A 57,671-nucleotide genomic window follows, 5' to 3' on the forward strand; every position below is an offset into this window, starting at 1 on the left:
ACGGCTCCCGCAATCAGGACAGATAGGTTGTTTTTGCGGATCATTGGGGTTTGTTGATTTTTGTTGCTCATCTAATTATTACCTTATATTTTAAATTTATTAAGTTGCCCTATAGGCGTATTTATTGTGCGGTCGCTCGCAACCTGCGTTTTTGCGTGTCTGCGGTGACTGTATATGTCATGGCTGTAGCGCCATTAATCGCTTGATACTGTCCTGATCCTTGTATTGTCTCCACTTCCCATTGCCAAGCTGTCGGCAAAATGCAGTTGACTTGGCACTCTGGTGTTGCTGTTAGGACATCCCCAACGACGGGGCGCTTTTTTATAACACTGCCGTTATGAAATATTTGTAATCCTACGGGGGCTGCCATCACTTCTATTTTTGTTGACGCTAGATTGATCCCCTCTACCTTCGGACTAAAAATGAGGGTGCCCGGCAATTTTCCAGTGGTGATGGTGGTGGTATAAACACCCGGTGCCGTTTCTTTCAACGCCTCCAACTTAACGCCACTTTGCGAAGGCGATAGTGATGACTCGCCTTTTTGTGTCGTGAAGGCGAACGGCAACTGAATCGATGAAGCCAATTTAGTCATCGGTGCATTCTGCTCATCCCGCATCGTCAGCGTTAATACCTCCGACTGATCGACATTCAGTACACCTGATCCAACAGTCAAACTTGAGTAGCGGTTAGAAAACCCTGCGTCGACAATCACTTTTATATAGGCCGGTTTTGATGCATTTCCCTTTCCATCCCATGCAATAGCACTTAGGGTATAAGTATTGCTTTTACCCGCCTGCCAAGCAGGTAGGCGAATTTGCCAAGCTGTTAAACTTTTGCCAACAGACTGTACTTTCCCACCGTTGGATGAAAACTCTGTCAGCATTCCCCATTTCACACGTTCAGCACCATATTTCGCTTTTAAGATAGCGCTCAGTGACTGTAGGCTGGCACCTCGACCACGGATTTCCTGCGGCAGTATTAAACTGATCAAATCCTGTTTACGGTATTCGAGTACAATGTTGTTATTGCGCTCAACCAGTGCCATTAGGCTGCCTGAGAGCGAACGCAGGCGAGCAACTGAACTCGATGATATTTGGTCTTTCCAAGGCACACCGAATGAATAGGTCAGTTGTGCCTGAAGTTGCAGATCATCAGTTCCTTGTCCTGTACGCCAGTCAGCCCCAAGGGTAATTAATGGAATAGGTGTGTAATTCAACCCTACAGTCATTGTTTTTGGCGACTTACTACGAGAGTCCTTACCTTTCATTGCCACTTCATCACCGAAATATTGTTCATATTTCAGTTTGCCACCAAGTTGTGGATAAGATGGCAACCAAGCACTGGCGGTCATATCAAATCCGTTGGCGGGGCGTTCATCGTAGTCGTCAAAATCCCGTGACTGATGCCAGTTGTTGAGTCGCAGATAACCATTGGTTGAAAAGCGTAGATTATCGGACCACAATTCTCCGCCAATACCGAGTCGGCTGTTCCCACCTGTAATATCAGCGTCATAAAAGGTGTTGACGCCATACATCCATTGCTCATTGAACCGACGAGCGCCCACTCCTAAGTTTAGGGTGGTGCGATCATTAAGGTTCCGACCTCCTAACTGGGTGAACACCAGCCAATCTGGGTTTTGATATACAGGTAACAGCATGTCGGCAGACAGCGTACTTTGTGACAGTTTATCTCCCGGCTGTACACTAATTTGTGCGGTACCATATTGATTTAACCAACTCTCCATGGTTGATGACGCTGTGCTCACCGCCATATCCTTGGCCTGTTTAGTCAGGTACTCCTCTGCACTTTGTGTGTTCATCGCTTGGAAAAAGTTAGGGGCAGTTTGGGCCAACCAGTTCTCAATTTCACTATCTGAGTCGTTTACTTGTACACCTTTCTTCGTCGTTTTATCTGTCGTATTGGCGATGTAAGTGCTTGGTACATCGATTTGATCTCCAGCTGAAAGTTGTTCAAAAGCGCGGGCGAAATTGCGTTTTTGATTTAATGTTTTTAATTCCTCCACCGTCAGATTGTATTGATGAGCCACACTGTGAACGGTCTCTCCTGTCTGCAGGTGGTAAGGCTTCACTTTGATTCTATCTACAAACCCAGTAGCAAAGACTGAACCAGTTGGTATGATGGATACGGACAGTAAAACGGGAATCAATAAGGGCATCTGAGATGATTTGATACTGTAACGGTTAATACCAAAAATCATTTATTTATTCCTTTTATTCCTTCCTTTAAGTCGTTGTTTCCATAATTAGGATATTTCCATTGTGAATAAATGAACTATCAAAGGTGCTAAACACCAATAATAGAGTGAGATAAGCAGATATTGAGTTGCTGTTATAAATTTCAGTTATGTAATCTAATGCCTCATTTTGGTGGTGGATGTTAATACTCGACTCAATGATTGCATTTCGTCTTGCGGTGAAATTTATATATTTAGATTGATAATGTGAACGTACTTGTTTGGACTAAATAAGAAGTCATAGAGAGTGGGGTTAATTAAGAAATGATAATTTATTATGAATTGAAATTATTTTTTGATATTTACCATATTTCAAACTGTGTGTTTTTTTGAATTTATTTGTTATTTATCAATTTTTTATGTTGGGTTTTGGCGGCTTTTCTTTTATTAAAATAATATTGAATACACATAAAAATCGCCTATCCTTCTAGCTATCAATATTAGGTATTGGCTGTTTTGGTTAGTGTGGTGGAATTCGATACTTTTTCAGTGAGTCCTATATATAGGAACCAAAAGTAAGCGCCATTGGTTTGGATTTCTTTAACGAAGCGATGCTCAGAGATAATACCAGATAAATAATTCAGCAACATCACCTTGATTAATCGAACTCAGTGGTTTCAAAAAACAATTCATCATTGGTGCGGCACTTCGAATTATTTAGGACATAGATTATTGTTAGCGCTAGCTCTATTAAATAAAAGGGGTAATGTGAATAACATTACCCCTTTTACTTATTTAGCTCCAAGATTTCTAGTCTGCATTTGTTTCAGTTTCTGTATTCTTCTCTATCGCAGTGGAAAACTCATCGTCTTGGCTAACACTTTCAATAGTTAAACGGATCTCAGGTGACATCAAGCGAGCCAGAACGGCATACAGTTTCTGTGCATTGGTAACAAAGATATCATTTTCATTATTATCAATGTAGCCTTCCTCCCTAAGGGTATCGACCAATGTCGAGAATACCGCTTTATCAAAGAATTCAGGAGCGTTAATACCGTGTAAAACAGAAAGGCGTTGCGCAAGGATACGACTTTGTTTTTCCAGTGTATTACGGCTGATTTCTGGACTCGCATTGAGTAATGACAATGTGATTGCATAACGTTGCAAAGTCTCACGAACGCCTGCTGCTAAGAGCTGTAATGGGCGAATACGGCGAGGATTTAGCACCACCACATCATCTTCTTTTAAGCAAATTAGCTTTTGGTTATTCAGTTCATCAATTAGTGTATCTACCGTCTCATGTAGCTCATCACTGTTATAACGCATAAACAGTTCTGCTTTTAAGAACGGGTAAATTTGGCCTACTTGATAGTGAATGTCTTGGCGGCTTATGCGTTCATGGTGTAACACAATGCTAGTTATTAGCGATGGTAATACTAATAAATGATGGATATTGTTACGGTAATAGGTCATCAAGACGGCATTTTCGCGAGGAAGAATGATAATATCCCCCATGCTGTCTTTTTCGACTTCAAATTTATCCATGTGCAAAGCATGTTCTAACAATTGCTCGGCCGTTTTATTTGGCGTTGTAGCATCTGCGGTGTATGGCACATTGCGCAATAATTGCAGGTAACAGTCGACTTGTTCAACTAGTTGCTCACGAGTCAGTGAGCGTTGACGAGAAGCCAGTAACGCAGTCGCACACAGGTTAATCGCATTGGCTGCTGCTGCATTATTAATATTGACCATAATGTTATCAGCTAACGAACTGACCGTTGGGTTTAGCCAAGTTGGTCTTTGTGGTTCGATAGGGTCGATAGAGTCGCGCCAATCAGGTACACGCTGGTTGAGATAGTGTGGAAGCGAAATTGGCTGGCCAAAGTTAACATAGCCTTGGCCTAGGTTGCGCAATTTACGTAAGCCGCGAACCATAGAGAAAAAGCCTTCTTTCTCTTTTTCTGCACCGCGCAGTTCTTTGGCGTAAGTACCCACTTCCATCACATGCTCATACCCGATGTAGATAGGAACAATGGTGATAGGGCGTGAGTCACCGCGCAACATCGCTTGTAACGTCATGGAGAGAGTACCCGTCTTAGGCTGTAACAAACGACCGGTACGTGAGCGCCCACCTTCCACAAAGTACTCGATGGAGTAACCTCGGGCAAATAGCTCACTTAAATATTCACGGAAAACGGTCGAATACAGTTTATTGCCTTTGAACGTTCGGCGAATAAAAAAGGCCCCTAAACGACGGAAAATAGGCCCAGCAGGCCAGAAATTGAGGTTGATCCCCGCGGCAATATGGGGTGGAACTAGCCCTTGATGGTATAGCACATATGAGAGCAGTAAGTAGTCCATATGGCTACGGTGGGATGGCACATAAACGATTTCATGGCCGTCTTGTGCTAGCTGGCGGACTCGTTCAGCGTGCTGAACATTAATGCCTTGATAAAGGCGATTCCAAGTCCAACTAAGAACCCTATCCGTTAAACGTACTGCTTCATAAGAGAAATTGGCTGCGATTTCTTCCATCATCCCAACGGCATTTTGCTGAGCTTTTTTGAGTGGAATTTTTTTACTGCGCGCTTCGTCTTCAACGGCTTTTTCAATTGCTTTTGACGTCAATAACTTATTAAACAGCTCATAACGTGCAGGGAGTTTAGGCCCAACTGCTGCGAGACGTTGGCGCGAATAGTGAATACGTGCGACACGAGCAAGTTTGTTGGCAATAATGGTGTCTGTACCGTGGTCTTGTGCCATTTTCCCAATTGAGACAATCGGAGATAAACGTACGAAGCTGTCACGTCCTAACCATAAAACGGCGAAGAATTTTTGGATGCCATTTAACAGTTTCAGTGGTGGTGCTGGGGTATGGCCTTCACGACCAGGTGAGCGCCCAAACATCACGGATGCCGGTAGCATTTGAATATCTAGATTTGGGTTGTTTTTATGCAAATCTAAATAAGCATGGAATGTTTTTACTGAATCCTTACGTGGATTCGGTGAATAATAGCGAAAAACACGTGGGCCATCATCGATAAAAACGTAGGCCGGAAGCTTCGTTCCATTGATATCATTGTCGACCAGCGGGTCTGGCAGACCAATAGCTAAGCATTGGTGCCGTAGCGTGAGGAGGTCAGACTTCGAATGATAAGGTAATACGTATAGGGTTGGCCTGTTGACATCAAGCTGCAACTCAGTGATGGGATCCGAAGGAATTAGTTTACTTTTTACCAATAATTTAAGTGGTAAATTCAACGTGTTGTAATATATTTTACGCCATAGTGACATAAATGATTATAGCCTCTTGTTAACAATGCTGCGCAATCATACCAGAAATACATGGTTAGATCTGTTACTGACAATTCACTTTGACCGTAAAAATCGATTATTGTTTGTATTTTTTAAGGAATAAATATGGCGAGTCAAGTTAAGGGCTTCACGCGAGTGATTAAAGCTGCGGGGTATTCCCTTAAAGGTTTGAAGGCAGCTTGGGTTAATGAAGCCGCATTTAGGCAAGAATCTGTTGCTGCAATTATCGCGATTTTTATCGCATTTTATTTAGATATCAGCTATATAGATAGGATTTTGTTAGTGAGTTCTGTTGTTCTGGTGGCAATAGTCGAATTACTGAATAGCGCGATAGAAGCCGTAGTTGACCGTATCGGAAGTGAATATCATGAACTTTCAGGGAGAGCTAAAGATATTGGTTCTGCCGCGGTATTTGTGAGTATCGGTTTAGCGTTGTTTATTTGGGTACTTGTATTATGGCAGCGCTATTTCCCTGGTTAAGGTGTTTGGTTACTTAATCAGGTAAAAAGAAAATAAATCGATAACAAATGCTTAAATTGAGCGATTTAACTGTTCCAAATCTTCATTTACCTGTATATACTCACAGCTTGACTGTATAAACAAACAGGGGAACGGAATGAAAGCACTGACGGCTCGACAACAGCAGGTTTACGATCTAGTGCGTGACCACATTTCGCAGACGGGTATGCCTCCTACACGCGCTGAGATAGCAGCAAGCCTTGGTTTTCGTTCGCCTAATGCGGCAGAAGAACATTTAAAGGCCTTAGCGCGTAAAGGGGTTATTGAAATCGTCTCAGGTGCATCTCGAGGTATTCGTCTGCTTCTTGAAGAAGAAACCGAAGATCAGGGGTTACCTCTGATTGGACGTGTAGCTGCTGGCGAACCATTATTAGCACAGGAACATATTGAGAGCCACTATCAAGTTGACCCTGAGCTGTTTAAACCACATGCAGATTTCTTATTGCGTGTGAATGGGATGTCCATGAAAGATATTGGTATTATGGATGGCGATTTATTAGCTGTGCATAAAACACAAAATGTACATAACGGGCAAGTAGTGGTTGCACGTATCGAAGATGAAGTCACTGTTAAACGTTTTAAGCAACAGGGTAACCGTGTTGAGTTAATAGCAGAAAACCCAGAATTCGAACCTATTGTTGTTGACTTGCGTCAGCAAAATTTCACTATTGAAGGTTTAGCGGTTGGGGTTATTCGTAACAGTGATTGGTATTAATTTTCGTTAGCAACCAGCTGTGTTACAGACGGTGAAGACGATTGCAGGCAGATTTCATGGTTTTATTCTGAAGTCTGCCTGTTTTGTTTCCTTTCTTATATTTTTCTCTTCTCTATTTTCTCTTTGCATTTCATCAAACGATCTAGCAGTCCGGCTATTTACTTTTTCTTAGGGGTTACAGGTTGTTCGTGGTTATGATGACAATGTTCATGATCTTGGCAGCTATTCACTTCGTCGCAATTTTTACATAAACCATGGTTTTCCACTACGGTATGCCTTAAGCGGAATTGGTGTTCATCTGCCAAATTAATAATTGCGGCTTCTATCGTTGTGCAATCACTTTCCGTTACGCTTCCGCACTGGTCGCAAATTAACATAACAGAGATATGGCTTGGGTTATCAAAATGGTGACAAACAACATAGCTGTTGGTTGATTCGATTTTATGGATAAAACCTTGCTCCATTAAGAACTCAAGGCCACGATAAACGGTAGGTGGCTTAGCCTGAGGTTCAATTTCACGTAGTAAGTCGAGTAAATCATAAGCACTGATCGCACCATGCTGTTGTGCTATTAGGCTCAATACCGTTTCTCTCTGTGGTGTCAACCTGACGCCTCTTGATTGGCAAATATGTTCTGCCATCGCAAGAACTTTTTTTTCACTCATCTTTTCCATTTTACTGACCCCACCCGTTGAAAAATGCAAATGTTTACTGCACACAAGTTTATCACAGTTTCTTGAACTATTGAGAATCAAGAGATGAATGCGGTGCTATCAAAAAATTTTAGCTTTGCTGAGTTTTTTTTGACTAATAAATAAAATATAAAAAATGATATTTAATTTTATTTAAAAATAAACAGATAAAATGAAACATATATTAAACAAATTTATTATAAATTCATAACTCATGATGAACAATTAATTGAAAGATTTAGTTTTAATTTGATGTAATTTTAATTAAGACTTATCTTGCCTTTAATTTACAACCTTCTTTTCTCACCCTCTAAAGCTTACTTTATGGGGTTTATGTTTATTATTTTTGCAGGAGCACAGATTAATCTTATTTTATTTATATAATATTAGGCAATGATTAAAGTCATTGCCTAATATATTTAGATTAGTATTTATATTCAATACCTAACCAATAATTACGACCCTCTTCGATATACCCATTAGTATATTCATATGATTTATCGAATAAGTTATTAACTGATGTATTAACAGATATTCCTTGTCCAAAGTCATAATCTAAACGTAGGTCAGTTTTGGCATATCCACGCACTTTGCTATCTGCATCGACATAATTAAAGGCCCAGCTTCTTGCTTCTTCGGTTACAGTGATGCTGAATGGCTCATAAGGGGTAAATTTCACCCAAGCGAAGGCTTTGTGGATAGGTAATTCAGCAACATGTTTAACGCTGTAGTGTTTTGGATCAGCATGAATGTAGCCGTAACTTAAACCCGCTTCTAACCAATCGGTAATTTGCCCGTTAGTCCCTAAATCAATGCCAAAGTAGTCAACTTTGCCGCTGTTACGATTTTCGAGTATATAACCTCCATCCTGATTAGTACCGACACGATGCGCCATAATGGCATCAGTTACATGGTTATAATAGAGACTTGAAGTATATGACCAAGTGGGTGAGATATGTCCCTTGTAAGTCAAATCATAGGTAAGAGCACGCTCAGTATCGATATGTGGGTTAATGACGAATGTGTCGTCACTTTTCATTTTTTCTTTGGTATAACGCTCTTTTTGCGTTGGGAAACGGCTTCTTTCTGATATAGAAAATTGAACGGTATCTTTATTTTCTAAATGATAGCGAGCCATGACTTCCCAGTTGAACGCATGTTGGCTATTGCCATCGTATTTTTCAAAATCACCAGATTTGTAATCATAGCGCTTACCATCAGCACTTTTGCGCCAGTCATAGCCAATACCACCAATAATATCTAAGTTATCCATGGCAACCCATTGATATTCGGTAGCAATAGAATAGGTATTATCTTTATAGCGGTCGAATGGGACATCTCTTTTGGCGCGTGCACGGTGGACATCTTCTTTCCAGTGTGCAGCAAATGACAGCATATCTAATTCACGCACGGTGAAGTCAACACGCATGTCAGCACCGTTACTGTAATCATCGTAACGGCTGTAGTTATAAAGGCCTTTTTCGTAATCTTTGACAGATTTATACTGATGAAGCGTATTTTTGAACGTATCGTGGTATAGGCGACTCTGTAAGGCGATATCGTCGGTGACTTGGGTTGTACCGTTGAAATAAATGCTTTCTTTATCATAAGCAGGCCACTGCCAAATTTGTTGTTTTTTATTCGTTACGCTAGGTGGACTATTTTTATCACCCTCTTGTTTTAAATAAGTCACGACGTATTCATCTGCTTCTCGTGGTGTCCAGCCTACTTTCACCATTATACGTTTGTCATCAGTTGCTGAATTCGGGCGACGGCCATTATTACCCGCTAATGGGTTATTATTTTCTGAGCCCGGTATTCCCATAAAGCGCTGCTTATATTGACTGCCACTGACTTGAATAAAGCCGAGATCGTTACGCCCCCCTAAACGTGCGCTGATATTGTGGGCGTTATCTGCACCGCGAGCAAAACCTTGGTTTAAGCTAATATTGGCTTCAAAGGGTTTTTGAGGCGTGGCGGTGGTTAAGTTGATAGCCCCGCCCATCAGGTTCGGGCCTTGTAATAGAGAGGTATAGCCGGTAGATAGCTCTACGCTGGCTAGCTCGCTAGTCATAAAGCGGCCAAGGTCTAGCGTACCGTCATAAGGCACGTAAGTTGGAATACCATCAAAGAAAATAGGTACTTGGCGGCTATCAAAACCACGTACATTGACTTGAGTTTCATTGCGGTTTCCTGATTTTTGAATAGAAACTCCTGGCATGGTACTCAGCGCCTGTGCGACGTTTGTTTTATTCAGCTGCTTCATTTGGTTTTCTGTGATGATGTTAGCATCAGCGGCAAGCGGGGTGCTCCAAACGGACATCACATCGGTATTTTTTTCAGTGTTAGGTGAGGCTGCGTAGCCCTGTGTCGTGAATAAAGCCATCCCAATCCAATAGGTAATTTGTTTTATTTTCATTATGTCTTTCCAGTTTTGTAAATAACGATATATTATTTTTTATACAACGATATGCGTCATTAACCATAGGTGGATGCAGCCTACGGGGTAGGCTGTTTTTACGAACGGTTTTTCTGACGCTAACTTCTTAGCTTACTGCTTAAAGATCTTCACTTTTATATCTCGGGGTGCTGCGTAGTAAGGCGCGGATGTAACTAAGAGTGATACACCAGTTTGCGCGAATGCTTCTATTGTTTTTAAATTAATTCCACCTGCAATCGATAGCTGGCAAGGCCGGTTTTGCTGCTTGGTGAGTTCTTGTAGTTGCTGAATTTGTTCAATAGGCAGTTTATCGAGTTGTACAATATCGGCTTGCGCATTGATTGCAAGAATGGCCTGTTCGTAATCATCGGCCTCGACAATAATCATTTTTTCTGGGGCTGCTTGGCGCAGTGTTTTTATATGGCTTGCCCAATCATCTGGATTTTCAAGGCATTGACGATGGTTGGTGAACAGTAAAATGCTTTCTGCGCTACCCGCTCGATGAATAATAGCGCCCCCTGCCAAAATCGCAGTTAAGGCAAGAGGCTTGGTATAAGGAATAGTTTTTCGAGTACACGCAAGCTGCCCATCCGGTTGATATTGGCGCAAAATACTGACCATTTGCTGGGTGTAGTGGCTGACACCACTACACCATTCAAGCACGTTTTGCACCGCTTTCCAGCCTTGATGCAAGGCTTCAATCGGCCCAGTGGCAGAAATTAAAACACTTTGCGGCTCAACAAGTTGGCCATCTTGAAAGTGGCAATCACAAGTGATCCCCAGTTTCTCTAGCATGCGTTTGGCGATAATCAGCCCACTGATACAACCTCCGAATTTGGATGTAAAGGTTATTACACCCATTTGAGAGTGCAAGCCGAGTGCCCGTGTGGTGAGGTCACCGTATTGAATGTCATCTAGCAGTAGTTGGTCGATTAATGTATCGGGTAGGTAAATCATAATGTCAGTTCCGATTCATCAACCACATCCCAAGATACCATCGCCCAATCTCTGGATGGATAAGGAATTGTTTTACCTAAATCCGTTTGTTCATCATAGTACTTACGTAAGATAGCGGTTTCTTCTGGTGTGATATTTTTAAGAGACCAATTGACGCTGTCAGCGAAAGTGTCAAAGCTATCAAACCCACCTTTCTTAGGACTTTTGATAAAATCAACGCGCGCATTAATGCCCATTTGATGCAAAATATTCACGGCGTAAATGTAGGTTGGCAAACGAATAACTTCGCGGCCTATCTTGCGAATAATGTGTTCATCAATAAATGTTGGGTTGATGGTATGAGTGGTGTAAACCCGTAATTTTGTTTGGCGATTGAGCTTGAGTAAAGCGGCTTTTAAATCATCAACGAGTGTTGAACGCGATGCCACTGAAATATCCACTTTTGGCAATGAACTCCAATCATCTTCCCATGCGAGTACTTCAAAGCGTGCATGGTGAATAGCGAGTTCTTTTGCGCGCAGTTCAGCCATCTCAAGCATGCCACGACTATAATCAATACCAATAACATCTTTGAATTCATTCGCAAGACACAGACTGATGGAGCCAGGGCCGCAGCCCACATCAAGCAGTGTTTCAGCACCTGTTAAATCCATTAATTTGCGAAACTGGACTAAATATGGGTCATTGGGGTTAGCGCAAGTTTGCGCCATTTGTTGTGCTTTTTTATCCCAATGTTCCGGTTCTTTACGGCTTCGTTGAGCTTGTTGCATATGTTGCTGGTACATTTTTGCAAAATCGATTTGATTGATTAACATGGCTTCTGACCTTAACTAGAAAACGCTGATGGAAACTGAAAGTGAGATTGAATGCTATGTTTATCCACATTATAGAGGGCTGCTAAGTTAGTAAGTGTTAACATACATTTAGATAATCCTTGCCTTGCTTTGTGGTGCTTATCGAGCAAAATAACATTATCAGCGATAGCAGCGGCATGCTGTGGATGGTGAGTTGACATCAAAATTGTCATACCGCGAGATTTTAATTTTTCTATTTGCTCAAGTAGGCGAATTTGATTACCAAAATCAAGGCTAGCGGCAGGTTCATCCATAATTAGAAGTAATGGTTTTTGTATTAAAGCCCTTGCTATCAATACTAATTGCTTTTCTCCTCCACTAAGCGTGCTGTATAGGCGTGATGCTAAATGTGAGATATTCAGATGCTTGAGTTGTTGATAGGCTAAATTTTTTTCTGTTTCTTTAGGAACCGAAAATAATGAAATATGCGGTGTTAAGCCCATCATAACCATATCAAGTACCGTGAAGGTAAAGGGGGTATCATGAGCTTGGGGAACATAGGCGACAGTTTTGGCGATTTCGCGTGGTTTAAGGTTCTTAATCTCTTGCCCATTGAGCCATACCTTACCTTTAATTGCCGGTAATAGTCCCAGTAAAGTTTTCATTAACGTGGTTTTACCGCAGCCGTTGGCGCCTAATAAGCAGCTAATCTCACCTTTAGGTAACGAAAGATTTATACCATCAATGATTGATATGTCATGATAACCAATAGCGACCTCTTGCAAAGACAAAATACTCATTTCACCCGCCTTGTCTGTAACAAAATAGCCAAAAAGAAGGGGGCGCCAATTGCGGAGGTTAAAATGCCTATGGGTAATTCAATTGCCGCAATAGTCCGTGCTAAGGTATCTGTAATGAGTAATAAAATAGCACCAATTGCCAGTGATGCAGGGAGCTGATAGCGAAAGTTAGCGCCCACTATCATTCGAGTGATATGTGGCACAATCAAGCCTATCCAGCCAATAATTCCCGCAATAGAAACCGCACTTGCCGTGAGTAAAGTGGCACAAACAATGAAGATAGCACGAGTTAAACTGACATTGATCCCAAGGCTTTTGGCTTCTTCATCCGATAAACTGAGTAAATTCATTCGCCAGCGTAATAATAATAACGGAATAATACCGATAACCATCATCGGTAACACGGAGACTAGGTCAGCTTGGGTAATCGATGACAATCCACCTAACAACCAAAATGTGATGGAAGGCAGTTGAGTGTAGGGATCGGCAAGAATTTTCATTAAGGAGATGGCAGAACCACATAGTGCACTGATGGCAACACCGACCAGCACCAAGGATAAAACAGGATCATGCTGCCGCGCTAATCGAGCAATAAAACAGACTAAGGAGACGGTGATTAGCCCACCAATAAATGCGCTCAGTTGAATGTAAAATAAGGATTGGCCAAAGAAAATACCGATAACAGCACCCACGCCAGCACCGGCGGAAACGCCTAAAATATCAGGGGAAACTAATGGGTTACGGAACATACCTTGGTAAGCCGCTCCTGCAATAGCCAGACCTCCACCAATGACAATAGCGGCTAACGTGCGAGGAAATCGTATTTGCCAGAAAATAGTTTCATGGCGCGGGTTGCTCAACTCGCTATGAGAAGATAACTGGCTGACAAATAGATGATAAAGCTCATTGAATGTAAGTGAGTACTTACCACTTATTAAGGCGATAATAAAACTTATTAATAAAATGATGATTAATAAAAAGGATCTTCTCCCTTGTCTCAGTACATCATTCATGATTTTTCCATGAGCAACTCAACTTGCTGTGCCGTTAATGATGAATGGTAGAAATGAGTAAAAAACTCAGCGATATCATGCTTAATATTCGCAGCAATATTTTTATCAAAATGGCTTTGTAGGCGTCTCATTCCCAATAGGCGGTTAACCCCTGGAGGCCCATCTAACCAACCAAATGGCATGCCACTAAATAGTAATAATTGGTTGTTGGCAATGGCATCAAGGCCTCTCCATAATGCGGAATTTGTCATTAATTCAATGGATTCGTCATATTGAGTTATAATGATGTCAGGGTTCCATTGATATAATTGCTCCATAGAAACCGTAGTCAGACCATGGAAATTAGGAATATCAACCACATTACGTAACCCGAGTATTTCAATCGCTTCAGTATGAATTGAGCCTTTAGCGCCAGTTTCTAAACCTTTTGCTCCTCTTGCAAGGTAAAAACTCAGCGATTTTTGTTGGTTTTGATTGGCAAATAAAGTGGCATCATTAATATAGCGTTGAGCGAGTTGGCTCAATGTTTGAGCCTGCGGGATAACGCCTAATATTTCACCTAGTTGTGTAAGTTGTTGAGGTGAATCTTTTAACCCGCCGGCGATTAATAAATAAGGTACATGAGTTTGTTTGGCGACCTTTTCCGCTTGTGAGCGATAAGTTTCGTCAATGTTTCCGGTATCAATGATCAAATCTGGGCTATAAGACAGCAGTTGCTCAAGAGAAAGGGTGCTCCCACGGCCTGCTAAGCGGCCATAAACAGGTAGCTCAAGCCATTGTGGTGCAAAAAGGCCGGTTTGCCCTTTTTTCAGCGAAATAGAGGCGAAACCCACCATCTTTTCAGGAGCTAATGCGAACATCAGTAAGTCGGAAGGAGGACCTGAACTGATGACTCGGTGAATATTTTCTGGTGCTGGGAGTTTTCCAAATATGGCCGCTTCGACGGCTAGGCGAGTTTGTGCAAAGCTCGGCAAGCTGTAAAAAATAGCCAGTGCTGCACTGGATTTAAGGAACTGCCTACGATTGATTGCCATAAACTAATTTTATTGCTTCGTTATAATAATAATTATATAACGCGAAAATTAGCGGAGTCATGATAGAGAGTCAACTATAAAAGTTGCCGTGCTCAGAAAATTCGATGTTTATGTGATGTAAATCAGTAACAAAGATTGCTATCCATTAATAGATAGCAGAACATAGTTATCGTTAACGAATTGGATATCGCTTTGAACTTATGAAGAAAAAAAGACCTTCTCTGCAGGATGTTGCCGACCAAGTTGGCGTTACAAAAATGACGGTGAGCCGTTTTTTACGAAACCCAGAGCAGGTTTCAGAAGCTTTGCGCGATAAAATTGCTCAGGCGGTGGAGGCTTCCGGGTATATTCCAAATAAGGCGCCCGATATTTTATCGAATTCAACCAGCCATGCCATTGGGGTATTGCTCCCATCTTTAACAAACCAAGTTTTTGCCGAAGTGATCCGTGGAATTGAAGCAGTGACGGACCGTCATGGTTACCAAACCATGCTCGCTCACTATGGTTATTTAGCAGAAAAAGAAGAAGAGCGGCTGACCTCGCTACTTTCTTATAATATTGATGGTGTGATTTTAGCCGAACGAACACATACTGAACGCACGTTACGTATGCTGAAAACTGCGGGGATCCCCGTTGTTGAGATTATGGATAGCGTTTCACCTTGCCTAGATATCGCAGTGGGTATCGATAACTTTGAAGCTTCCCGCCAAATGACCCAGGCGATGATTGAGCGTGGCTGCCGTAAAGTTGTGTATTTAGGGGCAAGGCATGATGAGCGTACTTTTATTCGTTTAAAGGGTTATGAGCAGGCCATGCTCGATGCAAATCTTGAGCCTCGTAATGTGATGACACAAGCGAGCTCGTCATATTCGCTAGGTGCCCAACTACTGCACGATTGCCGCGCTAAATACCCAGATACCGACGGTTTATTTTGTACCAATGATGACTTGGCGATAGGGGCGATTTTTGAGTGTCAACGTCTAGGGATTCAAATCCCACAAGACCTTGCTATTTCAGGTTTTCATGGCCATGACGTAGGGCAAGTGATGACGCCAAAACTGGCAAGTATTTTGACGCCAAGGGACCAAATGGGGCGCAAGGCGGCGGAAGTTTTGTTGGCGAGAATGTCTGGTAAGAAGCTTGTCGAGACGCATTTTGATGTGGGGTTTAGTCTCCTCACTGGCGAAAGTATCTAATTTTATCCGTCATACTTCGCGCCGTAGCGTCGTTGCCCGCACTTGCTAACTCTAGTCACATACTTGTGTATGCTCCCAGAGGTTAGCTCGATTGGCGTCTAGCTACAACACGAATTATTTAGGATAAAGAGCAAGCTATAATGCGAGTTATTAATTCAAATTATTTCGGGTAGCTTTATCCGTCATACTTCGCGCCGTAGTGTGAATTATTTACGATAGCTTTATTTGTTGAACTTCAAATTATTAAAAACTCATATCTTGGCACCCTCTATATTATTGCGATAACTATCACAGTTCTGCTTTTTTCTTGGCCAATTTTATTGCTAAATAAATCCTCACTGATGATAATGTTACCCGTAACTTGTTACCGGTAACAAATGCCGGTTTTTAACTAAAGCCAGGACAATAGTGAATATCTGAGGAGTTTCCTATGAATGATACCCAAAAACAAAACTATACATTTGTACTAATGGGGGTATCGGGTAGTGGTAAGTCTGCTGTTGCCACAGGTGTCGCACAGCAACTGCAAGCTGCCTTCCTTGATGGTGACTTTCTTCACCCTAAATCAAATATTTTAAAAATGGCATCGGGTCATGCATTAAATGATGATGACCGTAAACCTTGGTTAGTTGCATTGAACAATGCCATTTTTGCAATGCAAAGAACAAATAGGGTATCTCTGGTGGTGAGCTCCGCATTGAAAAAAAGCTATCGAGATATCTTAAGAGAGGGGAACCACAACCTCTATTTTATTTACCTAAAAGGTGATGCGGTTGTTATTGAAGAAAGATTGAAAGCACGTAAAGGGCATTTCTTTAAACCTGAAATGCTGAAATCGCAATTTGATGCCTTGCAAGAACCTGGCGCGGATGAACCTGATGTGCAGGTTGTTGATATTCGCCCATCCTTAGAAAACGTGATTGAAAATACGTGTTCTACTATTCGTAAGATTGTCGCTGGAGATAACTAATGAATACCCCAGAAACATTAAGCACGTTAACGCTCGTGCTGACGGCGGTTGGCTCGGTCGTTTTACTGCTCTTTTTAGTGATGTATGCTCGTTTACACGCATTTGTCGCGCTCATGATCGTTTCTATTGGTGCGGGTTTGTTTTCAGGTATGCCAGTACAACAGATCACTGAAACCATGCAAAAAGGAATGGCGGGAACCTTAGGATTCCTTGCTATCGTAGTCGCTCTCGGAGCAATGTTCGGTAAAATTCTGCATGAAACAGGTGCTTTAGATCAGATTGCGAATAAGCTACTGAATCTGTTTGGTGAAAAAAATGCGCATTATGCAGTGGGTGTCGCAGGGTTGATTTGTGCTCTACCACTCTTCTTTGATGTGGCGATTGTTTTGTTAATCGGTGTGGTGTTTGCGGTAGCGAACCGCACTGGCCATAACGTTGTTCGCCTTGCTATCCCATTATTTGCAGGGGTTGCCGCTGCGGCTGCGTTCTTATTACCGGGGCCAACACCAATGTTGGTTGCATCACAAATGGGTGCAGACTATGGCTGGATGATTTTAATTGGGCTATGTGCTGCTATCCCTGGCATGATTTTAGCGGGACCTTTATTTGGTAAATTTATCAGTAACTTTGTTCATATTGATATTCCAGCGGATTATCAAGCGCCAAATACAGAACATGGCAGAATGCCAAGCTTTGGATTTAGCTTGTGTTTAGTGCTTTTCCCATTGGTATTAGTGGGTTTAAAAACCATCGGAACACATTTAGTTGAAAAAGGAACCACGCTTGAGCATTGGTTAGAGTTTATCGGTCACCCTTTCACCGCATTACTGTTAGCGTGTTTACTGGCGATTTATGGCCTAGGTTTCCGTTATGGTATGGATAAAGAAAAAGTCATGGCGATTTGTTCTGCAGCGATTCAACCCGCTGGGATCATTTTACTGGTAACGGGTGCTGGTGGCGTATTTAAACAAATTTTAGTGGATTCAGGTGTTGGCCCTGCGCTAGGTGATTCTTTAATTGGTGCTGGTTTACCGATTGCGGTTGCTTGCTTTGTATTAGCAGGAGCAGTACGTGTTATTCAAGGCTCTGCAACGGTTGCATGTTTAACTGCAGTAGGCTTAGTACTCCCAGTTATCAGTGAGTTAGGTTACTCAGGAGCACAGCTGGCGGCTTTAGCGATTTGTATCTCTGGCGGTTCATTGATCTTAAGCCATGTGAATGACTCTGGTTTCTGGCTATATGGCAAGTTTACGGGTGCGACAGAAGCACAAACGTTAAAAACATGGACGGTAATGGAAACTATTCTTGGCACGACAGGGGCAATTGTTGGTATGGTGTTCTTTATGTTCTTGTAATACGGTTCATAAAAACACACCAAAGTTAAATTCATTGAATGAAAACTTAAGCAAAGCGCCCACAATTAAGTGGGCGTTTTGCTTTATTAGCTCAAGCTAATTTTAGGAATAACAATTTCATTGTGATGCTGTGGGGAGTTAATGCGTTTAGCGTGACCCGATGATAATTCAATATGTGCTGTAAAAAATGAGGCTAACCCTAAGTCGTGAGTAGAAAAGAAAATAATTGATTTGTTTAATTTAAACTCTTGTTTCATTAATTGTAAGAATGAGAGTGCATCAGAGGTTGCCATAAATGATGTTGATTCATCTAAAAATAGCATGTCAGGTTGTTTTAATAGAGCAAGGACGAGCTGTAACTTTTGTTTTTCCCCGGTAGAGGCGGCGATGTCAGTGACGAGTGTATCGTCTAATGTTTCTTTACTTATCAGTAAATTCGGGCAACATAATTTGGTTAGTCGAACAATGATACTGCTATCGAATACACCGTAAAAATTAAAATTGTCACGAATGCTGCCATGAATGAATGCTGAAATACCATTATGGTAGGCAATTTTTTCGGTTAGAAAGGGTTGGGAAATTTCATCGATACCAATACCATTGATTGTAATATCCCCTGATGAGTATTCTGAAGTTCCACATAAGGCTTTCATTAATGATGTCTTTCCTACTCCTGAAATGCCCGTAATACCGATGACATCACCGGGTTTGGCTTCAATATTGAGCTGGTTAATAATCGTTTTACCATGAATACTAACGCTAAGATTTTTTGCACTAAAATGTGTTATTGAATCTGTTGTTATGCCATCTACTTTGAAATGAATAATCGGATTGTTTTTTAACTGATCAATACTGGATTTGATATGAAATAGGTGCGTTTTTACTATAAATATGCGATTAATCGCACTTGTGATTGCACCAGAAAGTCGACCATTAATGATCATTACGGCAATTACGGAAGCTAAGCTTAAACTCCCTTCACCGATAGCCAAATAGCTGGCTATGTACATTACTATCATGGATAAAAACGTATTTACTTTGATAATTTCCATCCAATGGTGATTGGCCTCGCTTAGCTTTAATTTTATTTTTTCATCTTCATTGGTTTTTATACTGATGTACTGCTTAAAATGATCATCTTTGGCAAAACAAAGTTCATGTTTTTTTTGTTCTAATGAATAGTACATGGCTGATTTTTCATAGTTTAAGGTATTAGCTCTCAGCATATTTTTGTAGGAAAGAAAGCGGACATGCAGACATAAAAAGATAAGCCCAGCATAATAGCTCAATAGCAATAATGAATAAAAACCTAACATGCCAATAATACAAAATGAAAATAAAATGGCTAACCCAATATCATAAATAATTTGAGGTTTAATTTCCCATATCTGTAAGATTGACGCTTCTGCTGTTCTTACCTTAATTGAGGCACTTTTACAGCTAGATTGTTTTAATAGGTTAACAAAATAACGATTAAAAATACTGATATTAAACTTTATTTTTTTTATATTTTGTTCATGAATAATGTGTTTGATGAAAAACTCTAAGCCAATGACGACAATAAAAATAAAACTGATATACAATAAAGAGCTTACAGATTCGCTATAAACTAACCGAGAATTAAAGAGATTTGAATATAATGGAAGTAGTAGCGCAAATACAATTAAAGGTAACGAAAATAAACTAGACTTTGGTGTTAGTTTGATTAGTGATTGGTATATACTATCTTCATTAAGTGTTTTCTCATTAGATGAAAATGAAAATAAATTTTTACTTTCAATGAGTTGCGGTGTTATGGTTAGATCGGTTGTTAAGTTGGTCAGCTGACCACTTTGATTTTTGATAATAATATATTTTCCATCTGTTATTTCCATAATAAAGAGTAATGGTAGTTTTTTTTCACTGAAATCAATGATGGGAATATATTGATAAGTGAAAAAATCATTATCAATAAATTCATTGATGTTATTTAGAATATATTTATTATCATACGAGATCGCCGGAGTCGTAAAAGGCTCTCCTAATATTTTAAAGTATTGATTAATAATATCATGAAAATTACTTGCTTTCATATTCCTCACCTTTTAGGAAGCAGGCATTAACTCCCACATTATCTTCGACAGGCTTTAGTGCTTTAATCGAAGCATTAGGCGTGTTTCGTTTAATTAATATCGTATTATAGACGGTATATGTCATTGCGGAATCAAAGGAAATATTATTACCGTAGGTGCAGTAAATATCTACAGATTTGACTTTTTTATTATCAAGAACTTGTAAAACTTCACGACTAAAGGTTAATGACTTGGCCATGATATTTTTATTATTGAATTCCTCAGTTTCATCCGTATTTTTTTCTTTAATTCCCGTTAAAAGAGCTTTGTCTTTATTTTTTTCTACTTCCATTGCACTTGCTAATACATTCGCAAGTAATACAGCCATCAACAATGTCATGGTTGCGACGGCTGCCGATAATGCTGAAATAAAACCCAACATATAATCACCAAACGTTAAATGTAATATTATCGCTAATTAGAGCGGTTAAATAATTAAGAACAGATATTTTTTTACTTGATATATAGATCATAACCGGCAAGCCATCATGGTCAGCGGAAATAATAGTATCTTGTTCTGGAGTCACTTGTACCGAATAAAAGCGCTCTTGGCCCATCCTTTCACGATCAGTAAAAGAATCGGCACTAATTTTGGTGACCTTACCGCGAATAATTTTTTTAAACCCGGGAGAGTTCACAACTATTTTTACAGGTAGCTGAGGAGAGATAAAAGGACGATATTTTGCCAATATTTTACCTTCAACAACTCGGCTATTTTGCTGTTTTTTAATTACCATCACTAAGTTTGAGGCTTCAACGTAAGAACCTTTTTCTAAGTCTTTCTCTATACTTAGAACAACTCCATCTATGGGGGATAATACGCTATTAGCCCTGATTTTATTTCTTAGTAACTCCATTTGTCCGCTATTTTCTAGTTTCTCCTTTTTTAAGCGATTAAGTTGATCTTCATTTTCTTGTATTTCACCAATAAGGCGTGCGGTATATTTTTTTTCAGATAATGCAATTTCTCTAAGTATCCTCTGACCATTCAATTCACCTGTTGTAATCAGTGACATAGTTCTACTGATTTCAGAATTATTATTCAATTTTTCAATTTCAGGAGCTCGTGCGGTGGATAATAAACTTCCTTTTTTCTTCAAAATGTTAATTTGGTTTTCTAATTCAGCAGACTCTTTAATTTGTGCAATATATTGAGCTCGTAAGCTAGTAATTTCCATACCTAACAAAATATAGCCATATAGTTCTCGGTATGCACTTAGTGTTTTACTTTTCAAATTTTTTGCAATCGAAAAATATTCAGATTCATTACTAATACTTCCATCAAGGATCTTATTTAATAAAATTTTATTATCTTCTAGCTCTTCAATACGCTCACTGGCAAACTCAACAAGATTTGTTAGTGTTCTTTCTTGATGCAATACATCTATATTCGTATATGAAAACAAAATTTGGTCTTTTTCTACTTTGTCTCCGGTTTTGATACTAAATTGATTAATGAAGCCAGATGCTGGACTCACGATTTCTAATCGATTAGATACCCCAGAGATAATACCTTCTCCGGGGGAAGAGACTTCAATTTCAGCTAACAAGATATAACCAATAAATAGCGACGTGATACCAAAAAGAATTTTTACTTTTTTAGGTATTCGGTATAGCTCTTTAGTAATTAGCGCTAATTTATTCGGTTTTTGATATAATATTTTAAATGAATAAATAAACTTATTATATATCTGATTTAATTTATGAAGATGGCGTTTCAATTTTGGCTAGCTTCCCAATTAATTGGACATATTCCATTTTGTTTTTCATATCTGCTATCATAATTTCTGTAATGCGCTTTTCAATAGTTAACATGTCAAATAAAGTATTAACCATTTCATAGAAAGAGGACTGCGATATTTCATATTCACGTTGCTGACTTTTAATAATAGAATGCATGATATTTCGTTGCTCTTGTAAGCCAGCTAATTCAGTCGCATTTGAATTAGCAATGAGCTTTAGATTTTTAATTTTTGCAGTTGATTCTTTATATTTATAATCAGCTTTTTCTTTTGCTGCTTCATATGATTTAAATTGTGATAACTCAGTGAGTTTTTTATCCATATCAAAAATATTTAATTTCATCTCCATACCGATATAGGATTCATTACGGTTTCTCGTTTGATCAAGATATCGTTCTTCTGCGATTAGATTAACGTTAATGAAAGAATTTTGTTGATACGCACTTTCTTTCATCGAATCCGCTTGCATTTTCAATATATTATATTCGATATTTTGTTGAATATTCTCGCTATCAATAATCGTCGATTTTAAATTTTTGAGTAGAGCTGGTGGAACTAGTACGCCATCTTTCGGAAATGATATCCCAGAGGCAAGCTCAATATTTGATTTATATTGTTCAATTTCTTTTTCTATATTTGTTCTTTCTGTTTCAATACGTTGCATTAATAATGAAGCTTGCTCTACATCACTAGATTTAGCAACTCCGCTTTTATAGCGACGATTAATTGAACTAAAAATATTTTTTGCATTGTTATTTAAAATTTCCGTCGTTTTTGTTAGTTCACTAAGGTAATGGATACCAATAAGATTGTTGGTGATAGCGCTATAAAGATCGTCTTTTTCTTTGTTCAGAGAAAGTTCTGATACCTGTAGTTTTAGGTTTTTTTCATTAAATCGATGACGTAATGTGCTATCATATACCATTGAAGTTGCAGTGATATTACTATTAATACTGTTATCACTATTTTTAATTTTACTTGATGCTGATACTTTAGGAAGATAAAAATAATCAGTTTGTTTAGCTCGATAACCTTCTGCTTCTAATTCTAATACTTTCACTTTGATAGGATTAGAGTTTTCTAATACACGATTAATAAAGGATTGAAAGCTTTCAACTTTTTCAGTTGCAAAACTATAATTAGGTAATAATAAAGGTGCAAATAAACATAACGCTAGGGGGATAGTTCTCATTTTTTACTCCATCGATAATAAGGTTAATAGTTTTTTTCGACTTTCAATTGTTTTTTCTTTTAGCCATTTAATGGTTTGATTAATCTTTGATATTTCTGCTGATATTTTCTCATTGTCAGCTTTTCTATTGACTTTTTCTTTTAATAAATAAGCGTTTAATTTTATTTTCCAGTCATCATCTGCATTTTTGATTGATCGTAAAACAGTTAAATTTTCTTGTGCTGTCGTAGATAAGGTTAAGAGATGCGTAGTGATTTGGTTTGTTAATTCATTATTTTCAGGAATAGACACGATTTTCTGTGCGATATTGATATTGACATCCTGTAAGTTTGAAAGTGTTTCTTGAATTTTATTTAATTCTTCGGTGTGTATTGTTGATGTTTTTGCCTTAGATTTCTTATTTTCTTTTTGATAGAAAAAATTAAAGAAATTCAAACTTACTAAGAGTAAAACGGAAACAGAAACCCCAAGGATAGAGGTTAAGAATGCAAAGGACATTGAGTTAAGTGCCATAGATATAGATGAAATCATGGCATTCATTTTTTCAGAAACATCTCCGTCACCAGATAATGATGCAGAAATAGCGGTGATCATTCCTGTCAATCCGATAAAGGTACCGATTAGTCCTAAGGAAACAGAAACGGATGCGGAGAGTTTGGTCTGATTCGACAGAAAAACATAATGACTTAACTGATTTTTTTTAAATATTTTGTGGCACAAAAAAATAATTAATGGATAAATATAAATACCAATCATGGTATAACTTATCTCTGGTGCTAATGAAAGGCATTGCTGAACTATTTCTTGTACTGCTTGTATGAAGAAAAAAGCAAGAAAGGTCACTGCATAAAAAAGTAATCCAATATAATACATTTATTTATAATCCCAATAGATACATGAATTCCACCCTGGGCAATGTTCACTTGTTCCTTGTTGTAGAACAATTTCTTTATTGATTCCAAGGCTTTTAATTAACGATGTTACATAAAGTAAGTTATATGTGTTTTTCTCCTTACTACCACTTATTTTTTTATCAATATAACCACTCAGTATGATTTTATTCCCAGGGCTATCTTTAAATTCTTTACTTAATAGCTTAGTTTCATCATTCGAAAGATGAATACCCCCCTTAAAACTGAGAAGTTTATTTTTTAAGTCTAATTGTACTTTTTCAAAACGTAATTCACTGTAGTTAATATATTGCTCGACAGATTTCATGCCACTAAAAATGAAAACCATAGAAACAAGTATTATTATACAGAGTGTTCCACTTAATCCATCTACCATAGGTGCTAGCTCATCGTCTGAACCATCATAATCTTCTTCTTCTGACATAAAAATTTCATTTTGTTATTAAATATATTATGAGGGTGTATTATAAATAGGTTTGATTTGAGTTCATCAGAGTTTAAGACCAAAAATAACGAATGTGAGGTCACTCTATATTCGAGCTCATGTTATTTTTAATAAAATCGATATAATGCGTTTTATTAATCGATGCTAATTACTATTAGCGTAGGAACTCACTTTTTAAATAATAGTTTAATAATATGACGAATATAATAAAATCAGTTGAATCAAATAACATAACGATCAAAAAATTTAAGGTTCAGGGGCTTGATTTAATTGTTACAACCCCGAATGGAACAGTCGAAAAAATAGAAAATGGGCTTTCTGAAATTATTTCAGGGGGTATAGTTTTATTAACTGAGCAAGGTAACGTATTATCGCAAGATGAAATTTTATCATCGATAACGATGAATATTGGTGCTGATGCAATCTACCTCAAAGAACAATTTATCAGTGAAACGATCGAACTCGCTGAAGATATAGATACTAAAAAAGATGAAGATGATGAAGAAAAACAGTTTGCAGAAAAGCTAGCAGAATTAAATCAAGAAAATCAAAAATTAGCAAAAGAGGTTCAAGCCTTAGAGTCCCAGACTGAGAAACAAGAAGAGCAATTAAGCTCTTCATTGACAAAATTATCCGAAGCAAAAGCCCAATTAAAAGAACAAATTAAATCAGAGAAAAGTAAAAAAGAGAGTGTGAGCGATCCCGCATTACCTCCATCACCACCACCTATGCCAGCGAAATCTTCAACTTCATCTGAATCTAGTACTCCTGCGAATAAAACACCCGAAAATCCCATAGTCATTAAGCCAAAAACTCAAGTTTTTATTCAAGGGAAGCTAAGTGAAGAATCAGACTCTGGGAAAAAAGATGACGGTATTACAAATAATAATAAACCAACGTTTATTGGTACCGTTTCCCTTGATTCTCAGGCATATCTTATTTTGGATGGTATAAAATACCCAATTACAGCGGATAAAGAAGGACATTGGTCATTAAAAATAACTAAACCGTTAAAAGACGGCGTGTATGAATATGAACTCGCTGCCTCAGCTGATGGTAGTAACCCTTTGATTTTAAAAAATAAAATAATTATTGATACTCAATTAGAGAGCCTGTCAGTGGGCTTAGAGGAAATCAGCGACAGCGGCACACCAGGTGACAAGCTGACCAAGCACAACACCCCGACATTCGCTGGTCAAACCGAGGCCAACAGCATCGTGACCCTTCAGATTGCGGAACAAAAATTGGTGACAACGGCGGATGCACAAGGCCGTTGGCGCATCACGGTTGAAAAACCGCTGGCCGATGAACAACATGATTACACGGTAACGGCGGTAGATGTGGCCGGCAACACAAAAGCTGTCGCGGAGACGGTGACCATCAAAACGACGTTGCCGGCGGCCACGGCACAATTAAAAGATATTCAAGGATTTGTCACCAACCAAATGACCCCCACGTTGACGGGGCAAACGGAGCCGAAGGTTCACATTCAAGTGGATATCGCTGGGAAAGCCTATGACACTCAAGCGGATGAGAAGGGTTTATGGTCGTTGCCGATCCCCAGTGTATTGGCGGAGGGGAGCCATAGATTCACTGTCAAAGTAACCGATGCGGCGGGGAATGTGGGGCGGTTTAGCGAAAGTTTGCAGATTGATACGACGTTGCCACTGGCAGCGGCGACCTTGACCGAGGGCAGTGATAGCGGGGTTCAAGGCGATAATATCACGAAGGATCAATTCCCAGCCTTGACGGGCAAAACCAAACCGCACGCGGCAGTGACGATCTCGATTGAGACCGAAAAGTATGAGACCACTGCGAATGCTAACGGGGAGTGGACGCAAGCGCTGCCCACGAAATTTACCGAGGGTGAGCACCCTTATACCGTCAGTGTGACCGATAAAGCGGGTAATCAGGCGACATCCAAGGGCACCTTCACCATTGATACCGAGGTAGAGAGCCTGTCAGTGGGCTTAGAGGGCAACAGCGACAGCGGCACACCAGGTGACAAGTTGACCAAGCACAACACCCCGACATTCGCCGGTCAAACCGAGGCCAACAGCACCGTGACCCTTCAGATTGCGGAACAAAAATTGGTGACAACGGCGGATGCACAAGGCCGTTGGCGCATCACGGTTGAAAAACCGCTGACCGATGAACAACATGATTACACGGTGACGGCGGTAGATGTGGCCAGCAACACAAAAGCTGTCGCGGAGACGGTGACCATCAAAACGACGTTGCCGAATGCGACAGCGCAATTAAAAGATATTCAGGGATTTATCACCAACCAAATGACCCCCACGTTGACGGGGCAAACGGAGCCGAAGGTTCGCATTCAAGTGGATATCGCCGGGAAAGCCTATGACACTCAAGCGGATGATAGTGGCCTATGGTCGTTGCCGATCCTTGATGCCTTGGCGGATGACGTCTATACGTTCACCGTCACCGCGACCGATCAGGCGGGGAATGTGGGGCGGTTTAGCGAGAGCTTGCAGATTGATACACAATTACCTTCAGCCACGGCGACCTTGACCGAGGGCAGTGATAGCGGCGATAAAGGCGATAATATCACAAAGGATCAATCACCAGCCTTGACGGGCAAAACCAAACCGCACGCGGCAGTGACGATCTCGATTGAAAATGAAAACGGAAGCTATGAGACCACCGCGAATGCTAACGGGGAGTGGACGCAAACGCTGCCCACGGAATTTACCGAGGGTGAGCACCCTTATACCGTCAGTGTGACCGATAAAGCGGGTAATCAGGCGAAATCCATGGGCATCTTCACCATTGATACCGAGGTAGAGAGCCTGTCAGTGGGCTTAGAGGGCAACAGCGACAGCGGCACACCAGGTGACAAGTTGACCAAGCACAACACCCCGACATTCGCTGGTCAAACCGAGGCCAACAGCACCGTGACCCTTCAGATTGCGGAACAAAAATTGGTGACAACGGCGGATGCACAAGGCCGTTGGCGCATCACGGGTTGAAAAACCGCTGGCCGATAAACAGCATGATTACACGGTGACGGCGGTGGATGTGGCCGGCAACACAAAAGCTGTCGCGGAGACGGTGACCATCAAAACGACGTTGCCGGCGGCCACGGCACAATTAAAAGATATTCAAGGATTTGTCACTAACCAAAATAAGCCGACGTTTATGGGTACAACAGACCCATACTCAACAGTTAATGTGGTTGTAGGCCAAAAGGATTACCCAACTAAAGCGGATAAAAATGGTGAATGGTCGATTCAGCTTAACGAGTTGGCAGATAACGTCTATACATACCGAGTCATAGTGACAGATTTGGCTGGCAATAAAAATGAATTTAGCGATATATTACAAATTGATACGCAATTACCCTCGACAGTGGCGACGTTGACCAAGGGCACTGATAGCGGGGTTCAAGGCGATAATATGACCAACAATAAATCGCCGGTATTGATAGGGAAAACCAAACCGAGCGTGAGAGTGGACATTAAGTTTGAGGGTAAAGAATATTCTGTATTTTCTGATAAAGATGGGACTTGGAATTGGAATTTACCCCCAGATTTAAAAGACAATCAATACACTTATACCGTCAGCGTGACCGATAAGGCCGGTAATAAGGCGGAATCCAAGGGCACCTTCATCATTGATACCGAAATGACATTGACTGGGGGCCTAGATCTAAGTAGTCAAAGCAACATTGTATCGAGTGATGTTGTGACGAATTTACTCAGGCCTCAAATTAGCGGCAAATCTGATCCAAATAGCAAAATAACGGGTGAATTTAAAGGAACGAAAAAGACTGTTTATTGCGATGAACAAGGTAAATGGTCGCTGACGTTTGATGTAAATGCTAAAATTGGTAAGGATAACGAATACGTTATTACAGCTAAAGATGCTGCGGGTAATGAAAAAATACTTAAACAAAGTTTTTCCTATACCCCGCCTCCGGAGGGTGGCTCCGGTGAATCTCCGCCCCCGACACTTTCAGTTGAATTAGATAAAGAGAGTGATAGTGGAAATAAAGATGATTTCACTACTAACATTAAAACACCTAAATTTAGCGGTACCGCAACCAAAGGTGCTGAAGTCAAGTTATACATTGATACCCAAAAGTATACTGCAAATGCAGATGCGGTAACTGGAGCGTGGGAGATTTCGGTTAAGAGTTTACCTGAGGGGGGGAATCCTTATCGTGTGACTGCTGAGCATCCAGGCAATAGAAAAATAGTTGAAATAAAAGGAAGTGTGACCATTGATACAATGCTGCCATCGACAGCGGCGACGCTGACCGAGGGCAGTGATAGCGGGGTTCAAGGCGATAATATTACCCACCATAAATCGCCAGCCTTGACCGGCAAAACCAAACCGCACGCGGTAGTGACGATCTCGATTGAAAACGAAAACGGAAGCTATGAGACCACCGCGAATGCTAACGGGGAGTGGACGCAAACGCTGCCCACGAAATTTACCGAGGGTGAGCACCCTTATACCGTCAGTGTGACCGATAAAGCGGGTAATCAGGCCGAGTCCGACGGCGCCTTTTTTATAGATACAAAGTCATATGGTAAAAGTTTGAGCTTTGATAAAAACGTTTATAACGGCTATGGATGGATTAATCATAATACCCCGATATTTGTAGGGGAAGCAGAGGCCAACAGTGTTGTTACCATGAGATTCGGCGGGAAAAGGTTCTCGACGGTTGCTGATAAACAGGGTAAATGGCATCTTAAGATTAAGTACCCATTTGCAGATAATAGTTATTATTGTGATTTTGCTTTTATTGATGTAGCAGGCAATAAGACACAAACTGGCGAATGGGTAATTATCAAAACGACATTACCGTCGACTGACGCTAAATTGAAGGACATCAATGGGTTTGTCACCAACCAAAATAAGCCGACGTTTATGGGTACAACAGACCCATACTCAACAGTTAATGTGGTTGTAGGCCAAAAGGATTACCCAACTAAAGCGGATAAAAATGGTGAATGGTCGGTTCAGCTTAATGAGTTGGCAGATAACGTCTATACATACCGAGTCATAGTGACAGATTTGGCTGGCAATAAAAATGAATTTAGCGATATATTACAAATTGATACGCAATTACCCTCGACAGTGGCGACGTTGACCAAGGGCAGTGATAGCGGGGTTCAAGGCGATAATATCACGAAGGATCAATCACCAGCCTTGACTGGCAAAACCAAACCGCACGCGGCAGTGACGATCTCGATTGAAAACGAAAACGGAAGCTATGAGACCATCGCGAATGCTAACGGGGAGTGGACGCAAACGCTGCCCACGGAATTTACCGAGGGTGAGCACACTTATACCGTCAGTGTGACCGATAAAGCCGGTAATAAAGCGGAATCCAAGGGCACCTTCATCATTGATACCGAAATGACATTAACTGGGGGTCTAGATCTAAGTAGTCAAAGCAACATTGTATCGAGTGATGTTGTGACGAATTTACTCAGGCCTCAAATTAGCGGCAAATCTGATCCAAATAGAAAAATAACGGGTGAATTTAAAGGGACGAAAAAGACTGTTTATTGCGATGAACAAGGTAAATGGTCGTTGACGTTTGATGTAAATGCTAAAATTGGTAAGGATAACGAATACGTTATTACAGCTAAAGATGCTGCGGGTAATGAAAAAATACTTAAACAAAGTTTTTCCTATACCCCGCCTCCGGAGGGTGGCTCCGGTGAGTCTCCGCCCCCGACACTTTCAGTTGAATTAGATAAAGAGAGTGATAGTGGGAATAAAGATGGTTATATCACTAATGTTAAAAAGCCTACATTTACAGGTACAGCTACCAAAAGTGCAAAAATAACCTTTAAGATTACTGGACAGGAATTGACCGAAATTGCTGATGCCACTACAGGAAAATGGGCTATTACGCTTGATAGTTTACAGGATGGGGGACATCATTATACGGTGACTGCGGAACACCCGACTAATGGGAAGTCCACTGATGAAAGTGGCGTGATTTTTATAGATACAACACCACCTTTCACTGTGGTTAAATTAACGGATGCGATAGAGTTAGGAACATCTGGTGACTTTATCACCAAAAAACAAAAGCCAGAGTTTACGGGAAAAAGCGTTCCTGGTAATAAAGTAACGTTAAAATTGAATGATAAAAGCGTCGATACAACCTGCGATGAAAATGGTGCATGGCTATTAGCTTTAGATGAAACATTAGATAAAAATTATTCAGGTAAATACAAAATTATTGTTACTGATGCTGCTGACAATCATTTTGAAACAACAGGTACGTTGCAAATTGATAATACTATCCCCTTTCTTTCTGCAATAACGCTTAATTCAAGCGCGACTAGAGATAGGAACGGTGTCCTGTCAACTAATGATTTAACCCCAATATTTAGTGGTACAACTACACCAGGCTCAAAATTAAAGTTTGAATTTTCTTACTATACTGGAGATTATTTTTGGGAACGACGTGAGTTCGATGTGACAGATATTGATAAAAACGGGCAATGGTCTTTCACATTTCCATCGAATTTAATGAAAGCTGGCCCCCTTTATGGGGTTAGTTCTATTGGTGTCGTTGCGACGTCTCCTGCTGGAAATACGAATAATAAAGATTTTGAAAAAAAAGGTTTATGGATAAAAAAAGGTGTTTATACCATCGATTCACTGATTGATGCTGAGTCTAGCCCTACAGGTAAAGATGATTTAAAAGTAAGTGTTAGCAAGACACCTAAATTGCACGGAACAATTAAAGGTGGTGTAACGGGGGACGAATTTAAAGGTAGCATTCAGATTGCTGGGAAAGAATATCCGTTAACCATAACTGGAAAAACTGGCAAATTAGCCGCATGGAGTTTTGAACTCCCTACGCAAAATGCGCTTTCACAGGGTCAACATGGCTATACTTTGAAATTTCAAGATGTATATGGTTCGACAGAGAAATTTCATTCCTTTTTAGTTGTATCTGAGTCGAATATTTTCCTTGATCCCGAAACGGATTCTGGACATCAAGGAAATGGTTATATAAACCATAATAAGCCAATTTATAAAGGGATTGCTGAGCCTAAAGCTAAAATTTCAGTAAAAGTTGGGGGGAAAGAATACAAGACCCAAGCAAATGATAAAGGGGAATGGCAACTTGAAGTTCCCCTTGATGGTGATGGGGAGCACAACCTCATTTTCCGAGATGAAACGAAAGATTTGATACTCGGGATTGTTAAGCTAAATGTCCTAACAACGCCCCCTACATTCAATGAATTTCATATCGAAAAAAGTGATACGCACAGTAAAGCAGCTGATGTAGCTAAAAATAATAATCCTCACCTGAATTTTACTTATACAGGAAATATGGATTATTACGAGATTGCAGTTAATGAGAAGACTATCAAATATGACAAAAAATCTGTTAATGATGATAGTTCACAAACGACTTTTAATAATACTCTAAATTTACCTAATGGTGAGCATAAAGCTAGGATTACCGCTTTTGATATTGCGGGTAATAAGGTCGCGCATGAAACCATTATTAAAGTGTTAAGCGGTGAGGCCCAAAAACCTAAAATCGAGTTTGGTATTACTGAAAATCAAAGTATTAGTAGTGATGGTGGCGAACTTACTTTTGACAAAAATCACTTAGAAATAACAGGTAAAACCTCTCCCGCAGGGATTGTTAAAATAAAAGATAAAACAGGTAAAGAAATTGGAACGACCAAAGCGGACAATGAAGGAACCTGGGCATATACATTGCCTACCGAATGTATTCCCAGTGATATAACAGGGGGTGGCAATCTTGAATTTTCTATTACAGCGTACGATCTGATTAATCGAAAAAGTAATATCAATTTTTCACTTATTTATGATGACTCGGCTCCTGAAATAACTAACTTTCAGACGAGTGAGATCGGCAGTAATGACACGGTATATAACAATGGATTGACCTTTAGTGGCAAAACTCAACCTAATTCTACCGTACATTTTACGTTGTCTAAAGGACAAGAAGCTATACATGAATCTGCAAAAGCGGATAAGACAGGGAATTGGCAATTCAAACCACTTGCCTCTCAAATGCCAGCTGACGGCCAATATGTTTACAATATTACGGTTGAAAATGTATTAGGGAAAATGAGTGCAGAGAAAGATAAATTACAAGGTAGCTTAACAATTAAAACGACGCCTGAAATAACCTGGGGATTAGATGATAATGATGATACCGGTATTAAAGGCGATAATATTACCAATATAAAAACACCGAAGTTTAGTGGAAAAACGGAGCCTCATGCTTCTATCCGATTGATTTTTGATAATAACTTAACTCATTCATACAATGCCAAAGCAGATGAAAATGGCGTATGGGTGATAGATGAAAAAGTAAAATTCGAAGAAGGATCATACGGTTATACAATAGCTGTGGAAGATAAGGTGCATGGAATTAGTGGCCAGAAACATGGTAGATTTCAGATTGATACCACTGCCCCGAAGGTATTAACAGGTGGTGTGATTGATGCACGAGATGGTGTTGCTAAAGAGCATGTTCTCACTGATGCGAATATACCTGATTTTAGTGGACATAGTGATCCCTTTGCACGAGTTTTACTCAATATAAAGTCTCCTTTAGATAGCACTCATTTTTCTCAGACAATTATTGCAGACGAAAAGGGGAGTTGGGCATTTACATTACCTTCAGCAAGTGCATTGAAAGACGGGGAATATACCTATCAGGCAAGGGTAGAAGATAGTGCGGGTAATCTAAATAATGATTTGATGCTACAAGGCACTATCAAGGTGGATACAATTGCTCCAGATACTCTTGATGGTGGTGTTGGTAATTCTAAAGATAATACTTATCAATTGGATTGCGTAACAAATATCACAAAACCCACTTTTTGTGGTTCAGCAGAGCCAGGTGTGGTCCTACAGTTAATAGTGGGTGAGCATGTTTATAAGGATATTAAGGTTGATGAAAAAGGTCAGTGGAAATTCACACTTCCATCGTCACTGACAGAGGACACCTATATTTATAAAGTAGAGATGAAAGATGCTGTTGGGCATAAAGGAACTAAAAGCTTAAGGGGTAAGATTATTATCGATACAACACCGCCTGATGTACTGGAGGGTGGGTTAGATACTACATCAGATACAGGGATCTCAAACAGTGGTTTCACTAACCATAAAACACCAACCTTCAGTGGGACGACAGAATCTAATGCTTTCGTTGAGCTAAAGATTGCGAATGAGAGTTATACCGGGGCGGCGGATAAAAACGGTCAATGGACAATTCCGGTCACTAATCCACTGCCAGATGGTTCCTATAAATATATTCTTGAAGTGAAAGATAGCGCGGGTAATAAAAAAAGTGTCGTTGACAACATCACCATTGATACCAAGGCGCCTGAACTTTCTGGGCAATTAGATGAGACGACCGATACCGGTACAAAAGGTGATAATCTTACCAACGATAACAAGCCAAAATTCAGTGGAATGACCGAAGCTGGTGCTTTCGTTGAGCTCACTATCGATGAGAAGACTTATCATGTAAATGCCGATAAAAAGGGTCAATGGACAATTCCGGTCACTAACCCACTGACTGATGGTTCCTATCAATATACTCTTGAAGTGAAAGATGTTGCGGGTAATTTTAGTGATAAGAAAATTACAGGCAAAATTACGATAGATTCAACCCTGCCAGATGCATCAATAATCCCTGCATCGACACCAGTAGAAAGTAACGTGGTGATGCTAACAGATATTCCAGTAGTTGATAATACGATATCTCAAATAGATATTGATAATCACAATTTCTAGTGAAGAGATTTTAGACAATATCGTTAAGCCTCATCATAATAAATGATGAGGCTTAACATTTTAAATTATAAACTATTTGAAGAGCGAAAATGTTGCTGCGGATTGTGCGTGAAAATTTTTAAATGCCAGTAAAAAATAAGGAATATCATCATAGCCAACTTCTTGAGCAATACGTGACATAGGCATATTTTCTGTTTTCGATAATATCATCGCTTTATTCATTCGCGACATTAAGCTAATTTTGGAAAAACTGGTATATTCACTGGCCAGTCGTCGTTTAAGTGTTGAAGAACTCATATGAAGTTTTTTCGCGATAGTATCTAGAGTATGGCATTGCTTACCCGCACTATGAAAAATTAAGTCATATACTTTATCTTTTATCGAAATATTTATTGATGCATATAATGTAGGGGTAAATTCATTCACCAGTAAAAAAAATGACAGAATAAAATTTAAATGAATATGAATAATATTATGGTTGGTAGGTGAGTTAACTTCTTTAATGGCAGAGTTAAATACATTTTCAATAATTGGGTTTTCTTGTAAGTTAGTACAACAGATTTGACTAACTGATGAAGTTTTTTTCTTATTAATAAATAATGCAGATTGTTGTTGATAAAAGGATTTTAACATATCTGTGGTCATTGGAAGTACATCTACAGCTAGCAGATTTTGACTATCACGATTAATTATCTCAATTGATACTCCTTTAGGAAGAAAACAAATATCTGAGGCTGTCAGTTTTTGCCATGGGCCTTCTTCTATTCGCATGTCAATTTCACCCGAGCTCAGTTTAAAGAGTAGGGAGTGAGTTAGATAAAAGCTATTTTTTATTTTATTTGATAGGGTTTCAATATAGGTATGAAACGATTTTACACAGAAATTAGTCGACATTTTTGAACCTAAATAAATATTACCTACGATTACTACCGTAAAATTATTCTGGTTGTGTCAAAGAATTGTTCACGGTTTCCATTTTTTAACAACAAACCCTGAGCTTGCATAAGATGAAAAGCGGTTTGTCATTACCTCCTTGCTTTATAAACCTCAGCGTATGCGATGTGGTTTACTAGAAGGGACGCAGGGATACTAATTTTATGCGGTGTATATTGATTTAATTAATGGTCACGATTTTTTATGTTTTTTAGAAGGAAAAATAAATTCGAAATTAGTCAGTAGTATTCCGAGAGTGACGTTTTTAATTTGTTGTTTTTATTTGAAATAATTATTTTAGCTTTAAAATTGGAATTGGATTTTTAGAGTGACAAAAAGATAAGTAAGAAAAAAGCTAAAGTGAAATAGCCACTATTAGGCGATAAATATTAAAAATAGTAGTCAATAAAAAGGCAGGGTACGTTGAAAATACCTCTGCCTTATCGTGCATTGAGTCAGTAATTAATTCAATATTTGGCTTAACTGACTATATAAACCTTGAGCACTCTTTTTGTACCCTTCAACAGAAAGGTGAACATTATCTGGGCGGGCTAAATCTTGCGCTGCCCATGTGCGAATTGAACAAGGGCCACCCATAAAGGCTTGCCAGTCCCAAAATAACGTATTTTCCTGAGCAGCAACCGTCTTTTGAATTTGAATCACACTCGTTAAATTTACTGGCATTTGTGCTTGGCAACTCGCTGCATTATTAAATTTAAGTGAATCATTCGGGCCGATAAGTAAAATAACGCTGTTGGGCATTTGTTGGCGAATTAAGCGGATTTTGGCACGTAAATTTTGCTCATAAGCGGCTAAATCTAACGTATCATTAAACGCTTCATTGGTTCCATAAGCTAGAATCACCATATCAGGCGACATTTGCGCTAAAGTTTCGCTCCACTGTGGCTGCCATTTATCAGCCATACTCAATGTTGCACCATTGAGCCCAAGCGCTGAAAGCATCACCCCTGGTTTTTGCGAACGCACTAACCACCCACCGATTTTTAACCCATTACCTTTATTAACAGTAACCTGAGCAGGAAGTTGGGTATTTACAGGGGATGAAAAGACCCACTGGTTCCCCGTGGCGGGTAATGCAACGCTGGGGGAAACAGCTGGAGCGACACGCATTTGTGAATCTCCTGCGCTTTGATAGAGAGTTTGTAGCTGGTAAGCCCCTAGCGCCGGCTGTAAAGGCTTAAGCACCACTTTGCTGTTGGCAGCTTGTGGTTCGGCAATTAGCCCACCAAGTGGGTAGTCAAAGCGCTCATCTTTACGGCTTGAAGCCAGAGACCACTCTTTCTTTTCACTCATACGGTTAATGGTTGCGGTACGTTGTCCCGGTACTGAAATAGGTGGAATGAAGCCTGGGCCCGCATCCCCATAGCGTTGCTGGAACAAGGTTCTCAAATTGCCACTGAAAAAGTCAGCAGCGGTGTGTGAATCACCAATTTGGACGATGTGCACTTGTTGGCTGCCTTGGCGTAGCTTTTTCGCCAGCAGTGGCAAATTAGGCTCTGCGTTATTGATCAACTGCCCTTGTGCAACCGCAGACTGGCCTTTGGGTAGGCTAGTCGTACGTGTTTTGTCTGATGTGTTCTGGCAAGACAATAAGCCCAGCGATAAAAGCGCAATCACGCTACCCGCCAATATTTTGGACTTAGCTTGACACAGTTTGTTCAGTTTCATGAGGTTCCTTTTCTTCCTCTTCTTCGAAATGAATGAGTGAGAATACTTTTTCAGCAATCAATTGTTGGCCTTTTCCGCTGAAATGGATCCCGTCACCACTTCGCAATTTAATTGTACTGCTTGCATCACCGATATAGTCAGAATAGGTATCGCCTTTATATTTAAAGACATCATTAACAGAAAAGTAAATTTCGCCGTTATCCTCAACTTCAGATTGGTAGAGGCTACTCAAGAATTTCATACCATCGGAGAGCGTATTTTTACGCATATTAGGGGGGCCAACCCAAATAACATCAACATTGTGCTGGCGAGCGGTCGATATTATATCACTAATCCGTTCACGGTACACTTTTTCCCAATCTTCACTTTTAAATTTGACGTATTTATAACCCGTTTGTGGTGGCATATCCCAAGGGTCATTAGGTCCTAAAAAAACGACGAGAACCTTAATGTTCGGGTTATCATTCAATGCCTTGGCAATGGTTTGTGGCCAATTGAAAAAGCGTGGATATGCTAATCCTGTACTTTGTTTGCTTAGATTAATGCTATCAATATTATATTTTTTCAAGAGCATGTTTTTAACATGTGGAGCAACACCTTGCATCATGGAGTCCCCCGCAAACAGGACTTGTTGGCCTTTTTCAATATTGGCTACATGTTTTGGCACGATTGGCTGATCTTTTTTGATAGTAAAACCACCAAAGTTAATTTTGGGGTTTTTCTCCCTAGCTTGTGGTCGTTTCAGGCGTTCAGGGAAGGTAATCGATAAGCTTTCAGCTGGATAAATATAGCCATTCACAAAATGAAGGCCAACTTGAAACTCGGTGGGAAAACTGAGTGTTTTGTCTTTATTAGCCAATGCGATTTTTGCCGCTTGCTTGTCTTCTTGTGCTTTTTGCCCTGATGCGTAGTAAGTAAATAGGCTTCCCGCTTCAAGTGCACCATCATGTAAATAAGCTCCATAATCCCAGATAGGATTCCCCGCCATTTTTGCCCATGGGGTATCTTGGTGATATTTCTGCTGCCAAAATCGTTCTAGTGAGCTTTGATTCAACCAAATTAATAATAGGCCGGCAACGAGGACAATAAATAAAATCTGCCCAACCTTGATGAGGGTATTTTTAAACTCAGAAGTTAGCATAAATAAACCCCGGCATACCTGAAGGAGAAAGCATAAACATAATGGTTAGAATAATCGCGAGCGGAATAGGGTAATAATACCAAGGAATAGTTTGGTATTTTTTCGCTACATAATGGTAGGCTTGTACAAAATAAGGGTAGGTAATCAGTAGTAGCCAAAATGCGACTAATAGCCCCAAGCTTGCATTAATAGAAGCGATAAAACCAGGTGCAGTGATTTGATTTACTATTAGCAGTGCATCATCAAATGAGGCACTACGGAAGAAAATCCACGCAAAGCAGACAAAATGGAAAGTAATAATGCGCGACACCCAAACTGATAATGTTTTATTAGGGATCACTTGAGTCCATCCTAATTTTTCCATGCATAAATTCTTAAGATTGAGCAATACAATCCCTAATCCATGAATGGCTCCCCATACCACAAATGTCATTGCAGCACCGTGCCATAACCCTGAAATGACCATAGCAAGGAATACATTAGTATTCATACGACTAAAACCTTTGCGGTTACCGCCAAGGGGAATATAAATGTAGTCGCGAATAAAGGTTGATAAGCTGATATGCCAGCGAGCCCAAAACTCTTTTAAATTTGCAGCTAAATAAGGCGCATTAAAGTTAACAGGAACTCTAAACCCTAATAATAACGCGATGCCTGTCACCAGATTGGTATAACCAGAGAAGTTAAAGTAAATATTCCAAGCATACGCATAGGTTGCTATTAGAATCTCTCCCGCACTGTAACCCACAGGGGCATCAAAGACAGGGTTTACAAAATTTTCAGATAAGTAAGAGCTAAATAAAAACAATTTCACCAGTGCTAATGATATAAGCAATATGGCTTTTCGAGGATCTAAAACCTCACGGCTTTCAGCTTGTATTTGAGGAAGAAAGTTCTTCGCACGATTGATTGGCCCCGCAACGATGCTGGGAAAAAATGCAAGGTATAGTGTCACGTCAAAGAAATCGGCTTTGGGAATTTCTTTGCGACAAACCGATACCGTATAGCTTACCGAGTGGAATACATAAAAGGAGAGGCCAAGAGGTGCGAGTATTTCCAATATAGGAAGACCAACACTAAAACCAAATTTGTCGAGTGTTTGTTGGATAGTCTCTTGAAAGAATGAGTAATATTTAAAGGTGGTAAAGAAAACAATAATGACGGCGGTAAGAATACCGTATATCCATCGACTAGAGAGCCAATTAGTTGCCACATTGGTAAGCAAATAAATGATCAGTGTGTAGCTAAATAAAATATAAGCAAAGTCAGGGCTAAATGAATAAACAAAAAAATAGCTAGCAGTGATTAATAAGCCATTCTGTAGTTTTGCACTGGGCTGACAACCCCAATAAATAAGAAAAAAAATTAAGAAAGAGCCAAGAAACTCAAAAGAGAAGAAATTCATATTAGACTCAAAGATGTTAATTATTTTGTTAGAAGGTGAGGGTATATGATATTTGATCTCTTTTTCTATGCAATCAGAATATTGCTCGTCATATTTCGAGCGGTGACTTTGTTGGCTACGTTCAGCTACCCTAGTCACATACTTATGTATGCTCCTAGGGATAGCCTCTCTTGCCGCCTCGCCACCACTCGAACTATTTAGAGCAATAGCGCCAATCTAAAATAATGAATAAAAATCATCAAAAAACAAGTAATGCATTTGATTGGTAGTAGGGGCCCTCTCTTGCCGCCTCGCCACCATTCGAACTATTTAGAGCAATAGAGTCAATCTAAAATAACGAATAAAAACCATCAAAAAAACAAGTAATGCATTTAATTGGCTGTAGGGAGCCTCTCTTGCCGCCTCGCCACCATTCGAACTATTTAGAGCAATAGCGCCAATCTAAAATAATGAATAAAAACCATCAAAAAACAAGTAATGCATTTGATTGGTAGTAGGGGCCCTCTCTTGCCGCCTCGCCACCATTCGAACTATTTAGAGCAATAGAGTCAATCTAAAATAACGAATAAAAACCATCAAAAAAACAAGTAATGCATTTAATTGGCTGTAGGGAGCCTCTCTTGCCACCTCGCCACCATTCGAACTATTTAGAGCAATAGAGTCAATCTAAAAAACAATAAAAAAATCCACTTAACGAAGTGGATTTTTTTTATGTCTTGTACCTGGTGATACAAAATTAAATGCGAGTGGCTGCTCTTTGTTGAGCTTGTGTAATCAATTCTTCATTACTCGCGTACATCTCTTGTAAATAGCGGTTATAGGTTGAACCTAACTCTGAGTACCCTTTCATATCATTGATTAGCTTTTTAGTATCTAGCTCATCTTTTGATAGGCGTTGCTTTGCTCGTGAAGTACGCAGTGACTCATAAGCATTATGGGTATTCATGTTCTTCATATAAGCAGTCACAGTATCTTCTACAGAAGTATAGGAAGAATAGCCTTTGACTTTACCTTTCTTAGTTTGGCAGCCGCTACCGCAGCGCATACCAAATAAATTACCGTTTTGCAGAGCAAGTTGTGAAGTCCCCCAGCCAGACTCTGTTGCTGCTTGTGTTGCAACTAAGTGCGTTGGCATGATGTCGACACGACTCAATAGTTTGTCCCAATTTAAACGTTTTGGGTTACTACACTTCATACCATAACTATTACAGATTTGCTCAAGACGGCGCAATTCTTGGGCGCTCCACTTCTTGTTAGCCCGTACTGATAACAACCAAGTACGTTCAGCCATGATCTGCTTATTCACTTTTTCTATAACAGGGACAACCGTTTTCAAAAATGCTTTCTTTCGAGGTGTACCAGAAGGGTATTTACGTAAATCAGGGAGTGAGGTTTTAGCCTGACTTACATTCTGTTGCACAGTTTTATTAGTATACTCTTTATTGAGCATTGTGCTGGTACTGGTGGAGCCCATACTCAGGCTCGAAAATAAAAGTAAAAATAAGAAAGCGAAGACGGCGTTTGTCCTCATCGTTCGAGAGGGCATTTGCTTCTCCTAAGTATCTCTGAACAAAATTCGAGCGAATATTAGCAGATTAATTTTTTACGAGCTACATTTATCCGGGTGACATTAGGGAAATTTCTGTATTATTTTGTAGACTTTTTTATATTATTATGAATTTACTGATTTTAATTGGTATAAAGTTTCTATTGGTATATTTTCATATGAAGAATAATAAATTAAACTGTTCATTTTTGTGGTGACTGAGCTTAACTTAAGTTAAATTTGAGTAAAAAACATACAGTTCATGTAGTTATTACAGGGTTATTTTGTCTGAAAAACAAGCAGTTGATAGGCTGTTTTTTAACCAAAATGAGATCTCCATCGTTTTATTAAAGCCTATCGAGGTGACAAAAGTGAAATAAAATTATTATCTGTAAATGAGTAAAAAGTGATATTTAGCTTAAATTTTAAGTACGGTAATGTCAGGGCAAAGATTTATTGAGTGATTAATATGGATATCATAAATAGGTCTTTTAAGGTTTTAAAATTTGTTGCAGTAAATCTTGTTGTTTCGCATCGTCCGCTAGCTGTTGAAAATCTGACACCGTCCAATAAGAAGTTGGTTTGGGGAGCAGTTTCATATCATCAGTAGGGAGCAAACGCAGTTGTGCGAGCAATGACAAATCATATTTGAGATAGCGATCAGGCAACGTTAAAAATAAGCCTTCAGACGGCATAATTTGTGGAGGCATCAGAGGGTAACGTTGGTCACTTGTTTGGTAATCTCTTATTAAAACAAGAAATTTCTCCGGAACTCTACGGTAACTGTTCCACCATAAACCATCAACGCTATCAAATATTTTTCGCGTGGTTTTTCTATCTTTGCTACCGAGCTGGTGAAGTGCCAGTGGAAGAATATTTTCCATTGATTGAGAATAAGTGGCTAAAGAGTCTGCTCGGCCTTGTAGTATCAAAGTTAAGGCAAGACGGGAACCAAGTAAATTTGAGTACAGGTCTTCAGGGGAAAATGCGGAAATCCCTTCGGAAAATCCTGGTACAGATTGATAACCATACCACTGGGCAATTTCATGCCATACCGCGAGCTGGAAAGCCAATTTTGCGGCTAAGTAGGCGCTTAGGGTATAACGTTGTTTGGCAGATTGTGGTGGTTCAAATGCACTGAAATGAATTTGTCTATCCGCTAACTCTTCACTAAGTGACAGCGACCATTGTTGACCAAGGCGTGGGTAAATTTGGCTAAATAAGTAAAAAGTATAATCTGCAGTATCTCTGACATGGGAAATATCAATAAACCCGCTTTTATCTGTATAGAGTAAGCCTATTTTTTCATTACTGAGCCCCATTAATGCAGCAGAGGCACCTAAAAAGCTGTCATTATAATGATGTTCACCGAGGCTATCTGCTTCAACGATATTATCGATAGTGTAAAACGGGACAGGTAATCCCCACAGTTCAGCTTGCAAGTTGTAGCCAAAAGCGCAGCAAGCGCGCAAACCTTGTGGAGGAGCTAAGGAAGCAACCACAGGCCAAGCTTGTGAGGCCGCTTCAAAAGTATAGGGGGTAATTACAGGCTCAATGGCAGGCAATTCCAGTTTGTCATGACTTTGGCAGGCGGCTAATAAAAGCGCAATCCCCATTGCCAGAACCCATTTGAACATTAAAATGCCTCCCCAACCTGAAAATACACCCCGGTACTGTTGCGGCCGACACCTAAATCCAAGCGAACATTCATTCTTGGTTTAAATTCAAAACGGTAGCCAACACCTACGGTGGGCAACCAATGCCCTTGACCTAATTCGGACGCAGTATCGCTCATGGTTCCTGTGCCTAACCAACCAACAACGCCATGGCGCCAATCGAGTTTATGGCGGAGTTCTATTTGGCTGGTGAATATATTGTTATCACGATAACGGCCTTCGTAATACCCGCGCATACGGTTGCCATTACCGAGTAATGATAGCTGGTTCCACGGTACATTTCCGCTTGAAAACCTTGCATAATTGTCGAATGCAATAACAGTCTCTTCGGCTAAGGTATGGTAATAGGCATATTGTAATTGGGTGGTTTGGAAGCGTGTATCGCTACCAAGGTTAGGTGTAAAATAAGTATAAACAGCCTCAAAAGTTTGCCCATGATAGGCATTGGGTAGAAAATCTCGTGTGTCATAGCTGTAATATGCACTGATGCCTGAATTTAACACCGAACGGCCCCCAATTGACTTGGAGAAATACTGTTTCGCACCATCATCAGGATCGCTGGCATTGATTGATGAGAAGTTCCAACCGAGCCCTACATAAGTAGAATCAGTCAGTTGGTATAAGGCTCTTGGAGTTATTTGGAACTCTTGAGAATGGTACTTTTCTTTATTGTGATCGTTTTTCCCTGCAGAATATCCCTTACCCCAATAATAAGTGGGAATATTGTTAATGGTGCCGGAAACAAATAACCGCCACTGGTCGTTATCAATAAAATTATAATTGGTAAAATTTAAGCCAAATGCGCCGGTCGACGACGCAAAACCGCTTAAGCCAATAGAAGATGGCTGGGTTTGTTTATCTTCTTTATCTATTCGATATAAACCAACCAGTGCGGTGCCAATACCAATGCCCATTTCGGGGGTATAAAATGGCCCTGGTAATATGCCCCAATCTACAGTTTTACTTTCATCAAAGCTATTTTCCCCACCGAGATCGTTTAGCCAGCCATCGATTTGCTGGCGGTCAGGAAGAAAATCAGCTTTAGCAGGAAAAATAATAAAAAGGCTGAGCAAGACCAGCCTTTGAATAATTGCCGAATGCCACATTAAAAACGGAATTCTCCAGATACAAAGAAGGTATTACGGTTATTAAAACCGAATTCAGTGAGTACATTAAAATTACGCGTAAACTCGACACGAGCACCGACAGTATTATTCCATTTATGAGCAAGGTGTTGTTTTACATCAAATTTCATCCCCGGCTCATCCATTGAATTTATGATATCTTGAAATTTGCCAGGTAAATTGAGTTTACTGATATCACCTTTAAAACGTTGAGTAATATCTTGATACATTGCCCCAGTCCAAACTTGAACTTTGGTATTACCTTGCCCATCAATTAAAGGGTCGAAAGTAAATGTATAACCAATTCGAGGGGAAATGATTAGCGCCTTGATATCACCATCAAGAATATCAAGGTCAGTTTTTGTATAGTTTAAATCTAACGTTGTGAAAAAGTCGTTATAGCCCCCAGCTAAGGTAAAACCAGCACCATATGTTTTACCTTTGAAATCTAAATCAAAAGGTTGACCTTTTAAAATAGGGTCTAATGGCATAACGAATCCACCACCAAAATCAATATTCCCACCTTTTAACGTAGTATGAGACTTACCTTTTGTATGGCCATAAAGCCCATAGATATTTAAAAATGGAAAAACCCAAGAATCTAATTTTAAGGTATGAGTTTCACTTTTTTGACGTGTATGCCCAGCTTCAATATGTAATGCATCTGAAAACTCAGGACTTTCAGGTGTGATAAAACCAATTTTATCAACAACAATATCTTGGCGCATATTCATATAACCATAGCTTGCTCCAAAAGGTTCCGGTAAATCATACCCTCGAGCGCGGGCCTCATCGCCCCAAATCGGCAGTACTCGTGACTCTGTGGTAGAAGAACGAGTAATGCCGCCTTCGCTATTATTTTGTGGTACTCCAGATTCACTTACAGAGACTGAAAATAATGGACGATCGCTATCGGCAAAGCTCACAGACATGCTCATAATAGAAGAAAGGATCAGTGCAGTACTGAATTGAATGCGTTTCATAAAATAGGCTCAATATTTGGACAATAAAGGAGTGTAATAGATAAATTGTTATTAGTCGTACAGTGATGATTAGAATTCTATCATTAGAAATTCATTTTTAGATGGCGCTTAATGCTTTTTTGTTGGTAAATTGAGCTAAATAAATGCGCGTTTATTATTCATTTAAAATGGTTGTATGAAAGGGATAGGGCAGGTGCCGATATAATAAACAATACCGGCACGGAGCAGGCAAAAGGCTATTTTTTAGTTTGCTGATGAAACTTAACACGCTCATGAAAATAGGCTTTCAAATGGTCTTCCATTTGGTGAATTTTTTCTTCTAAGGCGTTGACCAACACTTCATCGCTATTCATATCGAAAACGCGTTGCATTGCGAGATCATCGACATATTCTTTTTGTGCTTTGGTTAAATCAGCCATATTTGAATTACCTTTATTGAAATAGAACTTTTTGCTTCATCAATATAAAGCAAATTAAAGAAAGAGCATTATTGTGCCTCAGTCAATACCGTATGAAAAGTAGAATAACTGATTGTCGAATAATGATTATTTGTTAACTTAGTTGCAATACGAAGGATCAAATCACAATCTCAGTTTGTTAAGAATAATCACAATATTCTTAATGAATATAAGCTGATATCCTCGCCACAGTCACTTATTAATAGGTCTGAAAATGAATAATAAACAACACTACCTTGATACCGCAGCAGGTGAGGGCGAGAAAGAAGCATCAATGATGGTTGCTATTCCTGGTTCTGAGCTGACGTCTTTATTACTTGAGCAGCGTTTAGAAGAACAAACTTATTTCACCGAGGGTGAGATAGATTACATTCCAGAGGATGGCGGTTTTTTCTTTAGCTGTAAAAAAGATGAAGAAGAATTACGTTTTTATATCGCTTTAGTGGATAGCGACCCTGAATATACCATCAACCCTTATTTTGCCACTGACCCAATCAGCCCTGAGTTGTATGCAGAAGCAAGTGCAGCCCCTCAAGCGGTAATTGTTGAGTGCTTATTTCAAGGGCAACCATTAGTCAATTATCTGCAGCAGCTAAAGGTTATTCAAATCTTGGTGCCCGATCTATTACTGGGCTTGGATATTTCTGCCGCAGGGAAAGTGTTTACTCGTGAGTGGCTTAATTTCCAACTCATTGATGATTTGATGCCAAGCATTGATTCTTTGTATGTTGTTCATGCTATTTATGACCAAGAAGATAACGAAGACAAGCCGGAAGAAGAGCGTGCTCCGACTATGTATTGGTTCCACACGCACGGTTTGGCACGTTGTGGTTTGTCGGAAGCGGAAATTATTATACCGCACCCGATTGCTTCTTATTATGGTATTCCCGAACTGTTTTGGAGCTTCGTGAATAACAGCATTACTCACGGGAAAATCGTGTTTAATGAGCCCATTTTTATTGGACAAACCCAAACGGGCTATGAGTATTTAGTTGCAGTACCGTTTGAAGAAGGGCTGCTGCATGTAGGGAAATCAACCCCAATTGATGACTTAAAACCACTAGAAGAGATGAACTTCGAGTTTGGAGATACATCATCAGAGCGTTTTATGGGGGATTGGCATGATAGAGATGAATCTCATCAACACCCATCCGCTATGCTGTTCCGTGTGACACAAGAAAACCCAGTATTAGAAAGTTTCTTTGAAGGTTTTGAAGATCAAAACGCCATGATGTTTATGCGCACCGATGAAGAAACAGCAGATATGTCGCGTAAAGCTAAATTGCGTTGGGAATATTTCACCCATATGTTAGATAACTATGGGCCAAAACAGGTCGCTCAGAAGAAAGGCTTTTTTGCCAAATTCCTTGGTAAAAACGAGGAAGCTGAAGATTCTGAATGGCGCTTTTTAGTGAAATGCGGTATTGGCTACCATGATGCGGAAGAAGATTTCGATGGTCATGAACATATGTGGTTTGAACCTGTTTCTTGGCATGGTGACCAATTTGAAGGGCGCTTAATAAACCATCCTTTTTATGTGCAAAATATGCAAGAAGGGGAAGTTTATCCATTAACACGTGATGATATTACGGACTGGACAATTTATTTCCAAGACGGCAGCTATACTCCGGATACGATATATAAACTGCTAAGTGGTACTCAAGTTCACTAACTCGTCATACTTCAAGCTGCATGGGTGTTGACTGCACTTAGCCAGCCGAATCAAATACTTATGTATGCTCATCGGTCTGTCTTCGCTTGTCGCCTACATGCAACGTAGAGTACAAAGGTTTATGTTAGACTGGGCGCGCAATGCGCCCAATTTAATGATGAAAGTTTAACGCCATGAATGAATCCGAGCTTTACCAATATGCCTTATTTATGCTTTCCCGCCGTGATTACGGTAAAGCTGAGCTATTTGCCCGTATGAAACGGCGTATGTATGAAAAAAATGAAGGCATTATTGACGAGCCTTTAATTGAATTGGTGCTTGAGCGGTTAAGTGAGCAACATTTTCTTGATGATGACCGTGTTGCAGGGCTATTAATGCAAGGTTATCTGCGCAAGGGATACGGCCCATTGCGGATAAAACAAGAAATGCGGCAGAAAGGTTTTCCTGAAACGATTGTGGAAAAGCATTTTGCTACTTTAGATATAGATTGGTTTGAAAAGGCTGCATGGGTGCGCAGTAAGAAGTTTGGGGATAGTATTCCTAAAGATTTTAAAGAAAAAAGTAAGCAAATTCGTTATCTGCAATATCGCGGTTTTTTTGGTGATATGATTTATGAGTTATTTAGTTAATCAATTTTCCTCTTTAATGTGAAAAACATTGCATAGCTAAACAAAGCTGATTTTCCTATTCTTTATTAATATTTGGGGCTATCAGCTGTAAATGGGTAGCTAAAATAGATTTTTTATTTATTTCTCTTGTGTTTTAACGCATTTCTATATTAAAAATCATCTGCTGACATGATCATTGTCAGTGAATTTTGCTTAATAATTAGGCAGAGTAATTTTTTTATAATTACAAAATAAGACAGGCAGGAGAAATAAATGATTGAGCTCTTAATCGGCGTTATTGTCGCCATTGGAGTTGGGCGTTATATCATAAAAGGATATTCCGCAACGGGAGTGTTAATGACCGGGGGTATTTTACTTCTGATCATTACCGCTATTATGGGAAAAAGTATTTTACCAGGTTCTGTTCCGACGACGGGGTGGCGTGTAACAGATATTTTGGAATACATAAAATTCCTATTAATGAGCCGTGGTGGCGACCTTGGGATGATGATCATGGTGCTATGTGGGTTTGCATCTTATATGACTCATATTGGGGCGAATGATGTCGTAGTGAAAATCGCATCTAAACCATTAAAAATGATCAATTCACCTTATTTGTTGATGGTTGCTGCTTATATTGTGGCATGTTTGATGTCGCTAGCCGTTTCCTCTGCAACTGGCCTTGGGGTATTACTGATGGCGACGCTATTCCCTGTCATGGTGAATGTCGGGATCAGTCGTGGTGCAGCTGCGGCAATCTGTGCGTCACCAGCGGCAATTATTTTAGCGCCAACGTCTGGTGATGTTATCTTAGCGGCAAAAGCAGCCGAAATGCCATTAATCGACTTTGCATTTAAAACAACTTTACCGATTTCTATCGCGGCAATTGTGGCCATGTCAATCGCCCACTTTTTCTGGCAGCGTTATCTCGACAGAAAAGAAAATGTCACAACTGAAATGTTAGATGTTAATGAAATTAAAACTCATGCACCTGCTTTCTACGCTATTTTACCTTTCACACCGATTATTGGTGTTTTAGTGTTTGATGGCAAATGGGCGCCTGAATTGCATATTGTTACTATTATTGTTGGCTGTATTATTTTGGCAGCAGTCATTGAATTTATTCGCAGTTTCAGCGCTAAACACGTCTATAGTGGCTTAGAAGTTTGTTATAAAGGCATGGCAGAAGCATTTGCAACGGTCGTGATGTTATTAGTGGCAGCAGGGGTGTTTGCACAAGGTTTAAGCACCATTGGCTTTATTAAAGGGCTAATTGACCTTGCTCAATCATTCGGTTCAGGCGCTATAGTGATGATGATCGCACTGGTGGTGATCACGATGTTAGCCGCGATGACAACGGGGTCGGGTAATGCACCATTCTATGCATTCGTTGAGCTAATTCCTCACTTAGCAAAACAAATGGGGGTCAATCCGGCTTACTTAGTGATCCCAATGCTGCAAGCCTCTAACTTAGGTCGGACTTTATCGCCTGTATCAGGGGTTGTCGTGGCCGTGTCTGGTATGGCTAAAATCTCTCCGTTCGAAGTGGTGAAAAGAACGTCCATTCCAGTATTAGTTGGATTGGTTGTGGTCGTGATTGCGACAGAAATATTAGTGCCTGTCTATCTGTAAAACTTCAGTTTCTCAGATAAAAAAAGGGCTGAATGAATCATTCAGCCCTTTCTCGAATTAAAAATTAAATACTTTATATCTAAAATTTACTCTTTTAATTAATTGCGAAATTATTTATTTACAGAATAATTACGTGGCATTTGTTTTTTTACGTTATTAACGAGATCTACACCAAAAAGTTGAAAAAAATAGCGTAATTAAATTAGGTACTACTGCTCATTTAATGCAAAATCTGCACATCTTATTTTAATAACGTTAATGATGAAGAACACAAGATGAGCACAATTGAAAAAGCAGTAGTCGCAGTAGATAAACCTGCCAGTAAGTGGACCTATAAGGATTTTACTTGGGTACTTTCTTTATTTGGAACCGCTGTTGGCGCAGGTGTTCTATTCCTGCCAATTAAAGCCGGTGCCGGGGGGTTTTGGCCATTAGTCGTATTGGCAATAATTGCCACTCCAATGATTTGGCTGGCCCATAAAGGGTTAGCTCGCTTTGTTTTATCTTCAAAAAATCCAAATGCGGATATTACCGACACGGTCGAAGAGCATTTTGGTAAAATAGGCGCAAATATTATTACCTTTGCCTATTTTTTTGCTATTTACCCTATCGTATTGATTTACGGTGTGGGTATTACAAATACGGTTGATTCGTTTCTTGTCAATCAACTAGGTATAGATCCACTACCACGATGGTTATTGTCTGGCGTGCTGATTGCTGCAATGACTGCTGGGGTGGTATTTGGTCGTGACCTGATGTTAAAGCTCACGTCTCTAATGGTTTACCCTTTGGTCTTCATTTTATTAGCTTTATCATTGTATTTAATTCCTGAATGGAATATGTCAATGCTAGAGGTGGCACCAGACTGGAGTTCAATGCCAGTGGTTGTTTGGATGGCGATCCCCCTTATCGTATTTTCATTTAACCATAGCCCAATCATCAGCCAATTCACCAAAGACCAGCGCCAACAATTCGGCAATAATGCTATTGTGAAAACAGATATGATCACTGGCGGGGCCGCATTAATGCTGACTGGCTTTGTAATGTTTTTTGTTTTCTCTGTGGTGCTATCATTAAGCCCAGCTGAACTTGCTGTTGCTAAAGAACAAAATATCAGTGTGTTATCACATATCGCAAATATCAATCCATCGCCAATCTTGTCTTATTTAGGGCCGATTGTTGCCTTTGCTGCGATTGTATCGAGTTACTTTGGCCACTTCTTAGGGGCTCACGAAGGTTTAGTTGGGTTAATTAAGTCTCGTTCTTCTTTTTCTGTAAAGAAAATTGAAATGGCATCCATGCTGTTTATTGTGATTACAACGTGGATTGTGACTATTCGTAACCCAAGTATTTTAGGCATGATTGAAACGATGGGGGCGCCAATGATTGCCGCTATTCTGTTTATTCTGCCTGTTGTGTCGATGAATATTGTTCCTGCGATGAAGAAATTTAGCACGTCAAAACCTGCACAAGTTTTCACCTTTATTTGTGGGTTAGCATCTATTACTTCTGTTATTTATGGCGCTTTCTTGTAGTTATAAATAAAGTTATATAAGAAACAAAGCCATGACCTGTATGGGTTGTGGCTTTTTTTATATCAATACGAAATAGGTTATAAGGATAGACATTGATATAACTAATTTTTAAGCTGAAAGGGTGATAATCACCATTGTCGTATCTATCTATGTGAAATAATTTCAAGTTCAATTAGTTGCTCGATATGACGTCTTAGGTAATATCTAGAGTTATCACAGAATCATAACAACATAATTATGAACCTCCTCTGGCAATTGCATTTTTTCCAGTGTGTCGTAACAAGGATAACGAATGAAATTAGAAACATTATCGATTCACGCGGGTTACTCTCCTGATCCTACAACCAAGTCTGTTGCCGTACCGATTTACCAAACGACTTCTTATGCTTTTGATGACACTCAGCACGGTGCTGATCTCTTCGATTTAAAAGTCGCGGGTAACATTTACACGCGAATTATGAACCCAACGAATGATGTTCTAGAGCAGCGTGTTGCTGCCCTTGAAGGCGGTGTGGCAGGGTTGGCTGTTGCTTCTGGAATGGCGGCAATTACTTATGCGATTCAAACAGTCGCACAAGCTGGGGACAACATTGTTTCCGTGGCAAAATTATATGGCGGAACATACAATTTACTTGCCCACGCTTTGCCACGCTTAGGAATTGAAACCCGTTTTGCAGAGCACGATGATTTAGCAGCGCTTGAAGCGCTTATTGATAACAAGACTCGAGCCGTATTCTGTGAGTCAATTTCAAACCCAGCGGGTTTTATTGTGGATATTGCTGCACTCGCTGAAGTTGCACATCGCCATGGTGTGCCTTTGATTGTCGATAATACCGTAGCGACCCCATATTTATGTCGCCCATTTGAACATGGGGCGGATATCGTGGTTCATTCATTGACTAAGTATATTGGCGGCCATGGTACATCACTGGGTGGAATGGTTATTGATTCAGGTAAATTCCCATGGGCAGAGTATCCAGACCGTTTTTCATTATTGATAGAGCCTGACGTGGCTTATCATGGTGTAAGCTATACTGAACATTTTGGCGCCGCTGCCTTTATTGCGCGTTGCCGTGTTGCCCCACTGCGCGGAACGGGTGCTGCATTGTCACCATTTAATGCGTTTTTAATTCTACAAGGGTTAGAAACTCTCGCGTTAAGAATGGATAGACATACTGAAAATGCACTAAAAGTTGCGAATTACCTCGAAAATCACCCTCAAGTGGAATGGGTGAAATATGCAGGGCTACCGAGCAACCCTGAACATCATTTAGCACAGAAATATATGAACGGTAAACCTGCCAGTATTATGTCGTTTGGTATTAAAGGTGGCCAAGAAGCTGGAGCTCGCTTTATTGACGCTTTGAAACTGATTGTGCGGTTGGTGAATATTGGTGATGCTAAATCACTAGCTTGCCACCCTGCATCAACGACGCATCGCCAGCTCAATGACGCAGAATTAGCACAAGCCGGGGTTTCCAGAGATATGATTCGTTTATCAATTGGCATAGAACATATTGATGATATTTTAGCCGACCTTGAACAAGCGTTATCTGCGGCCAAATAGCTTTACTTGGTATGAATAATAACCGGTTATGGTGAATACCCTGACCGGTTTTTGTTTATAAACTGCCGTACACTTTTTTGTATTAATGACTAATATTAAGAACGAATTAAATTTTCACCTTATTTTTAAATACTGAACTATTCTTTAAACACTCAGTCTTATTATTTGATTCTTATCTCTTTTTGTATATGAATTGTAGTATTCATTTATTGATTGTTTATATACAGTGACCTTTCTACCAACTAACGTTCGATTTGTTTAAATGAGGTTTAATTGCCATAACGATAATAGCTAAATAAAAAGAAAGTGTTTTTCAAATGAACTAAATAAAATTATTAAATATTAATAACAAGAATGGTTGAGATGAGATGATTATGGCAAACAATAAAGTTGCCTACCTTAAATGGTGCCTGTTATTCGGTTTTGTCCTAGTAACCTATTTTTTACCATTAAACGGTAGGTTATTGTGGCAACCGGATGAGCTGCGGTATGCAGAAATTAGTCGGGAATTAATTATTAGTTATAACTGGAGCGTTCCTGAACTTTTAGATATTCGTTATTTTGAGAAGCCTATTTTTGGTTATTGGGTAGGGGCTATTTTCCAAATGTTATTTGGTGAAAATAACATTTCTGTTCGCCTTGGCGTAGTATTTAGTACATTAGTCAGTGGGCTATTTGTGTATCTCAGTGCCAAAATGGCTTGGAAAAACTCACGTCTCGCTTTCAACGCGGTGTTTATTTATCTTTCAATGTTGATGGTCTTTACCATCGGCACCTACAATATTCTTGACCCCATCGTGACAGCATTTATCACTATGGTGATTTTCTTTTTTCAATGGGGGTTAACGACAAAATACTTCTCTCATAAATTATTCGCCTTCATGATGATGGGGGTAGCCTGTGGGTTAGGCGTATTAACAAAAGGCTTTCTTGTTTTAGTGCTGCCTTTACTGGTGTGTTCAGTAACTGCCATCTACTTTAAGCAATTCAAAGAAGTGTTTGTTTTCTCTTTTGTTTCGCTATTTACTGCTTTTGTCGTGTGCTTACCTTGGGCTTTTGTGATTGCCAGCCGTGAGCCTGATTTCTGGAACTATTTCTTCTGGGTTGAGCATATTCAACGTTTTATGGCGAATAATGCACAAAATAAGTCCCCATTTTGGTTTTATATCCCTATTTTACTCGCTGCGGTATTACCTTGGCTGGGGTACCTTTTTGGCGCACTACGCCACGCATGGCAGCAAAAAGGGTTACATATTTATTTTCTGATGTGGTTTATTGCGCCATTTGTGTTTTTCAGTATCACTAAAGGAAAATTACTGACCTACATTTTGCCTTGTATTGCACCTATTGCCATTCTTATGGCGGCCTACATTGAAAAAATTCTCACTGAGAGAAAAACACTGCCTATTCGCTTGAATGCATTGATTAACACACTAATTGGTGGCGCTATTGCTGGGGGAATTATTGTTTCTGCTTATTACCCTAAACTGAATGTGTTTCAGGCCGATGAAAGTGAAAAATTATGGTTAGCTGCGGGAGCCTTTATTTTTTGGTTATTGGTTGCCTTGGTCTCTTTCAAGCAACGGTTTTGGTATTTAGCCGCAGTGTGTACGGTGGCAATTAGCTTAACGGTAGGGCATGTGATCCCATCTCGTATTGCCAGTAATAATACTCCGCAAGAGGTGATTGCGAAATATCATCACCAATTAGCTGATAAATCTGTATTGTTAACCAATAATGTAGGCCTCGGTACCGCATTGGCATGGGTACTTAAACGTAGTGATATTACAATGCTTCACCAAACTGGGGAATTAGGCTACGGGCTCAAATACCCAGATGCCGCTAATCGGTTTTATAGCTTAAAACAGCTACCTGACTTATTAAAAAACTACCATTATAAAGATGTGGCGGTGGTCGTAGAAAGTTCTCAGCGTGAATTATTGGATGCATTACCCGGCAATCCAATTATTATTCGGGAAGGTAATCTTGTTTTAGCTTTTTACGAAGGCTAATAGAGTACTTTGTCATGTTGTTTGATAATAGCCGCCAAACCTAAATGGTTTGGCGGCTATTTACATTAGCGGGTAGGCTTACCTAAGGTATTCGGGTACGAGGTGGCATGGTTTTTTTCCGGACCTGCGGGGAGACCATGATAAATTAATAGCATTGCCATGCTATTGCTCATCGTATTCACTTCCACTTCGTTGACTGTACGGTTGTTACGTTGATGACGGCTAGCTAACGTATTTCTCATTGGGACGTCTCCTCAGTTTCTTTGATTAGGCGATTCGCTTCGGCAAGCTCATAGCGCCTTGGGGTTAGTGCGGTTGCACTGTGATTACGGGCTAGTAAGGTATAAATGGTCGGTAAAACAAACAGGGTAAACAATGTGCCAACTAACATACCGGTGACTATCACTAAGCCTAAGCCAAAGCGACTATTCGCTCCTGCTCCAGTGGCGAATAGCAGCGGAACTAAACCAATCACCATTGCCGCAGTTGTCATTAATATTGGGCGTAAACGAATTTGTGCTGCTTTGAGAATGGCATGTCGTCTATCTAGTCCTTCATTGGCTTGTAATTCATTGGCAAACTCAACCATCAATATTCCGTGTTTACTGATTAAGCCAATTAATGTGACTAAGCCGATTTGGGTGTAAATATTCAATGTCGCATAGCCAAGTGCCAATGGAATCAACGCACCACAAATTGAAAGTGGAACAGTAATCAAGATAATCAATGGGTCGACTAAACTTTCATATTGTGCCGCTAAGACTAAGTAAATAATGATGAGCGCCGCCATAAAGGCAAAGGCGAGGGTGTTACCTTCTTGTTTATATTGGCGCGAATCGGATTGCCAGTCATGGCTAAAACCGGCGGGTAGTTCATTGGCAATATCATCTAAATAGGCAACGGCTTGGCCTAACGTGACACCCGGGGCGGGTATTGCTTGGAAAATTGCTGCATTCTGCTGATTAAATTGCGTGAGTTTATTTGGTTCAACTTGGGTATTGATATCGACCACCGTTGACAGTGGGATCAGAGGTCCCGCTTCTGATTTCACATAATGGCGTGAAAGGGCTTCCGGTGTTAAGCGTTGGCTACGAATACTTTGAGGGATCACATCATAGGAGCGGCCATCCATCCCAAAGCGGTTAATATAGTTTTCTCCCACTAATAAGGTCAGTGATTCGCCGATATCTTGCATGCGAATGCCTAAGCTATTCGCTTTTGAACGGTTAATACGGACTTCTACTACAGGATTGTTATAGTCAAGGTCACTATCTACCACCATAAATAGGCCGCTTTCACGTGCTTGTTGCTTGATCTCTTCCATGGTTTTGTAGAGTACCGAATAATCCTGTGGGCTTCTGAGAACCATTTGGATTGGTAAGCCACCCGTTGAACCTGGTAAAGCGGGTAATTGGAAAACGAAAATACTGTTCCCCTCGACATCACCCACGCGTCCTTGTAAGTCCCCTTGGATCTCAGATGCGGCACGGTCACGCTGTTCCCATGACGTCAAGTTGGTTCCCCCAAAGCTGGCGGAAGGGCCATCGGTTCCGTTAATAATCCAAGTACTTTCCGTTTCCGGTAATTCCATGAAAACATCATGTAACTTACGCGAAAAGCGTTCTACATACTCGAGGTTAGCGTGTTGAGGAGATTTGATTGCCGTTAATACGCTGGATTGGTCTTCCACAGGAGCTAATTCACGAGGGGCAGATTGATAAAGCAGTGGTAAGCTAATGAAGACACCAATGGCAATAACACCTGTTAACCAACGGTTTTTCAAAGAGAAATTCAATACAATGGTATAGTAATGGGCTAAGGTAGAAAAGAAGGTTTCTGCCATACGCGCCATACGCCCTTCATTTTGTTTTGAGTTCAACATAAAAGAGCTCATCACAGGGGAAAGGGTTAATGCCACAATACCGGAAACAATAACTGCACCGGCCAAGGTGAGTGCGAACTCTTTAAATAAAGCTCCTGTTAAACCTGACATTAGCCCTATTGGCGCATAGACTGCAGCCAAGGTGATTGTCATTGCGATAACGGGCCCCGCTACTTCACGAGCCCCAATTAAAGCCGCTAAAACCGGTGATTTCCCTTCTTCAATATGGCGATGGACGTTTTCGACGACCACGATAGCATCATCGACAACCAGACCAATCGCTAATACCATGGCGAGTAATGTCAGTAAGTTAATACTAAACCCAAATGCCATCATCAGTGCGGCTGCACCTAACATTGATAGCGGAATAGCTAAAATTGGGATGATTACGCTGCGAATTGAACCTAAACACAGGTAAATAACAACGATAACAATCAATAGTGCTTCAATTAATGTGCTAATAACTTGGTCAATAGACGCTTTAATAAAGCGCGAAGTTTCAAATGCCATTTCCACTTTGACACCGGGCGGCAATGTTTTGGTGATGTCAGGCATCAATTGATTCATACCGTCAACGATTACCAGTGGGTTACCGGTTGGTGTGGCAAACAAACCAAGGTAAATCGCAGGCTCACCATTCATTAAACCACTGGTTTCTGTGGAAGCGGCTCCTAGCTCAATGGTTCCCACATCTTTTAAACGTACTAATCCATTGCCGTCGTTGCGGATCACTAAATCACGAAACTCATCGACATTAGTGAGGTCGGTATTAACATAAACATTAGAAATAACGAACTCGCCTTTGACTTTACCGGGAGCCGCCTGGTAGTTGTTTTGGCGAACCGCTTGCGCAACATCGGCAGCGGTTAGACCTCGGCCGGCTAATTTATCGGCATCAAGCCATAAACGCATCGCCAACTGTTGCCCACCAAAAACTTGAACTTTGGCGACGCCGTCAATTGAGGAATACATTGGCTCAATGACGCGTGAGATATAATCTGTCAAGGCAGGAATGGATAGATTGGTACTGGAAAAACCGATATAAGCAACCGCAGTGGATTCCCCAGAGGAAAGCTCAATCACAGGGTCATAAGCTTCTTTCGGTAATTTATAACGAACTTGGTTCACCTTCGCCATTACTTGTGCAAGGGCTTGAGTGGAGTCTCGGTTAAGTTCCATTCGTACGGTGACAAGGCTGCTTCCTTGCACAGAAGAAGAAGACAAATAGTCGACACCTTCTACAGAGGAAACCGCTTGTGCGATGGGTTGTGTCACAAAGCCTTGCATCAATTTAGCTGATGCGCCAGGGTATTGCGTGGTAATGGTGATCGTCGAGCTTTCAAGTTGTGGATATTGGCGAATAGGCAGCTTACTCAGCGCAAATAAACCAATTAACACAATCAAAGCACTGACTACGAGAGCCAGAACAGGTCGGCGAACAAAAATATCAGTAAATTTCATTACGCCTTCCTTATGAACCTTGAGCTGTGTTAGCGACAGGTTCAGACAATGTATCTTGGGCAACAGGGGTGACTGCAGAGCCGTCGTTTAAGCGTAATTGCCCAGACGTGACGACTTTATCGTTAGCACTTAAGCCGTGTTCTATTTCAATTTTGCCATCCCAACG

42 protein-coding genes (2 of these 42 only partly in view) are annotated in these 57,671 nt (G+C 40.1%); 13 read left to right on the plus strand and 29 right to left on the minus strand.

Annotated features, from left to right (window positions below; genetic code table 11):
* From FVA69_RS02020 to plsB, 4 genes are all read right to left on the minus strand, one after another.
* Nucleotides 1-71 carry the 5' portion of a ZirU family protein gene (locus tag FVA69_RS02020; protein WP_164528318.1) on the minus strand. 700 nt of this gene lie to the left of the window's left edge, so 71 of the gene's 771 nt are visible here — the first part of the coding sequence; it begins with the start codon at nt 69-71; the stop codon falls past the left edge of the window.
* 50 nt (nt 72-121) lie between these two features.
* A complete protein-coding gene (locus FVA69_RS02025) occupies nt 122-2,047 on the minus strand; it encodes an inverse autotransporter beta domain-containing protein (protein WP_164528319.1) in 1,926 nt (641 codons plus the stop codon).
* Between the two features lie 647 nt (nt 2,048-2,694).
* A complete protein-coding gene (locus FVA69_RS02030; protein WP_109913071.1) occupies nt 2,695-2,844 on the minus strand; it encodes a transposase in 150 nt (49 codons plus the stop codon).
* A 160-nt stretch (nt 2,845-3,004) separates the two neighbouring features.
* On the minus strand, nt 3,005-5,488 hold the full coding sequence (plsB, locus tag FVA69_RS02035) for a glycerol-3-phosphate 1-O-acyltransferase PlsB (protein WP_109913070.1): 2,484 nt from the start codon (nt 5,486-5,488) through the stop codon (nt 3,005-3,007).
* Nucleotides 5,489-5,614: 126 nt separating this feature from the next.
* Between plsB and FVA69_RS02040 the strand changes: the two genes are divergently transcribed.
* Together FVA69_RS02040 and lexA are read left to right on the plus strand one after the other, a co-directional pair.
* Nucleotides 5,615-5,989 (plus strand): diacylglycerol kinase, encoded by a 375-nt coding sequence (locus tag FVA69_RS02040; protein ID WP_004915220.1) that lies wholly within the window; start codon nt 5,615-5,617, stop codon nt 5,987-5,989.
* Between the two features lie 136 nt (nt 5,990-6,125).
* A complete protein-coding gene (lexA, locus tag FVA69_RS02045) occupies nt 6,126-6,743 on the plus strand; it encodes a transcriptional repressor LexA (protein ID WP_004915217.1) in 618 nt (205 codons plus the stop codon).
* A 158-nt stretch (nt 6,744-6,901) separates the two neighbouring features.
* Here lexA and zur read toward each other — a convergent pair whose 3' ends face one another.
* The 7 genes from zur to FVA69_RS02080 form a co-directional block, all read right to left on the minus strand.
* Nucleotides 6,902-7,417 carry a zinc uptake transcriptional repressor Zur gene (zur, locus tag FVA69_RS02050; protein WP_004915213.1) on the minus strand — a complete coding sequence of 172 codons (516 nt, stop codon included), beginning with the start codon at nt 7,415-7,417 and terminating at the stop codon, nt 6,902-6,904.
* 442 nt (nt 7,418-7,859) lie between these two features.
* Nucleotides 7,860-9,854: a TonB-dependent receptor plug domain-containing protein gene (locus FVA69_RS02055; RefSeq protein WP_164528320.1), complete on the minus strand. Its 1,995-nt coding sequence runs from the start codon at nt 9,852-9,854 to the stop codon at nt 7,860-7,862.
* A gap of 132 nt (nt 9,855-9,986) precedes the next feature.
* Nucleotides 9,987-10,832 carry a ModD protein gene (modD, locus tag FVA69_RS02060; RefSeq protein WP_109913067.1) on the minus strand — a complete coding sequence of 282 codons (846 nt, stop codon included), beginning with the start codon at nt 10,830-10,832 and terminating at the stop codon, nt 9,987-9,989.
* Nucleotides 10,829-11,647 carry a class I SAM-dependent methyltransferase gene (locus tag FVA69_RS02065; RefSeq protein ID WP_109913066.1) on the minus strand — a complete coding sequence of 273 codons (819 nt, stop codon included), beginning with the start codon at nt 11,645-11,647 and terminating at the stop codon, nt 10,829-10,831. Before FVA69_RS02065 ends, modD begins: the two co-directional genes overlap by 4 nt.
* An 11-nt stretch (nt 11,648-11,658) precedes the next feature.
* Nucleotides 11,659-12,426, minus strand: a complete 768-nt coding sequence (locus FVA69_RS02070) for an ABC transporter ATP-binding protein (protein WP_164528321.1) — start codon at nt 12,424-12,426, stop codon at nt 11,659-11,661.
* Nucleotides 12,423-13,439, minus strand: coding sequence for a FecCD family ABC transporter permease (locus FVA69_RS02075; RefSeq protein WP_109913064.1), 1,017 nt, complete (start codon nt 13,437-13,439; stop codon nt 12,423-12,425). Before FVA69_RS02075 ends, FVA69_RS02070 begins: the two co-directional genes overlap by 4 nt.
* Complete coding sequence (locus FVA69_RS02080; RefSeq protein WP_164528322.1) at nt 13,436-14,473, minus strand: ABC transporter substrate-binding protein; 1,038 nt, start codon at nt 14,471-14,473, stop codon at nt 13,436-13,438. Before FVA69_RS02080 ends, FVA69_RS02075 begins: the two co-directional genes overlap by 4 nt.
* Nucleotides 14,474-14,673: 200 nt before the next feature.
* Between FVA69_RS02080 and gntR the strand changes: the two genes are divergently transcribed.
* From gntR to gntU, 3 genes are all read left to right on the plus strand, one after another.
* Entirely contained in the window at nt 14,674-15,669 is a 996-nt protein-coding gene (gene gntR / locus FVA69_RS02085) for a gluconate operon transcriptional repressor GntR (protein WP_109913062.1), read from the plus strand.
* 430 nt (nt 15,670-16,099) lie between these two features.
* Entirely contained in the window at nt 16,100-16,639 is a 540-nt protein-coding gene (gntK, locus tag FVA69_RS02090) for a gluconokinase (RefSeq protein WP_004915186.1), read from the plus strand.
* On the plus strand, nt 16,639-17,994 hold the full coding sequence (gntU, locus tag FVA69_RS02095) for a gluconate transporter (protein WP_004915184.1): 1,356 nt from the start codon (nt 16,639-16,641) through the stop codon (nt 17,992-17,994). Before gntK ends, gntU begins: the two co-directional genes overlap by 1 nt.
* Nucleotides 17,995-18,080: 86 nt before the next feature.
* On the opposite strand, the gene FVA69_RS02100 is transcribed toward gntU, so the two are convergent.
* Genes FVA69_RS02100 through FVA69_RS02125 form a run of 6 tightly spaced genes read right to left on the minus strand, consistent with a single transcriptional unit; the run spans nt 18,081 to nt 24,374 of the window.
* Nucleotides 18,081-20,066 carry an ATP-binding cassette domain-containing protein gene (locus FVA69_RS02100; protein ID WP_164528323.1) on the minus strand — a complete coding sequence of 662 codons (1,986 nt, stop codon included), beginning with the start codon at nt 20,064-20,066 and terminating at the stop codon, nt 18,081-18,083.
* Complete coding sequence (locus FVA69_RS02105; RefSeq protein WP_109913059.1) at nt 20,053-20,487, minus strand: hypothetical protein; 435 nt, start codon at nt 20,485-20,487, stop codon at nt 20,053-20,055. Before FVA69_RS02105 ends, FVA69_RS02100 begins: the two co-directional genes overlap by 14 nt.
* 4 nt (nt 20,488-20,491) lie before the next feature.
* Nucleotides 20,492-21,826 carry an HlyD family efflux transporter periplasmic adaptor subunit gene (locus tag FVA69_RS21590; RefSeq protein ID WP_239466024.1) on the minus strand — a complete coding sequence of 445 codons (1,335 nt, stop codon included), beginning with the start codon at nt 21,824-21,826 and terminating at the stop codon, nt 20,492-20,494.
* On the minus strand, nt 21,807-23,039 hold the full coding sequence (locus FVA69_RS02115; RefSeq protein ID WP_164528324.1) for a TolC family protein: 1,233 nt from the start codon (nt 23,037-23,039) through the stop codon (nt 21,807-21,809). Before FVA69_RS02115 ends, FVA69_RS21590 begins: the two co-directional genes overlap by 20 nt.
* Nucleotides 23,040-23,042: 3 nt before the next feature.
* Entirely contained in the window at nt 23,043-23,912 is an 870-nt protein-coding gene (locus FVA69_RS02120) for a hypothetical protein (protein WP_164528325.1), read from the minus strand.
* Nucleotides 23,913-24,374 (minus strand): hypothetical protein, encoded by a 462-nt coding sequence (locus tag FVA69_RS02125; RefSeq protein ID WP_164528326.1) that lies wholly within the window; start codon nt 24,372-24,374, stop codon nt 23,913-23,915.
* Between the two features lie 215 nt (nt 24,375-24,589).
* On the opposite strand from FVA69_RS02125, the gene FVA69_RS02130 reads away from it, so the two are divergent.
* Together FVA69_RS02130 and FVA69_RS02135 are read left to right on the plus strand one after the other, a co-directional pair.
* Entirely contained in the window at nt 24,590-27,385 is a 2,796-nt protein-coding gene (locus tag FVA69_RS02130) for an Ig-like domain-containing protein (protein ID WP_164528327.1), read from the plus strand.
* On the plus strand, nt 27,354-34,181 hold the full coding sequence (locus FVA69_RS02135; RefSeq protein ID WP_164528328.1) for an Ig-like domain-containing protein: 6,828 nt from the start codon (nt 27,354-27,356) through the stop codon (nt 34,179-34,181). Before FVA69_RS02130 ends, FVA69_RS02135 begins: the two co-directional genes overlap by 32 nt.
* A 72-nt stretch (nt 34,182-34,253) precedes the next feature.
* Here the strand turns inward: FVA69_RS02135 and FVA69_RS02140 are convergent, their stop codons facing one another.
* From FVA69_RS02140 to FVA69_RS02180, 9 genes are all read right to left on the minus strand, one after another.
* Nucleotides 34,254-34,952 (minus strand): helix-turn-helix domain-containing protein, encoded by a 699-nt coding sequence (locus FVA69_RS02140; RefSeq protein ID WP_231136903.1) that lies wholly within the window; start codon nt 34,950-34,952, stop codon nt 34,254-34,256.
* A gap of 624 nt (nt 34,953-35,576) precedes the next feature.
* Nucleotides 35,577-36,803, minus strand: a complete 1,227-nt coding sequence (locus tag FVA69_RS02145) for an SGNH/GDSL hydrolase family protein (RefSeq protein WP_115166486.1) — start codon at nt 36,801-36,803, stop codon at nt 35,577-35,579.
* Nucleotides 36,775-37,944 carry an SGNH/GDSL hydrolase family protein gene (locus FVA69_RS02150; protein ID WP_164528329.1) on the minus strand — a complete coding sequence of 390 codons (1,170 nt, stop codon included), beginning with the start codon at nt 37,942-37,944 and terminating at the stop codon, nt 36,775-36,777. The genes FVA69_RS02145 and FVA69_RS02150 overlap by 29 nt, the downstream gene beginning before the upstream one ends.
* Nucleotides 37,931-39,349, minus strand: a complete 1,419-nt coding sequence (locus FVA69_RS02155) for an MBOAT family O-acyltransferase (protein ID WP_123382758.1) — start codon at nt 39,347-39,349, stop codon at nt 37,931-37,933. The genes FVA69_RS02150 and FVA69_RS02155 overlap by 14 nt, the downstream gene beginning before the upstream one ends.
* Nucleotides 39,350-40,085: 736 nt before the next feature.
* Nucleotides 40,086-40,895: a protein bax gene (locus FVA69_RS02160; RefSeq protein WP_109912620.1), complete on the minus strand. Its 810-nt coding sequence runs from the start codon at nt 40,893-40,895 to the stop codon at nt 40,086-40,088.
* 491 nt (nt 40,896-41,386) lie between these two features.
* Nucleotides 41,387-42,532: a DUF4056 domain-containing protein gene (locus FVA69_RS02165; protein WP_164528330.1), complete on the minus strand. Its 1,146-nt coding sequence runs from the start codon at nt 42,530-42,532 to the stop codon at nt 41,387-41,389.
* Entirely contained in the window at nt 42,532-43,677 is a 1,146-nt protein-coding gene (locus tag FVA69_RS02170) for a BamA/TamA family outer membrane protein (protein WP_164528331.1), read from the minus strand. The genes FVA69_RS02165 and FVA69_RS02170 overlap by 1 nt, the downstream gene beginning before the upstream one ends.
* Nucleotides 43,677-44,678, minus strand: coding sequence for a hypothetical protein (locus FVA69_RS02175; protein WP_164528332.1), 1,002 nt, complete (start codon nt 44,676-44,678; stop codon nt 43,677-43,679). Before FVA69_RS02175 ends, FVA69_RS02170 begins: the two co-directional genes overlap by 1 nt.
* Before the next feature lie 236 nt (nt 44,679-44,914).
* Nucleotides 44,915-45,097 (minus strand): hypothetical protein, encoded by a 183-nt coding sequence (locus tag FVA69_RS02180; RefSeq protein WP_004915146.1) that lies wholly within the window; start codon nt 45,095-45,097, stop codon nt 44,915-44,917.
* 253 nt (nt 45,098-45,350) lie between these two features.
* Between FVA69_RS02180 and FVA69_RS02185 the strand changes: the two genes are divergently transcribed.
* From FVA69_RS02185 to arnT, 6 genes are all read left to right on the plus strand, one after another.
* Complete coding sequence (locus FVA69_RS02185) at nt 45,351-46,808, plus strand: DUF4026 domain-containing protein (protein ID WP_117163013.1); 1,458 nt, start codon at nt 45,351-45,353, stop codon at nt 46,806-46,808.
* A 173-nt stretch (nt 46,809-46,981) separates the two neighbouring features.
* Complete coding sequence (locus tag FVA69_RS02190; protein WP_164528333.1) at nt 46,982-47,437, plus strand: regulatory protein RecX; 456 nt, start codon at nt 46,982-46,984, stop codon at nt 47,435-47,437.
* Nucleotides 47,438-47,689: 252 nt separating this feature from the next.
* On the plus strand, nt 47,690-49,048 hold the full coding sequence (gene dcuC / locus FVA69_RS02195) for an anaerobic C4-dicarboxylate transporter DcuC (RefSeq protein WP_004915139.1): 1,359 nt from the start codon (nt 47,690-47,692) through the stop codon (nt 49,046-49,048).
* Between the two features lie 275 nt (nt 49,049-49,323).
* Nucleotides 49,324-50,583 (plus strand): aromatic amino acid transport family protein, encoded by a 1,260-nt coding sequence (locus FVA69_RS02200; RefSeq protein ID WP_004915136.1) that lies wholly within the window; start codon nt 49,324-49,326, stop codon nt 50,581-50,583.
* Between the two features lie 292 nt (nt 50,584-50,875).
* On the plus strand, nt 50,876-52,150 hold the full coding sequence (locus FVA69_RS02205; RefSeq protein WP_164528334.1) for a bifunctional O-acetylhomoserine aminocarboxypropyltransferase/cysteine synthase: 1,275 nt from the start codon (nt 50,876-50,878) through the stop codon (nt 52,148-52,150).
* Between the two features lie 368 nt (nt 52,151-52,518).
* Nucleotides 52,519-54,162, plus strand: coding sequence for a lipid IV(A) 4-amino-4-deoxy-L-arabinosyltransferase (gene arnT / locus FVA69_RS02210; RefSeq protein WP_109912613.1), 1,644 nt, complete (start codon nt 52,519-52,521; stop codon nt 54,160-54,162).
* Between the two features lie 65 nt (nt 54,163-54,227).
* Here arnT and FVA69_RS02215 read toward each other — a convergent pair whose 3' ends face one another.
* The 3 genes in view from FVA69_RS02215 to FVA69_RS02225 are tightly spaced (at most 10 nt apart) and all read right to left on the minus strand, a layout consistent with a single transcriptional unit that may run on beyond the window.
* Nucleotides 54,228-54,404, minus strand: coding sequence for a hypothetical protein (locus FVA69_RS02215; protein WP_164528335.1), 177 nt, complete (start codon nt 54,402-54,404; stop codon nt 54,228-54,230).
* A complete protein-coding gene (locus FVA69_RS02220) occupies nt 54,401-57,505 on the minus strand; it encodes a MexW/MexI family multidrug efflux RND transporter permease subunit (protein WP_109912612.1) in 3,105 nt (1,034 codons plus the stop codon). The genes FVA69_RS02215 and FVA69_RS02220 overlap by 4 nt, the downstream gene beginning before the upstream one ends.
* Nucleotides 57,506-57,515: 10 nt before the next feature.
* Nucleotides 57,516-57,671, minus strand: partial view of an efflux RND transporter periplasmic adaptor subunit gene (locus FVA69_RS02225; RefSeq protein WP_109912611.1) — the final stretch only. The gene runs 954 nt beyond the window's last position; the window shows 156 of its 1,110 coding nt (coding positions 955-1,110); the start codon falls outside the window, past its right edge; its stop codon occupies nt 57,516-57,518.

The organism is Providencia sp. PROV004, assembly GCF_011045615.1.
GTDB lineage: Bacteria > Pseudomonadota > Gammaproteobacteria > Enterobacterales > Enterobacteriaceae > Providencia > Providencia rettgeri.

What these genes read in the sequence shown, in the direction of transcription:
- FVA69_RS02220 (WP_109912612.1), bottom strand. Translation starts at nt 57,505, where the DNA reads ATGAAATTTACTGATATTTTTGTTCGCCGACCTGTTCTGGCTCTCGTA.
- FVA69_RS02160 (WP_109912620.1), bottom strand. Translation starts at nt 40,895, where the DNA reads ATGCCCTCTCGAACGATGAGGACAAACGCCGTCTTCGCTTTCTTATTT.
- FVA69_RS02055 (WP_164528320.1), bottom strand. Translation starts at nt 9,854, where the DNA reads ATGAAAATAAAACAAATTACCTATTGGATTGGGATGGCTTTATTCACG.
- FVA69_RS02180 (WP_004915146.1), bottom strand. Translation starts at nt 45,097, where the DNA reads ATGGCTGATTTAACCAAAGCACAAAAAGAATATGTCGATGATCTCGCA.
- FVA69_RS02140 (WP_231136903.1), bottom strand. Translation starts at nt 34,952, where the DNA reads ATGCGAATAGAAGAAGGCCCATGGCAAAAACTGACAGCCTCAGATATT.
- FVA69_RS02080 (WP_164528322.1), bottom strand. Translation starts at nt 14,473, where the DNA reads ATGGCAATCAATCGTAGGCAGTTCCTTAAATCCAGTGCAGCACTGGCT.
- FVA69_RS02075 (WP_109913064.1), bottom strand. Translation starts at nt 13,439, where the DNA reads ATGAATGATGTACTGAGACAAGGGAGAAGATCCTTTTTATTAATCATC.
- FVA69_RS02170 (WP_164528331.1), bottom strand. Translation starts at nt 43,677, where the DNA reads ATGTGGCATTCGGCAATTATTCAAAGGCTGGTCTTGCTCAGCCTTTTT.
- FVA69_RS02120 (WP_164528325.1), bottom strand. Translation starts at nt 23,912, where the DNA reads ATGTATTATATTGGATTACTTTTTTATGCAGTGACCTTTCTTGCTTTT.
- FVA69_RS02105 (WP_109913059.1), bottom strand. Translation starts at nt 20,487, where the DNA reads ATGTTGGGTTTTATTTCAGCATTATCGGCAGCCGTCGCAACCATGACA.
- FVA69_RS02130 (WP_164528327.1), top strand. Translation starts at nt 24,590, where the DNA reads ATGACGAATATAATAAAATCAGTTGAATCAAATAACATAACGATCAAA.
- FVA69_RS02190 (WP_164528333.1), top strand. Translation starts at nt 46,982, where the DNA reads ATGAATGAATCCGAGCTTTACCAATATGCCTTATTTATGCTTTCCCGC.
- FVA69_RS02165 (WP_164528330.1), bottom strand. Translation starts at nt 42,532, where the DNA reads ATGTTCAAATGGGTTCTGGCAATGGGGATTGCGCTTTTATTAGCCGCC.
- FVA69_RS02065 (WP_109913066.1), bottom strand. Translation starts at nt 11,647, where the DNA reads ATGTTAATCAATCAAATCGATTTTGCAAAAATGTACCAGCAACATATG.
- plsB (WP_109913070.1), bottom strand. Translation starts at nt 5,488, where the DNA reads ATGTCACTATGGCGTAAAATATATTACAACACGTTGAATTTACCACTT.
- FVA69_RS02185 (WP_117163013.1), top strand. Translation starts at nt 45,351, where the DNA reads ATGAATAATAAACAACACTACCTTGATACCGCAGCAGGTGAGGGCGAG.
- FVA69_RS02150 (WP_164528329.1), bottom strand. Translation starts at nt 37,944, where the DNA reads ATGCTAACTTCTGAGTTTAAAAATACCCTCATCAAGGTTGGGCAGATT.
- FVA69_RS02155 (WP_123382758.1), bottom strand. Translation starts at nt 39,349, where the DNA reads ATGAATTTCTTCTCTTTTGAGTTTCTTGGCTCTTTCTTAATTTTTTTT.
- gntU (WP_004915184.1), top strand. Translation starts at nt 16,639, where the DNA reads ATGAATACCCCAGAAACATTAAGCACGTTAACGCTCGTGCTGACGGCG.
- FVA69_RS02175 (WP_164528332.1), bottom strand. Translation starts at nt 44,678, where the DNA reads ATGAAACGCATTCAATTCAGTACTGCACTGATCCTTTCTTCTATTATG.
- FVA69_RS02205 (WP_164528334.1), top strand. Translation starts at nt 50,876, where the DNA reads ATGAAATTAGAAACATTATCGATTCACGCGGGTTACTCTCCTGATCCT.
- FVA69_RS02125 (WP_164528326.1), bottom strand. Translation starts at nt 24,374, where the DNA reads ATGTCAGAAGAAGAAGATTATGATGGTTCAGACGATGAGCTAGCACCT.
- lexA (WP_004915217.1), top strand. Translation starts at nt 6,126, where the DNA reads ATGAAAGCACTGACGGCTCGACAACAGCAGGTTTACGATCTAGTGCGT.
- FVA69_RS02070 (WP_164528321.1), bottom strand. Translation starts at nt 12,426, where the DNA reads ATGAGTATTTTGTCTTTGCAAGAGGTCGCTATTGGTTATCATGACATA.
- FVA69_RS02040 (WP_004915220.1), top strand. Translation starts at nt 5,615, where the DNA reads ATGGCGAGTCAAGTTAAGGGCTTCACGCGAGTGATTAAAGCTGCGGGG.
- gntK (WP_004915186.1), top strand. Translation starts at nt 16,100, where the DNA reads ATGAATGATACCCAAAAACAAAACTATACATTTGTACTAATGGGGGTA.
- arnT (WP_109912613.1), top strand. Translation starts at nt 52,519, where the DNA reads ATGATTATGGCAAACAATAAAGTTGCCTACCTTAAATGGTGCCTGTTA.
- FVA69_RS02100 (WP_164528323.1), bottom strand. Translation starts at nt 20,066, where the DNA reads ATGAAAGCAAGTAATTTTCATGATATTATTAATCAATACTTTAAAATA.
- zur (WP_004915213.1), bottom strand. Translation starts at nt 7,417, where the DNA reads ATGGAAAAGATGAGTGAAAAAAAAGTTCTTGCGATGGCAGAACATATT.
- FVA69_RS02215 (WP_164528335.1), bottom strand. Translation starts at nt 54,404, where the DNA reads ATGAGAAATACGTTAGCTAGCCGTCATCAACGTAACAACCGTACAGTC.
- FVA69_RS02145 (WP_115166486.1), bottom strand. Translation starts at nt 36,803, where the DNA reads ATGAAACTGAACAAACTGTGTCAAGCTAAGTCCAAAATATTGGCGGGT.
- FVA69_RS02135 (WP_164528328.1), top strand. Translation starts at nt 27,354, where the DNA reads ATGCACAAGGCCGTTGGCGCATCACGGGTTGAAAAACCGCTGGCCGAT.
- dcuC (WP_004915139.1), top strand. Translation starts at nt 47,690, where the DNA reads ATGATTGAGCTCTTAATCGGCGTTATTGTCGCCATTGGAGTTGGGCGT.
- modD (WP_109913067.1), bottom strand. Translation starts at nt 10,832, where the DNA reads ATGATTTACCTACCCGATACATTAATCGACCAACTACTGCTAGATGAC.
- FVA69_RS02200 (WP_004915136.1), top strand. Translation starts at nt 49,324, where the DNA reads ATGAGCACAATTGAAAAAGCAGTAGTCGCAGTAGATAAACCTGCCAGT.
- gntR (WP_109913062.1), top strand. Translation starts at nt 14,674, where the DNA reads ATGAAGAAAAAAAGACCTTCTCTGCAGGATGTTGCCGACCAAGTTGGC.
- FVA69_RS02115 (WP_164528324.1), bottom strand. Translation starts at nt 23,039, where the DNA reads ATGAGAACTATCCCCCTAGCGTTATGTTTATTTGCACCTTTATTATTA.
- FVA69_RS02030 (WP_109913071.1), bottom strand. Translation starts at nt 2,844, where the DNA reads ATGTTGCTGAATTATTTATCTGGTATTATCTCTGAGCATCGCTTCGTT.